The organism is Paludisphaera soli, from assembly GCF_011064595.1.
Taxonomy (GTDB): Bacteria; Planctomycetota; Planctomycetia; order Isosphaerales; family Isosphaeraceae; genus Paludisphaera; species Paludisphaera soli.
The window spans coordinates 57,080-112,106 of sequence record NZ_JAALJI010000022.1; the positions used below are offsets into that span (position 1 = coordinate 57,080).

Consider the following 55,027-nt stretch of genomic DNA (forward strand, 5'->3'; position numbering starts at 1 on the left):
CGGCGTGCAGCCCCACGCCCAGCAGCGCGACCCAGCGCCGGGTCGGCCGGAACCAGAGCAAGAACGCCAGCGAGAACTCGCCGACCAGGGCGGAGAACGTCATGACGTTCACGACGATCGGGTAGCCCCCCAGCCATTCCAGGTTAAACTGGCCGACCTCGTGGTTGAACAGGACGTAATGGACGGCCGTCCCGCCCAGCCAGGCCCGGCCGTTGCACTTCCAGAAGGCCGTGACGAAGTAGATCAGGCAGAGCTGGAGCTGCATCAGCCGCTGCGCCCAGGGGACGATCAAGGGCTCGGCGGCCGAGCCCCGACGCCGGGCCGCGCGGCGGGCGTCGAGCGAGCAGGCCGCGCCGCAGGGGGCGAGCATCATGTAGAAGGCGGTGATCATCATCACCTGGTCGGGCCCGCAGTTCGACAGCAGGTTGCGGTTGTAGAAGGTCATCACGCCCAGGTACAGCAGGACGCTCGCGACCTTCGTGTGCCAGCCCAGGGTGAACGCCACGGCGGTCGCGGCCGTCAGCCCCAGGGCGATCCGCACCGAGGCCGGGTCCTGGAAGTACGACAGGGGAGTCGGCCGGAGCGGGCCGGCGGTCAGGGCGGCCTCGTCGCCGCGGAGCAGGCCGGCGTCGCTGTACCAGAAATCCAGCTCCACCGAGATCAGCCCCAGGTGGGCCAGCACGAACAGGCCGAAGAGGATCCGGTGGACGCCCAGCGGCCTGGCCGAGATCGGGGCGAACCAGAAGCGGTTCCAGGCGCGTAGGGGGTTCATCGGCGATGGACCTCGTCCCAGGAGTCGAATTGGAAGGCGGCCAGGTTGTGGATCGTCTTGGGGGCCATCGGGTCGGCCTGCGACGTGCCGGGCGGCGGGGTCTCGGCGACCTGATAGTACAGCCGGACGTAGACCGGGAAGGCGTCGGGCGCGATCCCGAGCGAGCGGACGGCGTGCCGCGCCGCCATCTCGCGCTGGGGGATGTACTCGTCGGACAGCAGGTTGGCCGACAGCTTCGGGTGGCGGAACCTCGGCAGCTTCCGCCACCAGGGCAGGTCGGCGACCTTGGCGAACTCGTGGAGGCGCCCGAGCCCCCGCGCGTCGCTCACCTCGGCCTCCAGCGTGTAGGTGCTCTGCACCGGGTCGGGCGCGAACATCGACCACCCCTGCCAGAGGCCCATCGGCAGCATGTAATTCCGGAACCAGGGCACCAGGGCCCGGTGGATCGGCGAATCGGGCATCACCCAGACGAGCGTCCCCGCCATGTGGAACAGCACGAACGCCGAGATCGCCAGCTTCCTGGCAGTCCATCGCCCAGCCAAGGCCGCCTCCTTTCGATCCGCCGTCCCGGGGGGATCCTCAAGATCCGACGCGCGGGAATCTAGCGCAAAAGCCGTGCCCCGTCAATCGCGGGTCGGTCACTCGCCGCGATCGGTCGCCAGCTCCTTCAGCCGCCCGCGCATCCGCTCCAGGAGCGTCGCCGACTCGGCCTCGGGGGCCAGGTCGCGGAGCTGTCGGGGATCGGCGAGGACGTCGTAAAGCTCCTCGCGGCCGTCGGCGTTGCGGATGTACGCATGGCCGTCGGCCACGACGCCCGACATCGGCCCGCGCCAGGCCGGCGGCCGGGCGGGGTTGGAGGACGACCCGTCCTTGATCCGGACCTCGGTGAGCACGGGGGCCTCGGCCGAGGGCCGGCCGGCGAGCGAGACGCCCGGGAACGCGGAACCCTCGCCCCCCAGCACGTCGAGGACCGTGGCCGGTACGTCGCGCAGGCTCACGGGCTCGGCGACCGCCTCGCCGCCCCGCGCGCCGCCGGGGAGGAAGACCAGCAGCGGCACCCGCGTCTCCTGGTCGTACAGGCTGCGGCCGTGGCCGATCAGGTCGTGCTCGCCCAACTCCTCGCCGTGGTCCGAGGTCAGCACGACGAGCGTGTCGTCGAGCACGCCCCGGCGCTCCAGGTCGTCGAACAGCCGGCCGATCTGCGCGTCGAGGTACGCCAGGCAGTCGTCGTACGAGTCGCGGGCCAGGGCGAGCTGCTCGTCGGTCACCCCGGCGCGGGAGCGGACGTCCCACTCGCGGATGAGGGCCTCCTCCTCGGGCGTGGCGGGAGGGCGGCCGAAGGGGCGGTCGGCACCCTCGGGGGGGACGAACGGGCCGTGGGCGTCGAAGTAGTTGAGGAAGGCGAAGAACGGCCGGTCGTCCTCCTTGCGGTCGAGCCACGACAGGAATGCGGCGTTGATCCGGCTCGCGTCTTTCCGTCGGCGCTCGACGCCGCCGAAGGGGTCCGACAGGGCCCGCACCGCCAGCCGGCCCAGCGAGGAGCAGCGCAGGGCCTCCTCCAGCGAGACGGCCGTCTGCTCCTCGTAGAAGTCGTCGTAGTGTTCGAACCCGCGCCCCAGGCCGAACCAGGCGTTGCAGAAGAACGTGTTGGCGATGAAGCCGGCCGTCGCGTAGCCGCGAGCGGAAAGCGCCTCGGCGAGCGTGGGATGGGTCCGATCCAGCCGCGTGTGCTCGCCGCCCACGCCCAGCTCGTGGGGCCAGCGGCCGGTGAACAGGCTGGCGTGCGAGGGGAGCGTCCAGGGGGCCGTCGACCGAGCCTGGTCGAACCGGATCGCGCGAGCGGCCAGGCGGTTCAGGTTGGGCGTGGTCGGGCGGTCGTAGCCGTACAGGCTCAGGCTCTCGGCCCGCACCGTGTCGAGCACCAGCAGGAGGACGTTGGGCGAGCCCTCCACGCCCGAGGTGCCGGCCGTCGTCGACCCGGGCCGACGGTCCACCAGCGTGCCCTGGATCCGATCCCAGCCCAGGAGGCCGACCGCCACGGCGCCCACCGCCAGGGGGGCGACGACGAGCAGGCGCTGGACCCGGACCGGGTGGGCCGAGCCGTGCCGGGCCGTGATCGCGCCGACGCCCGCCGCCAACGCCACGGCGGCGAACGCATAGAGCCCCGGCACCGTCAGCAGCAGGGCCAGCCCGCAGAGGAAGCCCATCGCCCAGAGCGAGAATCGCCCCGCCCAGGCCGGCCGCAGCCAGGCGACCAGCCCCAGAGCCAGGCCCGTAGCGGCGAAGATCGCCAGGTTCGACGCCGGGATCATCCAGAAGAAGTGCCGGCTCATCTGGAACGTCCCGAGCGACACCCCGCCCGAGACCGCGTTCCGCACCAGCCACTGCGTCAGCTCCAGCGCCCCCGTCAGCAGCCCGAACAGGACCGCCAGCCGCGCCGCCCCCAGCGGCGTGACCGCCCGCCCGGCCGCCGGGGCCGCATCATTCTTCGATTCGACGTCGTCCATGACTCCCCCTCGTCCCGTCCTGGGAACGGCCCACCAATACCCCGGATCGCCGATCCGGGCAATCGCGATCCGCGACGACGACCGGGCCTATCCCTTGCGAACCAAGCCGGCGACGCCGGTGTCGGGTCGTCGTTCCGGCCATAGGAGTGGAGGTCGATCATGCGGAAGCTCGCCAGCATCCAGGTCGTCAACGCGGTCGAGCCGATCCCGGGAGCGGACGCCCTGGATAGGATCCGGGTCCTCGGGTGGTGGGTGGTCGCGAAGAAAGGGGAGCATGCGGCGGGAGATCGTCTCGTCTACTGCGAGATCGACTCGTTGCTGCCCGAGCGCGCCGAGTTCGAGTTCCTGCGCGCCGGCAGCTTCAAGCCGGCCCAGTTCGACGAGGCCGGGACCGAGATCCTGCCGCCCGGTTTTCGCATCCGGACGGTGAAGCTGCGCGGCCAGGTCTCGCAAGGGATCTGCTTCCCTCTCGCCATCCTCCCTGCCGACGCACCGACCGACGAAGGGTCCGACGTGACGGCGTCGCTGGGCGTCCGGAAGTGGGAGCCGCCGATCCCTGTCGGCATGGGAGGGACGGTCAAGGGGCCTTTCCCGGCGTTCCTGCCTCGGACCGACGAGACCCGCGTCCAACTCCTGGAGAGCGTCCTGGAGCGACACCGGGGCAAGACCCTCTACGTCACCGAGAAGCTCGACGGCACGTCGTTCACCGCGTTACTCCGCGAGGACGAGTTCGGCATCTGCAGTCGGAACCTCTGGATGGACGAGACCAGCCGCACGAACCTCCTCGCCCGCCTCGCCCAGGCGACGCGCCTGGAGGAGAAGCTTCGGTCGGCCCGCGACCGACTCGGCTTCGACGTCGCCGTACAAGCGGAGGTGATCGGGCCGGGCGTCCAGAAGAACAAGTACGCGCTGCCGACCCTGGCGATGCGCGTGTTCAACGTGCTGAACGTCGATTCCGGCCGACTCCTCGACCACCCCCAGGCGCTCGCCTTGCTGGAGGAGGCCGGCCTTGAGCCCGTCCCGCAGCTCGGGACGCTCGTCCTGGATCACACGATCGACGAACTGGTCGCCTTCTCGGAAGGAGCCAGCGTCTTGAATCCCAGGATCCAACGCGAGGGGGTCGTCTTCCGACCTCTCGTCGAAGAGCAGGACGAGGAACTGGGCCGGTTGAGCTTTAAGGCCATCAACCCGAAGTTCCTGCTCAAGTACGACGAGTGAGGGGAGCGAAGAAGCCGGCCGGACCTCACGCCGCCGGCGACTTCTCGGCCCCTTCGGGCCGGGCGATCGCGCGGCCGATGGCCTCGACGACGCCGATCGGCCCGATCTGGGGGAAGAGGGTCCGGGCGGAGTCGTCGCGGACGACGGTCGGGTTCTTGAGCCCCTCGATCAGGTGGCGGCCGACGCCGAACTTGTTCGGGGTCACGATCGCGAGCCAGAGCCCGGAGAGCCAGGGGGTGAGGACGGGGACCGAGATCAGGGTCCGCTTCAGCCCCTTCTGGCGGGCGTACTCCTCGATCAGGTCGCGGTACTTCACCACGTCGGAGCCGCCGATCTCGACGATCCGGCTCGGGCCCGGCGGCAGGTCCAGGGCGGCGGTCAGGTACGAGACCACGTCCTCGACGGCGATCGGCTGCGAGGGGGTGGAGAGCCACTTCGGGCAGATCATCACCGGCAGGCGGTCGGTCAGGGTCTTCACCATGTCGTACGACAGGCTCCCGGGGCCGAGGATCGCCGACGCCCGGAACTCGATCGTCTCGACGCCCGACTTGCGGAGGATCGCGCCGACCTCGTGCCGGCTCTTCAGGTGCGGCGAGAGGCCGGGATCGTCGTCGTCGCCCAGCCCGCCCAGGTAGATGATCCGCCGGACCCCCGCCGCCCTGGCCGCCTCGGCGAAATTGGCCGCGGCGCGGCGGTCTTGCTCCTCGAAGTCCTCGGCGCCCGACATCAGGTGGACGAGGTAGTACGCCGTCTCGACGCCCGCCAGGGGCGCGTCGAGCGACGGCCGGTCGAGCACGTCGCCGGCCACGGCCTCGCTCGCCGCCCCCAGGCGGCCCCGGAGCGCGTCGAGCTTGCGGGCCAGGGCCCGCACGCGGACGCCCCGGTTCTCCAGGGCCGGGATCAGCCGGCCGCCGATATAACCGCTGGCGCCGGCGACGAGAACGAGCGGCGACGGTTCGGGATTCGCTACAGTCATGGGACGTCCCGGGTCCTTCTTGGTTGGCCTTCCACGGTGAAGTCAGATGTTCACGTTCCGCAAACCGTCTGCCGAAACCGTGCGAAAGTTCCTGGACGGCCAGGCCGGACTCGACCTCACCTACGTTCCCGTCGGCGCGACGGCCCACTCGGCCCCGGCCGATTACCGCCCGAACCACACTCGCCTGCGCATCGGCAGCGGTCGCGAGACTTTCGCGAAAGCCAGGGCCGCGCTGAGCCGCTGGGACCAGTTTCGCATCGGCTGGGCTGAGGTCCAGCCCCACGACGCCGAAGTGCGCCCCGGCGCCGTAGTGGCGATCGTCGCCCGCCGCCTCGGACTCTGGTGGCTCAACGCCTGCCGGATCGTCTACGTCGTCGACGAGGACGAGCCGGGCGCGACCGCCGCCCGCTACGCCGTGGCCTTCGGCACCCTCCCCGACCACGTCGGCTCGGGAGAGGAGCGGTTCCAGGTCGAGTGGGACGCCGAGACCGACGCCGTCTGGTACGACGTCGCGTCCTTCTCCCAGCCCCACCTGCTCCTCACCCGCCTCGGCTATCCTTACATGAAATGGTCCCAGCGCCTGTTTAGCCGCCAGTCCGCCGCCGCGATGCTGAAAGCCATGGGCGAGCCGGAAGCCGCCGCGAACGTCCGGGACTGAGCCGGCCGCGTCGCGCGTTACATACCGTTACCCGGAATCGAGGCAATCCCCCTTTCCCTCCGGGTCGAGACTCCCCTACCCTTGTGTAGTCCCGGCGGCCCGACGCCGCGGCGGCACGGCCGCGACTCGCCTCCGGTCCCTCCACAAGGAGCCTCGCCATGTCTCTCGACCGATCGACCGATCGCAGGGCGTTCCTCGGCGCCGTCTCGCTGGGCGCGGCGTTCTTCACCACCCGGGGCCTGTTCGCCGAGGAACTGGCCCGCACCCCGGCGCGGACGGAGGGGCCGTTCTATCCCGATCACCTGCCGCTGGACACCGACAACGACCTGATCGTCCTGGGCGACTCGCTCACGCCGGCCGTCGGCGAGGTCGCGCACCTGCACGGGCGGATCCTCGACGTCACCGGCAGCCCGATCAAGGACGCGGTCATCGAGATCTGGCAGTGCGACGCCAACGCCGTCTACCTGCACTCGGCCGACAGCGGCAAGAAGAAGGCCCAGCAGGACAAGAACTTCCAGGGCTTCGGCCGGTTCACCACCAATTCCGAGGGCGAGTACCGGTTCCGCACGATCAAGCCGGTCCCCTACCCCGGCCGTCCCGCGCCCCACATCCACTTCAAGGTCAAGCGCGGCGACCGCACGCTGCTGACCTCGCAGCTCATGATCGCCGGCCACCCCGGCAACAAGGCCGACGGCGTCTTCATGCACGGCCTCGACGACGCCGGCCGCGAGCGCTTGACGGCCGATTTCAAGCCGATCCCCGATTCCAAGGCCGGCGAATTCACCGCCGCATTCGACGTGATCCTCGGCCGCACCCCCGACGACAACGCCCTCCGCGCGATCCGCGAGGCGCACCGCCGAAACGCCTGACTTCGGCGTCCCATCCGTAATCAGGAAGGCGAGTCGTCGTTCAGCGCCTTGTAGTCGCGCAGGACGGCGACGGCCTCGTCGCGCAGCAGCTCGACGTTCGCGAGCTTCCGCTCGGCGGGCGGCAGGGCGAACTGGCCGTAGAGGAAGGCGTCGCCGAAGCCGTTGATGATCGCGGCGTCGTCGGCGCCGGCCCCGTACACGATGCCGTCGACTCCCGACCAGTAGGCGGCGGCCAGGCACATCGGGCAGGGCTCCGACGACGTGTAGAGGATGCAGCCCTCCAGGCTGAAGCTCTTGATCGCGGCGCAGGCGGCGCGGATCGCCTGGACCTCGGCGTGCGCGGTCGGGTCGAAGTTCGCGAAGACGTGGTTGGATCCGTCGCCCAGGACCTGGCCGTCGCGGCCCACGATCACCGCGCCGAACGGCCAGCCCGTCTTCTCCTCGATCCCCGCCTTGCGGGCGTTGGCGATAGCCCGACGCATGAACCCACGCGACGCCTCCTCCGAGTACCGTCCCCGGATCTCCCCGGCCGTCGCCCAGTTCGCACGGTCCGCCGCGCCGCTTTTCGAATCGCACATGATTGGTCTCCTTCTCGGTCGGTCAAGCAGCGTCCACGACTTCGAACTCCTTAAACTCCGACGCCGTCGAGGCTTTCGATATCTCTCAATAAATCCTATAGAACAAGTCGATATTAATCTTGTCGACGATAGGGTCATGACGCATAATGCGTCCTAGGTGTGATTTCCGCAACCTTCCCCGGGCCGAGCGCGGGGGGGCCGACTTCGAAGACCTCGGCGAGGTGATCATGGGCGACCGCGTTGTCTCGAACGGCCACGGCGAGCGGGCGAAGTCGCCCGCCGTGGGGGATGTCCTGGGCCTGGACCAGGTCCGAGAGGCGGTGCGCGGGATCCGCTTCGGCGAGGTCCGCGTGGTGATCCAGGACGGCCTGATCGTGCAGATCGACCGGCTGGAGAAGCAGCGCTTCCGTTGAGCGTCGGAAGCTGTCTCGCCGACTCGACCACGAGAGGCGTGTCGAATCTTCCCCGTTGATGCGGGTCGACGACCGGTCGCACCGGAATCGGCCCCCCGGATCCCGGAGGATGGCATGTCTCGTTCCCCGACCCCGCCCCCAAGGCCCGCGATCGCCAGGATCTTGAGCGCCCGTCTCGCACCGACGACGACGTCGGCCCGTCGCTGTCCGGGTCACGGACGGCCCTGAGACTCGCCCCATCCATCGGCAACGATCCCGTCAGCCCGCTTCGCCGGACGAGTCCGCGCGCCCGAGCTTCCTCCTGCGCGGTCCCCGCCGAGGCGGACGCCCCCGAATCACGAGCGCCCGAGGTCGGGCGGTTCATCCCCAAGGATACGTTCTCATGTCGATTCGTCATCTACAATTTCCCGCCGCCGCCCTCGCCCTGCTGGGCGTCGGGGCGGCCCGAGGCGGCGACCCGGCGGCCGCGACGCCGTCGTCCCCCGACGGAGCCAAGGTCGAGTTCTTCGAGAAGAAGATCCGCCCGCTGCTCGTCGCCGAGTGCTTCAACTGCCACTCGGCGAACACCAAGGCCGCGAGCGGCCTGCGGGTCGACGACCGCAACGGCCTGCTCAACGGCGGAGACCGGGGCGAGGCTGTCGTGCCGGGCAAGCCCGAGGAGAGCCTGCTCTTGCAGTCGGTGGCCCACCTCGAAGACGCGCCCAAGATGCCGCCCAAGAAAAAGCTCACCGAGGAGCAGGTCGCCGACCTCACGCGCTGGGTCGCCGATGGCGCCGCCTGGCCGGCCGAGGCCGTGGCCGCCTCGCAAAGCACGCCCGACGAGAAGTACGCCAAGCTGCGAGCCGAGCACTGGGCCTGGCAGCCGCTGAAGGCCACGGCCGTCCCCGAGGTCCGCGACGCCTCGTGGCCGCGCGGCGACGTCGACCGTCACATCCTGGCGAAGCTGGAGCAGCAGGGCCTTACGCCTGTGGGCGATGCCGACAAGACGACGCTGATCCGCCGGGTCACGTTCGACCTGACCGGCCTGCCGCCGACGCCCGAGCAGATCGCGGCGTTCGCGGCCGACGACGCGGTCGACGCCCTCGCCCGGGTGGTCGACCGCCTGCTGGCCTCGCCCGCCTTCGGCGAGCATTGGGGTCGCCACTGGCTGGACGTCGCCCGCTACGCCGACTCGACCGGTGCCTCGCGGAACCTGCCGTATCCCCACGCCTGGCGGTATCGCGACTACGTCGTCGACGCCTTCAACAAGGACAAGCCGTTCGACCAGTTCATCCGCGAGCAGGTCGCCGGCGACCTGCTGCCGGCGTCGTCGCAGGCCGAGAAGGACGAGCACGCCGTCGCCACCGGCTTCCTCGCGATCGGCCAGAAGGACGTCAACCAGCGCTTCAAGGTCCGGTTCGTCATGGACAACGTCGACGAGCAGATCGACGCGGTGACGCGCGGGTTCCTCGGCGTCACGGCGAGCTGCGCCCGCTGCCACGACCACAAGTTCGACCCCATTCCGACGAAGGATTACTACGCCCTCGCCGGCATCTTCCGCAGCACCGACCTCTGCGCCGGCGTCCGCAACAAGATGGGGGGCGGCGGCCTCGACTACTACGACTCCGCCATGCTCGTCCCCCTGGGCGAGACGGCCGAGAAGAAGGACGACCCGGCGCTGGCCGAGAAGGTCGCCGCCGCGACGAAGGCCTTCGAGGAGGCCCGCAAGGAGTTCCAGAAGATTCGCGGCACGCCCGAGGGGCTGGAGGTCCAGCCCAACGGCCGGCCTCGGCAGTTCCAGTTCCGCCAGAAGATGGTCAAGCTCCAGAACGAGCTGCTGGAGCTGACCGACCCGGCCGTCACGGGCCAGGTCGCGCTCGGCGTCCGCGACTCGAAGGAGATCGCCGACACCGAGGTCCGCATCCGGGGCGAGGCCGAGAAGCTCGGCCCGGTCGTCCCTCGCGGGGTCCTGGGATTGGTCCCGATCAAGGCCCCGGAGATCCCGTCGAACCAGAGCGGGCGGCTGGAGCTGGCGGAGTGGATCACCAGCCCGGAGAACCCGCTGACGTCCCGGGTGTTCGTCAATCGCGCGTGGCGGCACCTGTTCGGCCGGGGGATCGTCAAGTCGGTCGACAACTTCGGCGTCAACGGCGACGTCCCGTCGCATCCCGAGCTGCTCGACCACCTGGCGGCGAAGTTCGTCGCCGACGGCTGGTCGGTGAAGGCTCTGGTGCGGGGCCTCGTCCTCTCGCGGGCCTACGCCCTCTCGTCCGAGACGCGCGAGCCGAACGTCGAGGCCGACCCGGCCAACCGCCTGGTCTGGCGGCACTCCCCGAGGCGGTTGACCGGCGAGGAGATCCGCGACGCCACGCTCGCCGCCGCCGGCACGCTCGACCCGGCCCGGCCCGAGGCTTCTCCCGCGAAGGCGCTCAAGGTCATGGAGCTGCCGAACAACGGCCCGGTCGCCCGGGAGCTGCTGGAGAAGGCCAACGCCAGCCCCTCGCGAAGCGTCTACCTCCCCCTGCTCCGCGGCCTGACGCCGACCGCGCTGGAGGTCTTCGATTTCGCCGAGCAAGGGACGGTCACGGGCGACCGCGACACGACGACCGTCGCCACGCAGGCCCTGTATTTCCTCAACGACTCGCTCGTCCGTCGCGAGTCGCTGAAGCTGGCCGAACGCCTCCTCGCCCGGGCCGATCTGGACGACGCGGCCCGCGTCGACCAGGCCTACCGCCTGACCCTGGGACGATCGCCCACGCCGGCCGAGGCCGATCGCGGCCGCGACTTCCTGGACGGCTACGAGGCCCTCGCGGCCGCCGAACCGGAACCCGAGGCCGAGTCGGAGCCCACACCCGCCCCCGCCGTCGCGGCGACCGACGCCAAGACGCCGGCGCAAGTGATCGACCCGGACCAGGTGATCCCGGTCGACACGCCGCTCCGCGAGGAGGTCATCCGTCCCTCCTCCCCCCGCGCCGCCGCCTGGGCCGGCTTCTGCCAGGCCCTGATCGGCTCCGCCGAATTCCGCTACGTGCGCTGAGCCTCAACCCTCGACCCCTTCCCCCCTCGCGGGGGAAGGCGGCCCGAAGGGCCGGATGAGGGGGAAGACGAGCACGAAAACCGTCCGGAGACATCAGTCGGGCCGGCCGTCGCCAATCGTCCTTCCCCCCTCGTGGGGGAAGGTGGCCGAAGGCCGGATGAGGGGGGCGCCACCAAAGGCCGTCGCTCTCTCGCGATGTCCGCCTTGATGATCCCCCTCATCGACAGCTCCGCGGTCCTTCCTCCACCAGGGGTAAGGGATGAGGGCGCGAACGCCGAATTCATTGAGACAACGAAATTATCCACAGGATTTCACAAATGCCCAGGTTCCCCGATCTCCCAATCGTCGATTCGCTTTCCCGCCGCCAGGTCCTCAAGAACGCCGGCACCGGCTTCGGGATGCTGGCCCTGGCCGGCCTGCTGGGCGAGGCCGCCCCGAAGGTCCGCGGCGGCGACGCGGCGGCCCCCGGGCCCGGGCCGCTCGCGCCGAAGGCCCCGCACTTCCCGGCGAAGGCCAAGCGGATCATCTTCCTGTTCATGAACGGGGCGATGTCGCAGATGGACACCTTCGACTACAAGCCCCAACTCCAGAAGGACGACGGCAAGGTCGGCCCGGGGGGCGGCACGCTGACCGGATCGAAGTTCAAGTTCGCGCAGCACGGCCAGACCGGGACCTGGGTCTCGGAGCTGTACCCGAACGTCGCCCGCCACGTCGACAAGCTCTGCTTCATCCGGGGGCTGCACACCGACACGCCGGCGCACCCGGAGGCCGTCATCCAGCTCCACACCGGCGCGGCGCTGGCGTCCCTGACGCGGCCGTCGCTCGGCGCGTGGCTGCTCTACGGCCTGGGGACGGAGAATCAGGACGTGCCGGGCTACGTCACGATCAACCCGCCGGCGAACTTCGGCGGCGCGGTGAACTACGGCAGCTCGTTCCTGCCGGCCCACTTCCAGGGGACGCGGATCAGCGACGTCGGCCACCTGCCCAACATCAAGGCGCACGCCGCCTCGTCGCTCCAGCGCCGGCAGATCGACCTCGTCCAGGCCATGAACCGCGACCTCGGCGCGACGCCAGGCGCGCCGGACCAGCTCGACGGCGTGATCGCGTCGTACGAGCTGGCGTTCAAGATGCAGGGGAAGGTCCCCGAGCTGCTCGACTTCTCGGACGAGCCGCAGTCGGTCCTCGACGCCTACGGCGTGCAGCCCGGCCCGGCGGGGAGCTTCGCCCGCCAGTGCCTCATGGCCCGCCGGCTCAGCGAGGCGGGCGTCCGGTTCGTCGAGGTCGCCCAGCCCGGCTGGGACCACCACACGAACCTGCACAACGGCCTCATCAACAACGCCAAGGCCACCGACCAGGCCACGGCCGCCCTTCTCGCCGACCTGGAACAGCGCGGGCTCCTGGAAGAGACTCTCGTCCTGTTCGGCAGCGAGTTCGGCCGCCAGCCGACGAGCCAGGGGGCCGACGGCCGCGACCACAACATCACCGGCTACCCGATGTGGCTCGCCGGCGCGGGGGTCAAGCCGGGCTTCTCCTACGGCGCGACCGACGAGTACGGTCTCAACGCCGTCGAGGGCCGAATGCACACCAACGACCTGCACGCGACCCTGCTGGCCCTGATGGGCCTCGACCACACGAAGCTCACCTACCGCTACGCCGGGCGGGACTTCCGCCTGACCGACGTCGCCGGCCAGGTCGCCACCGAGATCTTCGCCTGATCCCGGACCAAGGGGTCCGCCCGCCTCCGATCGGCCGCCGCGCTCGGCTCAGCCCGAGCGCCGCAGGAGCAGGCGGACCTCGTCGGTCATGAGGTCTTCGCGGGGGTGGAGTTCCAGCAGGTCGGCCGGGGGCTGGTGGGGGAGCGTCTGGCGGGTCTCCTCGGCGACGACCGTGAAGCCGGCGTAGCGGAGGTGCTCCTTGAGCAGCCGGACCGTCAGCATGTTGAGGCTGTCCAGGCAACGCAGCAGGGTCTCGCGGTAGGCCTCGACCGTCTTGCCCTGCCAGATGTCGGTCCGGCCCTCCTCGACCTCGGCCTTGAGGATGGCCTTGCGGACGCGGTCGAACAGCTCCTCGCGCGAGAGCCGCAGGTGGATCCAGGGCTCCTCAAGGACGTTCCAGAGGTGGCCGCCCATGGCCGAGTAGTACAGCGGGTTGATGATCAGGAAGAAGGCGCCGCCGGGGCGGAGCACCCGGTGGATCTCGCGGAGCGAGCGGCCCGGGTCGGCGACGTGCTCGAAGACCGACCAGGCGAACGCGGCGTCGAACGTGGCGTCTTCGTAGGGGAGCGGCTCGAACGGGTCGACCAGCCGGAGGTCCACCGGCGGGATGCCGTGGTCGGGGCCGAAGATGGCGTCGATCCGGGCGTCGAGCCCTTCGAACTTGGGCACGATGTCGACGCCCCGGACCTCGCGGCAGAGCGGGGCGAGGCCCCGGGCCATCAGGCCCTCGCCGCAGCCGAAGTCGAAGACCTTCGCCCCTTCCAGCGGGGCGACGCGCGTGAGCTGCTCGACGATGACGTCGACCGCCCAGACGTAATGGGTGTAGAACCAGCGGTCGCGATCCGCCAGCGATTCCAGGAAGTCGCGGTCTCGCGCGAGGCCCGCGCCCTGGCTTTCCGACGTCGTCGTAATGCTCATCCCACTCCCCCTCCTTGGGCCGCGATTCGACGGACGGCCGCGTGGTCAGGACGGCTTGACGTCGGCCGTCTTGGCGCACTCCAGCTCGGCGATCGACTTGACGCCGGGGGGGAGTTCGGCCTCCTCGTACAGCATGTTGGGGATGCCGTCGTTGATCGCGTAGCGGAGCCCGCAGCGGGTGCAGACGAGGGATTCGCCCTCGAGCCGCAGCGGCGCGCGGCCGAGCGGGCAGACCAGGAGGGCCAGCAGTTCGTCTTTGATCATGGTCGAGCGTCCTGTCCTCGGCTTCCTCGACGCCGGCCTCGCCGCGCCGAAATCCCTCTCGCAACGGAGCGGGTATTATGTCGATTCGGGCCGAACCTTAGAAGACGGATCCGCCGCCCCGGCGATCCGGGGGGTTCTGACCTTTCGTCGCGGTCGGCGGGCGGTCATAATCCGGGGCATGAGCTACGTCGTTCGCTACGGCCGGATGCGGATCCTGGGCGCGTGCCAAGCCGCGCCGGGGGCGGAGCATCCCCGCGGCCAGCGGGTGGTGGTCCGCAGCGACCGAGGGCTGGAGCTGGGGGAGGTCCTCTGCCCCCTGACCGACCGCGCGGCCCGGACCCTGGACCGCCGCGAGCCGGCCGAGATCGTCCGCCCGGCCGAGGGGCCCGACCTCGACCACGAGAAGACCCTCCCCCCGCTGGAGAAGCAGGCCTTCGGCGTCTGCCAGGAGCTGATCGCCAAGCGACGGCTGCAGATGAACCTGGTGGACGTGGAGATCCTCTTCGGCCGCGAGCGGGTGATCTTCTACTACCTGGCCGAGAAGCGGGTGGACTTCCGCGAGCTGGTGCGCGACCTCGCCCGCGCCTTGCGGGCCCGGATCGAGATGCGCCAGATCGGCGTCCGCGACGAGGCGAAGCTGCTGGCCGACTACGGCGACTGCGGCAAGCCGGTCTGCTGCAACACGCACCTGACCCAGATGCCCCCCGTCTCCATGAAGATGGCCAAGCTCCAGAAGACCACGCTCGACCCCTCCAAGATCTCGGGCCGCTGCGGCCGGCTGAAGTGCTGCCTCCGCTACGAGTACGACGCCTACCGCGAGGCCGAGAAGGAACTCCCCCCCAACGGCTCGCGGGTCGAGACGGCCAAGGGCCGGGGCCGGGTGATGGCCCAGGACGTGCTGGCGGGGAAGCTGGTGGTCGAGTACGAGGACGGCCGCCGCATCATCATCGGCCGCGACGAGGTCCTCGCCTTCGAACCCCGGTCGCGGGGGGGCCGTCGGCCCGACGGCCCCGGCGACGAGGACCCGGACGATTCCGACCCGGGGATCGACGAATGACCGGCGCGACCCGGCCCCCGCATCCAGGACGACGTCCATGAGCTTCCGCGACGAGATCGGCCGCGTCATCGCCAGGGACCCGCGCTACTCGCTGGAGGCCTACGCCTTCGTGCTGGAGTCCCTGCACACGGCCCGGAACCGCAAGATCCGCGAGGCCCGCCGGCTCGACCGCGAACGCGAACGCGAGCGGGCCGCCCGCCCCGCCAAGGGCCGGGGCTCGCGCAAGGCCAGGTCCGAGGCCGCCTCCGGCCACGTCACCGGCCGGCAGGTCTGCCTCGCGGCCCGCCGCCTGGCGCTCCGCGAATACGGCATGCTCGCCCTCCCCGTCCTCGCCAAGTGGGGCCTGCATTCGACCTCGGACATCGGCGAGATCGTCTACAACCTGATCGCCTCCGGCGAGCTCGACAAGACGCCCCACGACCGCCGCGAGGACTTCGACGACGTGTTCGACTTCGAGACCGATTTCCGCCCCGCCCCGATCGACGACGACGCCGGGCCCGATGCCGCGGAGGACGACCGACCATGACCCCCGAGACCTCCCCCCCCTCGACCCCCTCCGCTCGGGACCGCCGCAGGTTCCTCGCCGCGCTCGCCCTCTTCTTCACCTGGATCGCCTGCCTCGTGGCCCTCGCCGCGACCGACGCCCACCGCCCCATGGAACGCGCCGGGGTCGAGCCCGGCGCCGCCCGCCCCGCCCACTGACCGCCGCCGGTCCCCGCCCCCCCATCACACGACATCGCCCGCGCCGGCTCCCGCGCGACCACGCCGGGATGCCCTCAGCCGGAATCCGCGCCTTTTTAATCTACGATATTGTTCGGCCTGATTTGACCGGTTAGCTTCGCCCCCCGTCATCGACCTCGTACGCATCACCCCCGTCCCGCGATCCACTCCGAGGGTCGCCCGACGCCTTTCGCCCTCGACATCCGCACCATTTCGCAGGGGAGAAACCGACCTATGCATCGGGCATTTCGCTTTGCGCGCCTCACCTTCGTCCTGATCGCGCCGGCGCTGGCCGGCTGCGGCGATTCGGACTCGGCGGGGGCCGTCGATCGATCGACGGAGGCCGTCCAGGCCGACAACCGGGGCCAGGACGCCATGAGGGAGTTCATGCAGTCCAAGAGCAAGAAGCCGGCGAAGGCCGAGAAGGCCGCCAAGGTCGAGAAGAAGGAAGCCGAGGTGGAGAAGCCGGAGTGAATCGAGGGCGGCGGGGGTCGGCGAAGGTCCCCGCGCCCGCGGCTTTTCTCGTCCCATTCTCATCCCAACGCGAGGACTCGTCGCCCATGAAGAACGAACGACGCGGGGCTTTCACGCTGATCGAGCTTTTGGTGGTCATCGCCATCATCGCGGTGCTCATCGCCCTGTTGCTGCCGGCCGTGCAGTCGGCGCGCGAGGCGGCCCGCCGCGCCCAGTGCACCAACAACCTGAAGCAGATGGGCCTGGGGATGCACAACTACCACCAGGCCGCGGGCTCGTTCCCGATGGGGAACGCCATCGCCTACGCCAACCCCGGCGAGCAGACCGACTGGGGCACCTTCAGCGCCCACTCGATGATGCTGCCGTACCTGGAGCAGACGCCGCTCTACAACTCGTGCAACTTCAACTGGAGCGTGTGGTGGGGGACCGGGTCCGAGCTGAACCGCACGGTGTGGAACGCCCGCGTGGCGGCCTTCCTCTGCCCGTCCGACGGCCAGGCCGGTCGCGACCACCTGAACAACTACCACGGCTCATACGGCACCGGCACCGACCCCTGGTCGACCAACACCAACGGCGCCTTCGCCCCCAGGCGGACCGCCTACTCGGTCGCCGACATCACCGACGGCACCTCGAACACGATCTCGCACGTCGAGGCCCTGGTGGGCGACTACAACAACCACCGGCGCAAGTGGCGGCAGTACGTCTCGGGCGTCCCGGGCTCGGTCCCGGGGAACATGCTCGTCCGCGACGCCCGGACGATCATGCCGCAGGTGATCCAGTACGCCCAGAACTGCATGCAGGCGATCGTCGCAACTCCGGGAACGAACTCGAATCGCGGGATCAGCTGGGCGACCGGCTCGCCCGGGGCGACGCTCGCCAGCATCATCTTCCCGCCCAACTCCACGCAGTACGCCTTCTCGTCCTGCCGATGGGACTGCGCCGCGGGCTGCGGCACCGACTTCGGCCACATCCACATCCCGTCGAGCCTCCACCCCGGCGGCGTGAACGTGCTGTTCCTGGACGGCTCCGTCCGCTTCGCCAAGGACTCGATCAACCAGAACACCTGGATGTCCCTGGGCTCGCGCGACGGCGAGGAGGTCGTCTCGTCGGACAGCTACTGAGCCCGAGGAGTCGCCCGGCGTCGTCGCGAGGCGAGACGCCGGGAGCTGCTACTCGTCCCCCTCGACGGCCAGGTGATCGGCGACCAGGCCCAGAGGGCAGGCGTCGGGCCGCCGGGCGCCCTGGCCGATCGCGATCCAACCCCGCTCGATCGCGGGCGCGGCCGGCTCCTCGACCAGGGGGGAAAGGTGGATGAGGAAGCCGACGTGGGCGGGCTTCTCGGCGTCGTAGTCGACCTGCTCGTCCCGCCATTCTTCCTCGTGGCCCGGGTCGAGCCTCGGGTCGTCGGCGCACAGGTCGCGGAGCCAGAGCGGGAAGGGCTCGCCGGGACGGGTGCGGCGGAAGTACGCGGCGATGGGCTCGTCGGGCCCCGCCTCGCGCAGGCAGAATTCGCCGTTGACGCCGTGGTAGTAGGAGTAGACCTCGGCCAGGTAGTCGCCGGGGGGCACGTCGAGGGAGGCGGTGAACTCGTCCATCTCCTCGCCCGCCAGGTACTCCTGGCAGCCGCCGACCACGACGAGCCGGCCGTCCGGGACGCGCAGCTTGTGGCGCGTGCGGCCGACCCACTCGTCCTCCTCGCGGGCCGAGAGCGGCTCGTCGATCACGACGCGGATGATGAAGCCGTCGTCCTGGACCAGTTCGAAGGGGAGGAAGTCGCCGGCGGCGATCCCGGCGAGCCATTCGGCGTCGCCGTCCACCGCCTCGGAGTAGGCCCCGCCGTGCAGGCTCGCGGAGCCGATCAGGAAACCGCAGGCTTCGTTGTAGACGTCGAGATCCGTGCGACTCATGGGAGAAGCGGCCCTCCTTCGGGCCTCACTCGACCGGCCGTTCCGAGACCTTCCGCAGCGACCGGGTGAAGAACGAGTAGACGGTCCAGCCGCTGAGCATCCCCAGCAGGTAGGAGCCGATCGCCAGCAAGGCCACCGGCCCCGTCGCGCGCCATTGCGCGAAGTTCACGGTGATCGAATCGGTGTTCTGGACGGCGAAGAGGCCCACCGCCCCGAGGAAGATCAGCAGCAGGATGCCCTGGATGAATCGCATGGGACCCCCGTTCTTCCGGCCGAGGCCGGTCGCGTGAATGTCGCCTGTTCGGTGATTGGACTCCAACCCCACGACGTAAGCAACAGCCATGCCGGGAATTCCATCGCCGCAGCGACGCCCGCCACTCGGGCGGGAGTCGATTCTCGCCGCGCCGCGTCAATCCGCTTCGTCCTACATGGTGACAATCGTGATCGCCCTGACTCGACCGACACGAGGGCGGGCGAAGTTGATCGACACCCCGGAGGACGACGATGACGGCGAGACGGATGACGGCGGCGGCGTGGGTCGCGGTGATGGCGGCGGGGCTCCTGGGGGTGGAGGCGAGGGCGGGCCTGGTGCAGGTCCTCTCCCGCGCGGACCTGGCGGGGAACGACCTGATCGACTGGGGGACGCTGGGATCGAACGGCGACCTCGTGAGCAACCCGGTCGAGGCCACGTCGGCCGGCGGGCTGAGGGCGACGGTCAGCAAGCGGGCCGCGAACGGCGACTTCCAGGTTCTGGTCCAGGGCGCGACGAACGGCTGGGCGGGCAATTTCAGCCCCGGCGAGACCGTGCTCTGGACGAACAACTACCCCGACGCCGCGCCCAACGCGATCACGATGGACTTCGCCTCCGGGGTGGCCGGGGTGGGCATGAACTTCCAGCAGGCCAACGCCCTGGCCACCTTCACCGCCGAAATGGCGGCGTTCGACGCGGCCGGCGGCCTCCTCGGGGTGTTCTCGGCGACGGGGGCCTCGAACGCGAACAACGACGGCTCGGCCGTGTTCCTGGGCCTCAAGAGCACCGAGGCCAATATCCACCGCGTCGTCTTCTACCTGACGGCGGCTCCGTTCAACTACATCGGCTCCTACGGCGTCAACCAGGTGAGCCTGCTGAGGCCCGCCGCCGCCGTGCCCGAGCCCTCGGCGATCGTCTCGGCCGCGCTGGGGGCCCTGCTGATAGCCGGGGGCCGACTCGTCGCGCGAGGTCGGCGGGCCGGTTGACGCCGCGGCCCTGATCAGGCGAGCGTCACGTCGAGCCGCGTCACCGACGCCGGGTCGAGCACCAGGCGGAGCGAGGCGCCCTTCAGCCCGGCGTCGGAGGCCGTCGGCGTGACCGCGTCGGGCCGGTCGAAGGTGTTGTGGGCGTTCAGCTCGGCGTGGGTGAGCACGGTCTTGCGGACGGACGCGGCCTCGGCGCCCTTGAGGCGGATCTCGGCCTCTACGGGCTCGGTCGCGTGTGAGTGGACCAGGGTGATCGTGACAGCCTTGGCGCCGGCGCGCGAGGCCGAGCCGGCCACGCGGAACAGCTTCGCCTCGCGGTCGCCGATCTTGAACGCCACCTCGGGCGACTGCGCCTCGACGCGGACGCTGGTCGCGCCGTGGTGGGGGCGGTACATCTCGAAGACGTGGAAGCTCGGCGTGCGGACGAAGCGGTCGCCGTCGGCCAGGAACAGCGAGTGGATGTTGTTGATGAGCTGCGCGACGTTCGCCATGTCGACCTTGTCGGCGTGGCGGTTGAAGACGTCGAGCGTGAGCGCCGCGACGAGGGCGTCGCGGAGGCAGCCCATCTGCTCATAGAGGTGCCGGGGGTTGATCTCGGTCCCGGGCGGGTGCCAGCAGCCCCACTCGTCGATGATGAGCTTCACCCGGCGGTCGCGGTCGAACTCCCCCATCGCGGCCCACTGCTCGCGGATCAGGGTCTCCATGAAGTTCGCCTTGTGGAGCATCTCGTACCACTGGTCGCCGCTGAAGTTCAGGGCGTGTCCGGTGGTCCCGCAGTAGTAGTGCGCGGCGAACCCCCGGATCGGGGCGCGGGCGCCGTCGACCCACTTGGCGAAGAAGCGGCGGGTCCAGTCCAGGTCGTTGCCGTTGGGCCCGGCGGCGATGAGCTGGAGCTTCACGCCGTACTCGGGGACCCACTCGGTGAACCGGCGGTACTCGCGGCAGTAGTCTTCCGGGGTGAACTTGCCGCCGCAGCCCCAGCTCTCGTTGCCCACCCCCCAGTAGGCGACGCCGAACGGGTCGCGGTCGCCGTTGGCGACGCGCTCGTCGGCCAGCGTCGTCGCGCCGGCGGGGGCGTTGCAGTACTCGACCCAGTCCTGGAACTCCGAGGGCGAGCCCATCCCGACGTTGGCGGCGAAGTACGGGGCGGCGTCGCAGAGCCGGCAGAACCGCATGAACTCGTGGGTGCCGAAGGCGTTGGGCTCGGTAGCCTCTCTCCAGCGGCCGAACCGCCGGGGGCGCCGGGCCGGCGGGCCGATCCCGTCGCGCCAGTGGTAGGCGTCGGCGAAGCAGCCGCCGGGCCAGCGGATCACGACCTTGCCCAGGCGCTTCATGTGGTCGACGAGCTGCTTGCGGACGCCGCCGACGTTCTCCACCTTCGAGTCGGGCCCCACCCAGATCCCGTCGTAGATCACGCCGCCGATGTGCTCGGTGAAGTGCCCGTAGACCTCCGGTCGGATCGTCCCGATCGGCTCGTCCAGCAGCACGTCCACGGTCGCCCCGGCCGCCGCGGCCCGCGACGCCCCCAGCCCGCCCAGCGCCAGCGCCCCGGTGCCGGCCGCCCCCAGGAACCCTCGACGGTCGATCACGACGGCGGCCTCCTCGTGGTTCAGGATAGGCCCAACTGCTTCTGGAGCCGTTCGAGCGGCACGCCCTTGGTCTCGGGCATGGAGGTCAGGACCCAGATGAGCTGGAGGACCATCATCGCCGCGTAGAAGGCGAAAGCGTGCCCGCCCGACTTCTCGGCGATCATCGGGAACGTCTGGGTGATGGCCAGAGCCCCGACCCAGTGCACGGCGCTCCCCAGCGCCTGGCCCTTGGCCCGGACGCGATTGGGGAAGACCTCGCTGATGTAGACCCAGATCACCGCCCCCTGGCCGAACGCGTGCGAGGCGATGAACACCATCAGGCTGGCCAGCACGACCCAGCCGCCGAAGGTCGTGAACTCCGTGCCGTAGGTGTAGAACGCCCAGGCCGTCGCCGAGAGGCTCAGGATGTAGCCGATCGACCCGACGAGCATCAGCACGCGGCGGCCGAAGCGGTCGATGATCGACATCGCCAGCATCGTGAAGATCAGGTTCGTCCCGCCGACCAGCACCGCCTGCAAAAGCGCGGCGTCCTTGCCCGCGCCGGTCATGGCGAAGACCGTGGGGGCGTAGAAGAGGACCGCGTTGATCCCCGAGAGCTGGTTGAACGCCGCGATCGCCACGGCCAGCATGATCGGCTTGAGGTAGGCCCGCTGGAACAGCGCGTCGTCGTCGGCCAGGCCGGTGTTCTGGAGCGACGCCTCGATCTCGGCGATCTCGTCGTCGACCCCCTCGTCGGCGCCGATCCTCGTCAGGACGCGGCGGGCCTCGTCGATCCGCCCTTGCCCCACCAGCCATCGCGGGCTCTCGGGGATCATCAGGGCCAGCACGAAGAACAGGGCCGAGGGGATCACCTGGACCCCCAGCATCCATCGCCAGTCGTCCTCGCCCAGGCCCATCTGGGAGATGATGTAGTTGGACAGGAAGGCGAGCTGGATCCCGAATACGATGTTGAACTGCACGGTGGCCACCAGCCGGCCCCGGAACCGGGCCGGGGCGATCTCGGCGATGTACAAGGGCGCGATCACCGACGCCGCGCCGACCGCCACGCCCCCCAGGATCCGGAAGACCAGGAGCGAGCCCCAGTCCCACGCCAAGGCGCAGCCCAGGGCCGAGACCAGGTAGCCGATCGCCAGGACCGCCAGCAGGGGCCGTCGGCCCCAGACGTCGGCCGGCTTGCCCGCGATCAGGGAGCCCAGCACCGTCCCCAGCGGGCCGCTGGCGATGGTGAAGCCCAGCGTCATCCCGGTCAGGCCGAAGACCTTCGTGAGCGCGTCGGTCGTCCCCGACATGATGGCCACGTCGAACCCGAACAGCAGGCCCCCGAGGCTGGCGACGAACGTGGCGAAGATCAAAGGGCCCGAGAGCGAGCGAGCCCCGGAGGCGGCCGACTCGTCGGCCGACGAACGATCGAAGGGGACTTCCACGCAAACCTCCCGAAGGGGCGACCGATTCAGAGCCCGCCGCGGAGCGACTCGGGGAGCGCGGGCGTCCCCCCCGGCCGTGTGCACACGAAGGCGGCGATCTCGTCGGCCCGCCGGTTGACGTCGACGAGCGGCCGGCCCGCCAGCAGGCCCAGCGTCATGGCCGCCGTGAAGGCGTCGCCGGCCCCGATCGCGTCGACGACCTCGACGGCCCTCCCCGGGCTGTCGGACCACCGACCTTCCGCGAAGAGGAGGCTGCCGGCCGATCCCCGCGTGACCGCCACCACTCGCAGGCCGAACCGCTCGGAGAGGGCCTCGACCGACGACTCGACCGGGCCGGGGACGCCGAACATGTCGGCCAGGACGACCAGCTCCTGATCGTTCAGCTTCAGGACGTTCGCCATGCCGAGCGACCGCTCGATCACGCCGCGGTCGACGAACGGGGGCCGCAGGTTGACGTCGAGGATCCGCAGGGCGTCCGGCCTCGCCGCGGCGACGATCCGCGCGATCGCCTCGCGCGACGCCTCCGCCCGCTGCGCCAGGCTGCCGAAGCAGATCGCGTCGGCCTCGGCCGCGTGGGCCAGGGCCGCCGGGCCGGCCTCGATCCGATCCCAGGCGACGTCCTCGTGGATCGTGTAGCGGGGCTGGCCCGCGGCGTCGACCTCCACGCCGACGGTCCCGGTGGGCGCATCGGGGTCGATCTCCACCGTGTCGGTCGGCAGGCCCAGGCCGCGGAACCTCTCCAGGACCTCGCGCCCCAAATCGTCGTCGCCGATCCGGGTGACGATCCGCGCGTCGGCCCCGAGCGCCCGGCAGTGGTAGGCGAAGTTCGCCGGCGCGCCGCCGAGCTGCTTGCCGCCGGGCAGCAGATCCCACAGCACCTCGCCGACGGCCAGGATCTTGTACATCTCGTCGACTCCGGACGCGATCGGGGGATCGCCGGCCGTGGCGGCTCGCATCCGCCGGGCCTCGCACCAACCCAAGGGAGGCTAACACAGCCCGAAAGTCGAGTCGAGCGGCCGGCCCCGCTCCCCCGCAAATCGTCAGGGACGCGGGGTGGACTCGACCAGGATCAGCCGGTTGCCGTCCGGGTCGTAGGCGTAGGCCTCGCGGCCGTGCGAGGTGGCGAACGCCGACGTCGCCGAGCCCCCCGCCCCCTCCACCTCGGCCAGCGCCCGATCGAGGCTCGCGACCCGGAAGACCAGGTTCAGCCCCGCGCGACGGCCCGGCGGATTCGCGAAGTCGGCCGCCCCGCCCCGCTTCGGGCGGAAGATCCCCAGCCGCAGGCCCGGCAGCCGGAAGGCCGCGTAGCCGTCGCCCAGGCGCTCGTCCGGCTCCCGCCCCAGGATCGCGGAGTAGAAGGCCAGCGCTCGCCCGAAGTCCTCGGATCCGATCGCCGCGAAGGTCTCGTCGAACTCGATCGCCATCGCCTCTGCCCCCGCTCGCGACCCGGCCACGCCCTCCCGCCAGCGTATCCTCCGGCCCGGGACGACGTCGAGACGCGGGCCCCACCGCCGGACCGGGCGCCGCCCGAACTATCCATTCAAACGCATCTCTTCGGGCGATCGGCGGCGGAAATTCGCCGACGCCCGCTTGACACCGGCGGAGAATCGGAGATAACCATACTATCCTTTCGGTCTTTACCGTCAGGACGGACAAAAAAAGCAACGACACTCCGTCGCGCCCGCTTCGACCCTCGCGTGGGGTCGACATCCTGCCCTGGCCTCCGGCCTTCGCCCTCGTCGGCCCGGGGGCCCGCCCTCGGCGCGCGACGCCCGAGGAGATTGATCCAGCGATGAACAAGATTCGATTCGCACTCGCCTGCGCCGCGGCGTTGACGGCGGTCGCGATCCCGATCGGCTGCCTGGGGGACGACCCCGACCGCACGGGAGACGACGTCGCCGGGATCGGCGCGCCGGGGGTCAACGCCCCGAACGCCCCCCAGACTCAGGAGGAGATGCGCAAGCAGCAGATGGAGCAGGAAGCGGCCTTCCGGAAGGCCCAGAGCAAATGACCCCGGCGGCCGCGCCCGGTACGACGCGCCTCCCATTCCTCGATCGACCTCCCCCGAAGGAGCCCCTCTCATGCCTTGCCAGAGACGACGCGGTTTCACCCTGATCGAACTTTTGGTCGTGATCGCCATCATCGCCGTTTTGATCGCGCTGCTGCTGCCGGCCGTCCAGTCGGCGCGCGAGGCCGCGCGACGCTCGCAGTGCGTCAACAACCTGAAGCAGATCGGCCTGGCGGTGCTGAACTACGAGAGCAGCAACGGCGCCCTCGCCCCGACCGGCCTCAGCCCGTGGCCCGGGTCGGACGCCCGCGACTCGCACTTCTCCATGAAGCTCCGGATCCTCCCCTTCATGGAGCAGCAGTCGCTCTACAGCGCGTGCAACATGAACCTGGCCGCCTATGTGGACGGCAACCGGATGGAGAACTGGACCGTCGGCCACACCCGCGTCGCGGGCCTCCTCTGCCCGTCCGACCAGAACGACGGCTGGGACGACCAGGTCGCGGCCAGCTACGCCAACAACCTCGGGACCAACCGCTATTACAACGACTGGGCGTCCGACGGCCCCTCGTGGTGGCTGGGGACCGACGGCGGCCTGAACAAGATGGTCACGCTCTCGAAGATCGTCGACGGCACGAGCAACACGGCCATCTTCAGCGAGGTCCTCAAGGGGACCGGCAAGGGCATCGGCTCCGGCAGCAAGGACGGCCGCCACATGCTCTACCAGGCGCCGAACCTGGGCATCCGCAACTTCGCGGGCGAGGTCGACGCCAACTTCAAGCTCTTCCAGGCCTGCCGCAGCCAGGGCACCGTCCGGATCTGGGACTACAAGGGCGAGCGCTGGATCCAGGGCGACGCCGCCCGGGGCGGCGGCTACCACCACATCGCCACGCCGAACCAGAAGTCCTGCGCCCTCGACGGCAACACCGGCCCCAACCGCAACGCCGACTCGATCATCGCCCCGTCGTCCAACCACGCCGGCGGCGTGAACATGCTCTTCCTCGACGGCTCGGTCCGGTTCGTCAAGGACTCGATCAACTACCAGACCTGGACCGCCCTGGGCACCCGCGACGGCGGCGAGGTCGTCAGCTCCGACAGCCTCTGACCCCCTTCGCCCCCGCTCGCGAAACGGACGGGACCGCCGGCAACGCCCGGGCGGCCCCGTCCCCGCGTCGCCTCACTTCTTGAGCGACGCCTTCCACTCCGCGCCCAGCTCCTCCTTGGGCTTGCCGGTCGCCTGCTTGAAGAGGTCGTCGGAGTACGTCCCCTCGCGCATGGCCCGGTTCACCTTGAGGACGAAGTCCGGGTCGTACTTCTTGACGACGTAGTCGAGGAAGCGGGCGGTGACGCGGTAGCTGTCGTCGTACTTGGCCCGCTCGGGGTTGAGGCCGCCGATGTTCTCCGGCTCGTAGAGGACGAACCGCACGTAGTCGGCGACCCCCTCGACGAGCCAGCCGGGGTTGGGATTGCGCCGGCCTCGGTAGCGTTGGACGATGTGGGCCGTCTCGTGGATCATCGCGCCGACGTCGTCGGGATGGTCCTTGAACCACTTGACCGAGCCGGTGATCCGGCCCCCGCCGGCGTAGGCCGGGACGTCGATGTCGTTTTTCAGCGACATCCGGATCACCCGCGCGGGCCGGTAGCCGTCGCTCTTCAGGGCCTCGTTGATGCGGTCGTAGAACCGCTCGCACTCGCGGGCCGCCTTCTCGGCCCAGCCGCGCATGCCGGGGGCGTCCAGCTCGTCGACGACGATCTCGACCGGATAGGCGAACCGCCGCACTTCCGGCTCCGAGTCGACGAGGAACTCGCGGACGACCAGCGGCCCTTTCGCGTCCTTCCCCGGGACGACGCGGACGGCCTTGAGCTTGCGCCCGGGCTCGGCCTTCGCCGCCCCTTCCCGGAAGTCGGCAAGCTTCTCGAACGCCTTGCCGTCCGCCGAACCTTCGAGCGAGCCGACGTCGAGCCGGCCGGCGCCGCCGTCGTCGCCGGTACGGACCTCGACCGAGCCGACCTGCACGGGCGCGTCGAAGGTCAGGGCGACCGCGTGGTCGCCCTCGCCGGCCGCCTCCGTCTCGTACGACGTCGCGTCGTCGCCGTCGAACGCGAACTGGCGGATCCGCTCGCCGGCCGTGGCGAGGGTCGATTCCACGACCGCCCCCACCGGGGCCTCGGCGCGCGCGACGGCCTGCGAGGCGACGACGATCATCGGAAAGGCGAAGACGAAGGCGAAGCGGGGCATGGGCGATACCTCGGGCGTTCGGGCCGGACCGGGCCGGTTGACGAATGCGGCTCCAATCCGATCGCCTTAGGATATCCGGAGCGACTCCGCCACGAAAACAACCGACCCCCGCCGGACCGCGCCAATCGTTTCAACCGCCGGAACCATCCTTGTCTTTCCGGAGTCGACATGATAGAATAAGCTTACTCCACTTGAACTGATGCCAAGCCCGCCCCCCGGTCGAGACTTCCTACCATCGGTTCGATCACTCTCGGCACCTCGCCGCTCTGCTCCCCGGCCATCGGGGACGAGCCGGGTCCGCGCCGCCTCGCGGCCCCGACGGCCGCGCGTCGCCCGACGTGATATCTTTCGGATCGGAGTCCGGCTTCGCGTCATGTGGGCGGCCTTCCGCCGGATCCTCTCCACTCCACCGCCTTCGTTGGGAGTCCTGTCCATGTCGCGCCGACGGGGTTTCACGCTGATCGAGCTTCTCGTGGTGATCGCGATCATCGCGGTCCTGATCGCCCTGTTGCTGCCCGCCGTGCAGTCGGCCCGCGAGGCGGCCCGCCGCGCCCAGTGCGTCAACAACCTGAAGCAGATGGGCCTGGGCCTGGCCAACTATGAAAGCGCGATCGGCAAGTTCCCGCTCGGCTCGATCTTCGTCGACACCAACAACTGCGCCCGCACCTACAATCCGTACTACAACGTGTTCGTGATGATCATGCCGTACATCGAGCAGACGGCCGCCTACAACGCCCTGAACTTCCACAGCGCCTCGGGCTACAACTCGGCGTTCAACACGACGGGCTACAGCACCAAGATCGCGGCCTACGTCTGCCCGTCGGACCTGCCGAACTCCCCGCTGAACCCCGCCGCGGGCCAGTTCCCCACGCCCCAGCTCAGCTACGCCTACTGCGTGGGGCTGGAGGACACCCAGAACTACTCGCTGGACACGCCGGCCATGTGCGGGCTGATCGAGCCCGACGGCGTGTTCGGCTACAATTTCTGCTACGGCGTCAGCGGAGTGCCCGACGGGCTCAGCAACACGATCTTCCTCGGCGAGTCCTCGCGGTTCCGGGGCGAGCCGGGCGCGGTCGGGTCGACCCCGAACTACGTGCCGGCCTACCCGCTCGCCGGCATCATCTACCAGCCCGGGTTCATGAACGACACCCGCCCCGTCGGTTGGGCGACCACCGCGACGAAGATCAACGCCCCGGCGCAACGGTTCCCGCTCCTGGGCTCCAGCTTCTACAGCCCGGCCAACTCCAACGACCTGGCGAACTGGTACAAGATCCCCCAGGTGCAGACCTACGGCCAGTTCGGCTTCCACAGCCAGCATTCCGCCGGCGCGAACGTCCTGCTCGGCGACGGCTCGGTGCGGTTCCTCAAGGAGTCCACCAGCCTGGCCGTCCTGAACGGCCTCGGCACCCGTAACCGCGGCGAGGTGATCTCGGCCGACGGCTACTGAGCGGACCCTCGCCGACGCCGCACCACGACCGACCTCTCCGAGAACCCTCATGAACCGCCTGCGAAACGCCGCGATCGTGCTGCTGACCCTGGCCGGCCTGGCCGGCTGCGACCCCGGCGGCGGTGCCGTCGTCGCCCCGGCCCCCGACGAGGAGGTCGCCGAGGGGCCGGACCGCGTCGCCAAGAAAGGCCGAAAGGCCCCCAAGGCCCCAACCACCCGCCAGCCCTCGACGGGCCTCGGGGCCGATTGACCCGACCTTCGGCGTCGTCGATGAAGCAGCGTTGAAGCCACGGCCCTCCGCCGGGGTCGTTCGCGTTCAGGCCAGTTCGAGCTGGGGCTTCTCCGATTCGAGCCGGGCGACGATCCGCGAGGTGTAGCGCTCCAGCTCCGGCTCGATCACGCAGGCGACCACCTTCCACATCTTGAAGTCCTGCGGGCTGATGCGGTGGTCCGTCGAACGGTTCATGATGACCAGGTTGGCCATCTCGACCGCGCCGAAGTGCGAGATCCCGTGGCTCTTGAGGCACTCGATCGTCGCCGAGAGCCGATCCTTCTGCATGACGGCCCGCTGCTTGTCGCGGTAGTCCTTCACCGCCTGCGCGCCGATCACCGCCGGCGGGGCGAGGAACGTGGCCGCCCCCGCGCCGATCGCCCCGGCCACCGCCTTCGCGCGGTTCGTGCCGCGGAACTTGGCCGAGTCGTAGCTCTGCGCCACGGTGTTGTTGCGGAGCTGGTAGTCGGCGATCTTCTTGTAGTTCTTAACGCCCTGGACGAGGGAATTCAGCATGCTCGGCATCGTCGAGACCTCCCGGGGTGAGGGGACGCGGAATCGGGCCTGAAATCGCCCGACCCCTCCTGAACGTCCGGGGCGTGACAGCATCTGGCTCGGCCCACTTCGGGCGAACTCCTACGGATTTCACTTGTCCTTCGCCCCGGGAGGGCCGTATCCTCCGTCCGCGTCGCGTGGCGCCATGCAAGACGGCAAGTTTACGGATCGAGACGGATCGGGGGTCGGTTCATGGGTCGCGAGCGAAGGATCGAGCGTGGGCGTCCGGGAAGCCGGTTGGCATGGGCGGCGGCGCTCGCGTGCCTGATCGGGATGGGCCTGGCCTCGGGATGGGCGGAAGCCGAGGAGGCGCGGACCTCGCCGGCCAGGTCCGTGCCGGCCGACGGGCTCCTGGCCTATTTCGCGTTCGACGGCCTGAAGGCCCACGAGGCGGCCTGGAAGAAGACCGCCGCGTGGAAGGCGCTCCACGAGACGTCCCTCGGCGCGCTGCTCGACGACCTCGCGAGCCAGGGCCTCGACCTGCTCGGCGAGAACGAGCCCCGCTTCCGCGAGTTCCGCGGGCCTTTGAAGCTGGCCTTCGAGCATCTCAAGGACGAGGGCTTCGCCCTGGGGATCTTCGGCGATCCCAGGAACGTCCCGCTGCGCGTCCTGGTCCTCCCCCGGGCGAACGGCCCGGAGCTGGTGAAGGCCCTGGAGGAGGGGCTCCCCAGGCTCGACGGCCCCGCCGCGAAGACCATCGAACGGGATGGCCGGACCATCCACGCGCTGAACGAGTTCTCGTGGTGGGTTGAGAAGGACGACCTGATCTTCGCCGACGCCGACGGGGTGGACGCCGTCCTGGCGACGCTCGACGGCAAGGCCCCGAGCGCGCTCGACCACCCGCTCCGCGGGGCGTTGACGAAGGCCGACGGCGACTTCGAGCCCGTCGCCCACGGCTTCGTCGACATGGCCGCCCTGCCGCCGCCGCCGCCCGACGTCGCGAAGCTCGGCCTCGACGGCATCAAGCGGATGGACTTCCGCTGGGGCTTCCAGGGCGAGGCCCTGGTGACGATCGGCCGGATCGCCGCGCCGGCCCCGCGCCGGGGCGTCCTGGCGATGCTGGACCAGCCGGAGTTCTCGATCGGCTCCCTGCCGCCGATCCCGGCCGACCTGAACTCGTTCGGCGCCTTCTCGATCGACCTGGCGAAATCCTACGACCGCTTCGCGGCGCTCCTGAAGGAGAACGACCCCGAGGGCGCGGGGCAGATCGCCCGGTTCGAGGCGGCGGCCCGCCAGGTCCTCGGCCTGGACCTCCGCGCCGACCTGCTCAAGCTGCTGGGCCCCAAGACCGCGGTCTACCTGCTGCCGGTCGAGCTTCCCGAGCAAGGCTTCCCCGACCCCCGCATGGCCGGCCTGTTCGTGTATACCGGGCTGGTCCTCTCGATGGAGACGACCGACGAGGCCGCGCTGCCGGCGCAGGTCGACAAGATCGCGAAGCAGCTCAACGCGCTGATCGCCGCCCAGGTGAAGGGGATGCCGCGGACGCCGAAGTTCGTCCGCTCGGCCGGGCCGAAGGTCGAGTACACGATGGAGGTGAAGGGGCTGGGGCTGCCGCCGTTCCTCGAAGACGCCCTGTCGCCGACGATCGCCGTGGGCGGAGGCCAGCTCGTCGTCGCGTTCAGCCGCGACGGGGCCCGGAAGGCGATCGAGACCGCCTCGAATCCCGACAAGCGCTGGAAGCCGACCGGGGCCTTCGTCCCCCTGGCCGAGCGGCTGCCGAACGGCCTGCTCCTGCTGGAGGTCGCCGACGTCCGCGACACCATCCCGGACCTGATCGAGGGGCTGCCTCAGATCGCCGAGATGGCCAACGCCGCGATCGCCGAGCGCATGGGGAAGGAGAACGTGATCGAGGTCGACCCCGAGAAGGTCCCGACCGCCGACCAACTCCGGGCCTTGCTCTTCCCCGCGTCGACGGCCGTCGCCGTGGACGACGAGGGGATCGTGTACCACCAGCGCGAGTCGCTCCCCCGCTTCACCTCGCCCCAGGCCTCGGCCGTGGCGGTCGCGCTCCTGCTCCCCGCCGTGCAGGCGGCGCGCGAGGCCGCCCGCCGCGCCCAGTGCGTCAATGAGTTGAAGCAGATCGGCCTGGCCGCGCACAACTATCACGACGCCCACGGGGCGTTCCCCGCCGACATCGTCGACAAGGACGGCAAGCCCCTATTGAGCTGGCGGGTGGCGATCCTCCCCTACCTCGACCGGCAAGAGCTGTACGAGAAGTTCAAGCTCGACGAGCCGTGGGACTCGGACCACAACAAGCCGCTGCTGGAGGAGATGCCCGGCTTCCTCCTCTGCCCCAGCCGCCCCTCGGGCGACAAGACCCGGACGCCCTACCAGGGCTTCGCCGGCCCCGGCGCGATCTTCGAGCCCGGCCGCAAGGCCCGGATCGCCGACATCACCGACGGCACGTCCTTCACGCTCCTCGCGGTCGAAGGCGAGGCGGACGTCCCCTGGACCAAGCCCGCCGACCTGCCGTTCGACCCCGAGGCCCGGCCGTCCTTCTACGGGGCCGGTTCCAGGCATCCCGGCGGCTTCAACGCCCTGTTCGCCGACGGCTCGGTGCATTTCCTGAAGCGGACGATCAACGCCCTGACGCTCAAGGCGCTCATCACCCGCGACGGCGGCGAGGTCGTCGCGACCGACGCATTCTGAGTCGCCGTCTCAATCAGAACGCGGTCGATGAGGCGAGCCCGGTCGCCCGTCCTCGCGTATCCCGGACGAAATCCGCCGGGAAACGGCGCCCGGCCCCCGTTCTTCCTCACCAACGCGATCGTCACCACGGCCCCGAGTCCCTCGCGCCGATCTCGGTCGAGGGCTCGGGGCCGGTCGTTTCGACCCCCGCCCGCCTCGACGCGATCGGCTCCACCAGCTCCCGGCGGACGTCGGCCCTTGAGCCGTGCCCGACCACGTCCCCGCACGCCCCCCCCCGGAGATCAGACCGACTTCCCTGCCGGGCGCACCTCCGGGACCGAAATCGACCGATGGGCACCGGTCACGGATTGACGGGGGCGAGCGGGCCTGAGCATACTTTAAGAATCGAATTGAGACTGGATCCCAATGTTAATCCTGCATCCGTCGCGAGCGGTCCGCGTCTCAGCGGCCACTTCGCGGAGAATCGAGAGGCTCGTCCCGCCCATGCCCCGCACCGCGTCCCGAGGTTTCACGCTGATCGAGTTGCTCGTCGTCATCGCGATCATCGCCGTGCTCATCGCGCTCTTGCTGCCGGCCGTTCAGTCGGCGCGCGAGGCCGCTCGGCGGATCCAGTGCACGAACAACCTGAAGCAACTTGGCCTGGCGCTGCACAACTACGAGGGGGTCGCCGCGGCCCTGCCGCCGTCGATGTGCATGAAGGGGAGCGGCGCGACGATCTCCTGGAACAACGGCTGGAGCGTGCACGGGCGGATCCTGCCGTTCCTGGAGCAGGGTTCGGCGTTCAACGCCATCAATTTCACCCTGCGTTACAACGTGCCTGAGAACACGACGATCGGCGCCCAGGTGATCGCGGGCTTCCTCTGCCCGAGCGAGATCAACACCCAGCCCCGGGCCACGGCGACGGCCCGGTACGGGGTGAACAACTACGGCTGGAACATGGGCGACTGGTACGTCTGGGGCGGGTTCGGTGGGCCCTCGAACGCCGCCCCCTTCGAGCTGAACCAGAGCCGGACCCTGGCCGCGTTCAGCGACGGCCTGAGCAACACCCTGGTCGCGGCCGAGGTGAAGACCTACCAGCCGAACCTGGCGAACTGCGGCAGCGGCCTGGCCAACGTCGGCAACCCTGCCGCCTTGCCGTCGCCAGCCTCCGACCCCTACACGGTCGCCCCCGAGTACAACGCCGGCTGCACCCTGGCGACGACCGGGCACACCGAATGGGTGGACGGCGCGGTGCACGAGACCGGGTTCACCACCGCCTGGACGCCCAACAAGCGGATCGTCCGATCCGGAGGCGACCCGCGCCAGGACCTCGACCTCGTCGGCCGTCGCGAGAGCACGGGAGGCCCGACCTTCGCGGCGGTCACGTCGCGCAGCCATCACCCCGGCGGGGTCAACGCCTTGCTGGCGGACGGTTCGGTCCGGTTCGTCAAGGATTCGATCAACGGCGACGCCTGGCGGGCCCTCGGAACCCTCCGCGGCGGCGAGGTCGTCAGCGGCGACGCCTATTGAGCCGCGGGCCGCGAGGTCCCGGCGGCGGACCTTGCCGGTCGCACAGCCTCGTCAGGGAGAAACTTCGAGGGCGATTGGCGAGGGCGGGGATCGAGGGGTATATTGAAGAGTGCCATCGACTTCCCATCCCCGCGTGCGCCTCGGGCTGTCCGCCCGCCGGGCTTCGTCGGCGGTTGTCTTATAAGGGCCTAGTGGCAGGAGACGTCCGATGTCGACCGCGGGCAAGGTGCTCGTCGCAATGATCCTCTTGGTCACCGTGGCCTGGCTGTTCCTGGGGGCGGGCGTCGCCCAGCTGAACCGCAACGGCAACGCGGCCCTCGCCAAGCTCCAGGCCGACCTGGCCAAGGCCGAGGAAGGCCTCCATCAGGCGCAGGTCGACCTGGTCAAGATCAAGGACGACACGACGGTGTTCCAGGAGAACATGGACACCCAGGTCGCCGTCATCCGCGCCCGGGTGACCGACGTGGAGGCCTCCGGCTCGCGTCTCAAGGCCGTCCTGAACAATATGCAGCATCAGCTCGAGACGGTGCAGAGCACCGTGGAACAGGCCCAGCACGACCTGGACGTCCGCAAGCAGGAGCGGGCCGACGAGACCAAGTCCCTGGCCGACGCTCGCGCCCAGGTCCGCTCGCTCCGCGACCGGGACGCCGAGCTGACCGATCGTCTGAAGAAGCTCCGCGAAGAGTTCCAGATGACGTACGCGAAGAACGTCGAGTCGCTCGGCACCTCCTCGCGCTGACGCCGAGCCTCCGGACGGATTCGACCGCGACGGGACCGAACGTCGCGGCCCCAGGGCTTCCATGACATCGACATCGACAGACGGCTCGCCTCAGGAGCACGGATCGCCCCACACCCCGCCGGCCCCCGGGGGCTGGGTCGGCGTGGTGGCCAACCCCGGCTCCGGCGCCGGGGCCAGCCGCCGCCAGGCCGGCCGGCTCATGGCGGCGCTGGAGGGCCTGGGCTTCGCTTCGCAGGTCGCCTGGACGCCGGCCGAACGGGCGGCGCTCGTGGCCCGCGCCGACGCCGACCCTGCGTGCCGCTGCCTGGTCGCCGTCGGGGGCGACGGCACCGTCTCGGCCCTCATCAACGAGGAGCCGAGCACGCCGATCACCGTCCTCCGCACCGGGACCGAGAACCTCGCCGCCCGCCATTTCCAGCTCCGGGCCGACGCCGACTGGCTGGCCCGGACGATCGCCGTCGGCAAGGTCGTGCCGGTCGACGTGGGGCTCGCCAACGGCCGCCGGTTCCTGCTGATGGCCGGCTTCGGCTTCGACGGCGACGTCGTCACCCGCCACCACCGCACCCGGACGGCCGCCGGCGTGGTCCGCACCACCCACCGCGCCGCGTACGTCGAGCCGATCCTGCGGTCGAGCTTCACGTACCGATTCCCCAGCATCGCCGTCCACATCGAGGACCCCGGCGCGGAGGAGACGCTGATCGGCACCACGGTCTTCGCGTTCAACCTCCCTCGCTACGCCCTCAACCTCCCCTTCGCCCCCGCCGCCCGCCAGGACGACGGGCTGCTCGACCTCGTCGTCTTCCGCGACCCCGGGCCGTTCCAGGCCCTGTATTACCTCTGGCGGGTCGTCCTGGGGAACCACCTGAAGCTCGCCGGGGTCCACCACCGCCGGGTCCGGCGGATCTCGCTCTCGTCGCGCGGGACCGTGCCCATCCAGATCGACGGCGACCCCGCCGGCCAGCTCGCCCCGGGCGGGGCCGAAGACCCCGCGGCCGCCGGGTGCTCCGACCTGTGGACGATCGAGGTGCTGCCGAGGGCCCTCCGCGTGCTGGTCGACCCCGCCTGGACGCCCACGCCCCGGCGGACCGCCCTCGTCGGCGGCGGGCTGTTCCGCTAAGATCCGGGCCGCCGGCCCCCACGAGGGGGGCGGGCGCGATCGGTCGAAAGCCCAAGGAGTCGAACACGGTGAACGTCGTCCCCAACCCGGTGACGGTCGGCCCGGTGAAGATCGGGTACGGACAGCCCCTGGCCCTGATCGCCGGCCCCTGCGTGATGGAGCCGGGCGACCTGACGCGTCGGATCGCCGCGCGGCTGGTGGAGATCTGCGGCGAGCTGGGAGTTCCGCTGATCTTCAAGGCGTCGTTCGACAAGGCCAACCGCACGTCGGGATCGAGCTTCCGCGGGCCCGGATTGCAAGGGGGCATGGAGGTCTTCCGCCAGGTCAAGGCCGAGACCGGCCTGCCGGTGACCACCGACGTCCACGAGACGATCCAGGCCGCCCCCATCGCCGAAGTCGTCGACCTGCTCCAGGTGCCGGCGTTCCTCGCCCGCCAGACCGACCTGCTGGAGGCCGTGGCGGCGACCGGCCGGGCGGTGAACGTCAAGAAGGGGCAGTTCATGGCCCCCTGGGACATGAAGAACGTCGTCGCCAAGCTCCAGGACTTCGGCGCGGCCGGCACCCTGCTCACCGAGCGCGGGACCACCTTCGGCTACGGCCGGCTCGTCAACGACATGCGCGCCATCCCCCAGATGCAGGAGACCGGCGCCCCGGTCGTCTTCGACGCCACCCACTCGGTCCAGCTCCCCGGCGGCGGCGAGGGGGGCAAGACCACCGCCGGCCAGCGCGAGATGATTCCGACCCTGGCGAAGGCCGCCGTCGCCGCCGGCTGCGACGCCGTCTTCCTGGAAGTCCACCCCGACCCCGACAAGGCCCTCTCCGACGGCCCCAACTCCCTGCGGCTCGACGACCTAGCCGGGCTGCTTCGCACCCTCCTGCGGGTCCGCGAGGCCGTCGCCGGCTGAACGCCCGGCCGATTACCGGCGGCGGGGACGAACCGGAATCGCCCCGCCGACGTATTTTCCCGCGAGGGATCCCCGGAAAGGGCTCGCGGGCCTCGCCGCCCGTCGACACAATAAGACGACAGTCGATCGAATCGAGGGCCGACCTCGCCCCCGCCGGCGACCCACCGCATCCCCCGCGCCCGGATCCGAAGTCGTAGAATCCGTCATCCGAACTCGATCCCCCCCGGGACGCGGCCCGAGCATCTCACCAGGAGCGACCGACTTTGATGGGGTCCATTCGTTGCGCAGGCGCCGCCCGGGCCGTCCTGCTCGGGTTCACGTCCGCGGCCATCCTCTCGGGCTGCAACTACACGCCTCCCAGCCGCACCACGTCCGCCACCGGCACCTTCCGCCCCGGCGCGGCCGCGATCAAGTCGAAGGCCAAGGCGGGGGCCGCCGGCCGCCGCGACTCCGTGGAGCGGGCCGCCATCCTGGAGAGCTCGATCCAGCTCATCCAGAGCGCCGCCCTGAAGCCCGGCGGCGACAACTTCCGGCTGGCGACCCAGAAGCTCAACCAGTACTTCGAAGGCACGCCGGCGATCGAGTACATCCTCCGGCCCGACGTCCTCCGGTTCCTCGGCCGCCAGCTCCCCACGAAGATGATGGGCGAGCTGCAGGCGTCGGAATGGTCCGAGAGCCGCGACGCCCGGCACATCGAAGACTGCATGATGTACAGCGACATCGCCGGCCGCGTCGGCGGCACCGGCGACGACCTCTCGCGGGTCCGCCGGGTCTTCGACTGGACCGTCGAGCAGGTCCAGCTCGTCCCCGCCGGCAGCATGGGGACGCCCCAGCTCCCGCAGGTCTACGCCCGCCCGTATGACCTCCTCCTGCGCGGGATGGCCACGGAATCCCAGGGCTTCTGGGCCGAGCGCTCCTGGATGTTCATGGCCCTCTGCCGCCAGCTCGGCGTGGACGTGGGGCTCCTGAACTACTCCAAGGGGAACACCGTCGAGCCCTCGATCCCCAAGTCGGGCGACCCCATGTCCCCCTTCGGCCAGCCCCAGGCCGACCGCCCGCCGGTCGTCTGGATCTGCGCCGCCCTGATCGACGGCGAGGCCTACCTGTTCGACGCCCGCGTCGGCCTCCCCGTGCCCGGCCCCGGCGGCGAAGGTGTCGCCACCCTCCGCCAGGCCCTGGCCGACCCCTCGATCCTGGAGGCCATGAACCTCCCCGGGCTCTCCCCCTACGAGACCAGCCGCGCCACCCTGGTCGCCAGCCCGACCAAGATCGGCGTCCTGATCGACTCCAGCAAGGGCTACTACACGCCCAAGATGAAGCTGCTGCAGGGCGAGCTGGCGGGCACCAACCGGACGATCCTCTACCACGAGCCGACGGCGATCGAGGCCCACTTCGCCGAGGTCCTGGGGGACCGCCTGGGCGAGGTCGCCCTCTGGACGCTCCCCCTGGAGGTCGAGACCCGGCTGTTCACCGACCCCAACTTCGTCGCCGCCACCCAGCAGTCGCTCCTGTTCTTCCGGGGCGAGATGCCCCTGCTCTACGCCCGCATCAAGCACCTCCGCGGCGACCTGGCCGAGGCCGTCTCCGACTACGTCTCGTTCCGGTTCTCCGAGAACGAGACCTTCGTCACCAACAAGAACCAGGTCATCCCGGGCGCGATCCAGCAAGGGCTCGACGTCTACGCCAGCTATTACCTGGCCCTTGCCCACCTGGAGCGGAAGAACCTGGACCAGGCCGAGCTGATGTTCCGCAAGGTCCTGGAGATGCTCCCCGAGCCGACCGCGAACGACCCGCCGTACTTCATGTTCCGCTGGGGCGCCCACGCCAACCTCGGCCGCATCTACGAGTCCCAGGGCGACCCCCGTCGCGCCATCGCCCACTACACGGCGATGGACCCGACCATGCAGTCCCACGGCAACCTCCTGCGGGCCCGCGACCTCGTCTGGCAAGACCCGACCCAGGACGCCCCGGACCCGCTGCCGGCCGCCCCCAAGGAGTTCGCCCGCATCGCCGCGCCGGCCGCCGCCCCCCAGCCCGCCGAGCCCCCGAAGGCCGAGGAAGCCCCCAGGCCCGACGAGGCCCCGGGAAATCCCGAGCCGGCGCAAGCGGAGCCGCCGGCCCAGGCCCCCGGTGTGGTAGAATGACCGTGTGACGGGGCGAGGTTCGCCGAGGGATCCGCCCCCCTACGCACCACGACGCGGCCCCGCACGAGACCCCCATGCCGGACGATTTCGCTGAGCCTGGAACGCCTCGCCCAGGGTCGCCGCGCGCGGCGAACGGCTCCGCGCCGAACGGGGTCTCCGTCGCGGCCCGCAAGGCCGAGGGGGATGACCCCGGCTGGGTCGTGGAGACCGTGTTCAGCCCGTTCCACTGCCTGTATCAGGACGCGCTCCACTTCCACACCCAGAGCCGCCTGGCCTATTCCGAGGCCGAGGCGTCGCGGCTGGCCCGCGCGGCGTTGATGCTCTACGTCGCGTCGGCCGAGGCACTCGTGCGGCAGGCGGCCGTGGAGCTGGGCCGTCCCGAGCTTCGCGGGCTCCTGGCCGACCCGAGCCGGCCCCTGCCGCTGGCCGAGGCCTGGCGGCTGCTGCCGGCGATCGTCGCCGAGCCGGGCGTCCCCACGCCGTCGTTCAGCCCCGAGGCCCCCCCCTGGCCCCAGTTCGCCGAGCTGCTGATGCTGGAGACCTCCTGGGTCTACCCCGGCCCCCCGTCCACCCGCCGGGCCTACTACCACTCCGCCCGCCGCGACGGCGACTACGAGCCGATGCAGCCCCATCAGGTCCCCGCCTCGCTGCGACGGGCCGTGAAGGCCGAATCCCTGACCTTCCCCCGCACGGGCCTCCCGCGCGACCCCTACGCCCTCCGCCCCCGCCACCTGGACACCGCCCGGGGCGTGCTCGACGCCGCCATCGAGGCCCTGGACCGCCGCACCGGGGGCGTGCTCTGCCAGGACAAGCGCCACCGTCGCGAGCCCACGCGGATGATCGCCCCGCCCGCCGACGGCGGCTGAGCCGGCCCGCCGTCGAGTCGCGGCGGTACCGGGTTCGCGCCCGCGTCGCCAGCCACTATCCTTGAAGCCCCTCGGACCAGGAAGACCGGGGTCAAGGAGGAGCTGCTTCGATGCGCGTTCTGATGGTGACCTCGTTCCCGATCCCGGGCGAATACGACGGCACGGCGATGCTGCCGATCAAGATCCTCAGGGCTCTCAAGCCGCGCGGGGTCGACGTCGTCGTCGCCCACCTGCGGCTGCGGCCCCCCGGGGGGCTCGCCGCCGAGCGGGCCGACTTCGAGGGGACGCCCGTCTTCACCGTGCCGCCGGCCGCCTGGCTCGTCGGCCGAGGGCTGGAGCGGATCGCCCGCGAGTTCCCGTTCGACGTCGTGCACGCCCAGCATTACGGCGGCGCGACCCGCGCCTCGTTCGCCTGCCGGCGCAACGGCTGGCCCATGGTCTACGAGATCCACTCCCTGCTCGGCGAGGAAGTCGAACGCGACCGGCTCGGCCGCGGGCCCGTCTTCCGGGCCTATCAGGCCCTCGAACGCAAGGTCGTGGACCGCGCCGCGCAGGTGATCGCCCTGGGCGAGCCGGTGAAGGACGTGGTCGTCCGCGAGAAGAACGTCCCGGCCGACCGCGTGACCGTCATCTATCCGGGCATCGACCTGGGCGAGTACGAGCGGCCCGTCCCGGACACGCCGATCCCGGGCGTGGGGCCGGAGCACAAGGTCGTCATGTACATCGGCAGCATCGTGCACCCGAACCAGGGGGTGCCGATCCTGATCGACGCCCTGCCGAAGATCTTCGCCGCCCGCCCCGACGCCCGCTGCGTGCTGGTCGGCGGCCCGGCCGAGGCCGGCGAGGAATACCGCCGCCAGCTCGGCGAGTACGGCGACCGCCTGGTCGTCATCACCGGCACCACCCCCGAGCAGGTCGTCGCCCTCAGCCGACGGGCCGACGTGCTGGTCCACCCCCGCCTGGCCTGCCGCGAGAACTTCTCGGTGCAGAGCAAGCTGGCCGTCTACCTCGCCGCCGGCCGGCCGATCGTCGCCACCGACTTCGGCGACTACAAGCCGCTGCTGGGCGACACGGGCGCCGGCGTTCTGACCGAGGTCGCCCCCGGGCCCCTGGCCGACGGCGTCCTCAAGGTCCTGGACGACCCCGAGCTGGCCGCGAGCCTCGCCGCCGCCGGCCGCCCCGTCGCCGAGGAATACTTCGGGATGGACCGCAACGTCGACCGCTACCTGGACGTCTACCGCCGCGCCATCGAACTCGGCCCCCGCGCGGGATCTTGACAGCCCGAGGCCTCCCCTTATAATCTGAATCCTCGCGTGCAAGCCCGTCGCCCTCGATCGACGCCGCACGCCGTCGCCACCTTAGCTCAGTTGGTAGAGCGCAGCTTTCGTAAAGCTGAAGTCCAGGGTTCGAGTCCCTGAGGTGGCTCTCGCTTCTCCCCCCTCCCGGCTCATTCGAGTCGGCTCATCGCCGGGCCAACTACGGCTCCCGACGACAAGATCATCGCTCACGCGCCTGGCGCACCGCCCGGTTGCGGGAGGCTCGCCGTCGCCTTAAGCTGCAAGTCTTGAGGAACCGCATCCCCACCCGTTCCCCTGGGAGGCGTCGACGATGAAGTTCGTGATGTATCGCGACTCGAAAGGCGAGTTCCGATGGCGGCTGATCGCCACCAACGGCAAGACCCTCGCCGACAGCGGCGAGGGCTACAAGAACAAGGCCGACTGCGCGGCCACCATCGACTCCATCAAGAAGCTCGCCCCGAACGCCTCGGTCGAAGAAGAAGCCTGACCCGCCGACGCGTCCCGCCAGATCTGACTCGACTTGCGCGCGACGGTCCCGTCGCGCGCAAGTTTCGCCCCGTCTCCGCGCGGCGATCTCGGTCCATACTCTAGGAAGACCACCGACCGCACCGACGTCGCGGCCGGGCCCTTCCACCAGGAGCGGAGCGGACCGATGAAGCTCGAAGAGAAGTTGCAGCAGGTGTCCGAGGCGACGGCCCAGGTCGAGGCGAAGATCGGCCGCCTCATCGCGGAGCGCGAGGACCTCCGGAGTCGGCTCGCCGGGCTCGAGCCCAGCCTGGGGGAGCTGACCTCGGAGCAGGAGGCGGAGCTGGACCAGGCCATCGAGCGCCTGAAGATGCTCGCGGCCTGACGCCGGACGAGTCCCCCCGCCCGACGAAAGGCTCCCCGATGGCCTCCGACCCCAACATCCTGGAGATCCCGCCCGGGGAGTACTCGATCCCGGGCGTGGACCGCATCCTCGTCGTCCAGGGTGCCGCCTTCTGGCGGCTCCCCTCGCAGCTCACCAACCTCGCCGACCTGGCCCGGCCCCAGGTCGCCCCCTCGTCGCCGGTCCTCCCCCCGCCGGCGACGCCGCCGGCCGCCCCCACGCCGATCGCCCCGGCGGGCCCCTCGATGGCCTTCTACATCCTCCTGGCCCTGGTCGGCACCGGGTTCGGAGCCTGGGCCCTGCCGAAGCTCGACGCTCGGAGCCACCCCGACTCTCCCTCGCCCATCGCCCCCATCGACCCCGCCCCCAGGCCCGCGCCGCCGGATCCCCCCCAGCCCCGGCCCCGGCCCGACTGGCTCCCGCAGCTCGAAGCCCTGGACTCGCGGCTGGACCACCTGGAACGCTCCGTCTCGGGGCCGCCGACGCCGCCGACGCTCCCGATCCGCCAGGCCTCGCCCCAGCTCCCGCCGGGCTGATCGGATCGCCCCCGACCCCTCGCCCCACCTCTCCCAACGGCCCGCGCCCCTCGTCACGAGGGCGCGGGCCGTTTTCGTTTGCGCCTCGGCCCCGCCGACCGCCGCAAGCCTCGGCCGGCGAACGATTTCCAGGGAAAATCCGGACGTTCGTCGAGAACCTTCCGGGCTCTGGAATCGTACTATTCTTATGAACACAACCCTCGATCGACCGAGCACGAAATCGCCCGTGGCGCTGGCCCGGGCGGCCCTGACCGTCGCGGCCGAGACGCTGCCGGCGTACTCGTCCAAGTTCTCCCGCAAGGACTTCACCCAGCATCAGCTCTTCGCCATGCTGGCGGTCCGGAAGTTCCTGAAGCTCGACTACCGCGGCCTGGAGGTCCTCCTCCGCGAATGGGCCGAGCTTCGCGAGGTCCTCGGCCTGCGCAAGGTGCCGGACCACTCCACGATCCAGAAGGCGGCCCGCCGGTTGATGGCTTCGCGCGCCCCGGTCCTCTCCTGGTTCGGCCCCCACGGGTCGCCCCGCCGCGTGGCCTGATCGGGTCGCGTCACCCGCGTCGCGCCGACCGCCGCGACGCCAGCACCGCCTCGGCGGCCCAGGCGAGGAGCGCCTCCTGGTCGCCGAGGACGTCCGCCGGGACCTCATGGTAGGACCGCAAGGTCTGCCGCTCGCTCGGGCGGAAAGGCCCCATCCCCCGGGCCTCGTACTCCCCCCTCGACTCCCCGTCGACCTTGAAATACAGCCGCCCGGCGAAGGCCAGCGCGAAGATCGTCCCGGCCTGGTAGATCGCCCGGCCGCCGAACATCGAACGCGTCGACACGTCCCCCAGCGCCAAGAGCCGGGCGGCGAACTCGTCCTCCCAGGGGTGAGCGGCCTTCACGTCGGGCCTCCTTCGAGTCGATCCGCCCTCACCCCCGGATGAACACCGGCGGGGCGTCGGCGGCGGTGAGCAGGCAGGCGGTCGGCTCGCCGAAGCCGCCGCTGGTGTCCAGGCGGATGCGCACGGCGTCGGCCGAGGGCTCGGCGACCCGGTCGTGGCCGGTGACCTGCACCTTGCCCGGATAGGCGAGGGGTCGGTCCGAGAGGGTCCGATCCGCCCCCAGCCAGACGGGGTACTCGTCCTCCCAGAGCATCGCCGTGATCGAGCCTTCCCGAGGCCGCAGCGTCGAGCGGTCCCAGCGACGGGCGCGCAGGGCGGCCACCTGCTCGACCGGGCCGGCCCCCAGCTCGGGCGAGAGTCCGCAATGGAGGAAGAGGTGTCCCGGCGCCTCGACGACCCACCGGAGCCCGGCCAGGAACGCCCGATGCTCGTCCGGGATCGCGGCGCGGAAGGCGTCCAGGTCGTCCTGGAAGCCGACGTCGCCGGGCCGCGCGGGACGGCCCAGGTACGATTCGAAGGTCGGGCCGCCGTCGTAGACGTCCTGATAACGCGAGGGCCAGTAGGGCGAAGGCGGGCCGCCGTCGAGCCGGGCGGAGCGGATCAACGCCAGGTCGTGATTGCCCATCACGGCCGAGCCGCCGGTGGGTCGCCGGAGCAACTCCAGGACGAGGTCGATCGTCCCGCGCGAGTCGGGCCCCCGGTCGACGAAGTCGCCGAGGAACACGAGGGCGCAATCGGCCCACTCGGGCCGGCGTTCGAGGGCCCCGACGAGCCGTTGCAGCTCCTCGCGACGGCCGTGGAGGTCGCCTATGGCGATGATCGGATAGTCGAGTTCGTCGGGGAGAGGCATCGGGCCCCGTCCAAATGGCGGCGGCCCCGGCCGACGCCCGCGCGTGGGGCGTCGGCCGGGGCCGGGTGGTCTTCCCAAGCTTAGTCGATCGGCGATCCGATCAATAGGCGTCGGAGCTGATGACCTCGCCGCCGGCCATGGTGCCGAGGGCGCGCCAGGTCTCGCGGTCGACCGAGTTCCGGATGAACCGGACGGAGCCGTCGCAGAAGGCGGCGTTCACCCCGCCCGAGTGGAACGAGCTGGCCGAGACGAGCCAGCCGGCGTTCCAGCCGTCCGGGAACGAGGTGCCGGCCCGGCAAGACTTCGAGTTCGGCGGGCTGGTGTGGTGGTAGCCGCCGCCCCGGCCGACGTCGCCGGACATCCAGTACTCGCCCTTGAAGTCCCAGGGGTTCGTGGTGTTGGCGGCCTGACAGGCCTGGTAGTCCCCCTCGTTGTTGACCGAGGCCCCGATGGGCACCGAATAGTACACCAGGTTGAGCCCGGGCCTGCGGGAGCCGCTGCTCCCCTTGACCCATTCGCTGAAGATCACGGTGTTGCTCAGGCCGTCGGTGACGCTGGAGACGGTGACCGTCGCGCCGACGTCGGCCGGGAAGTCCGACGCGGCCAGCGAGTGGGCGCTGCCGCCGATGTAATAGCCGGGGCCGTTGATCCGGCCGCCGGTGTAGGCGCGGTTCGTGCCCACGTTGTTCGGGTAGTTGGAGACCCCCACGGCGAAGCTGATCGTGCTGCCGCTGGCCTGGTTCAGCCCGGTGTTGCCCGGGTTGGGGTCGGACGGGCAGAGGAAGCTGGAGATCTGGATCGCCCCCGCCGTGCCGTTGATGAGCCGGCCCACCGGATAGCCGACGCCCGTGCTCGGCTTGACCGGCGAGACGTCGAAGTTGATGGCGTTCATGGCCGCGTTCTGCTCCATGTAGGGCAGGATCCGCGTCTTCATGGAGTGCCGCTGCCAGACCTGGTTCGCCGCCGTGTAGTACCCGCCGGTCGGCGGCACGGACTCGTTCGACGAGATGTAGTTGTGGATGGCCAGGCCGATCTGCTTCATGTTGTTCGTGCACTGCACCCGGCGGGCGGCCTCCCGCGCGGACTGCACGGCCGGCAGCAAGAGCGCGATCAGGACCGCGATGATGGCGATGACCACCAAAAGCTCGATGAGCGTAAATCCACGTCGCTTCACGATGACGATTCCTCGATGAAAATCAATGAAACAATTTAAACATAAACAGGAAACCCCGATCCGGGCTCGCCGGGGAGGCTTGCCGCCAGTGCGATGCCGTCCGGCCCGGCTCAGCGGGGCTTCCGCTTGTACTCGATCGGCGGCGGCTCCGACTGGGCGGCGGCCTCCTCGGAAGTCTGGGGGGCGTCGTCGGTGACGATCGGCTTCTCGATGTCGTGGGCGTTGGGGTTGGCCGGCTGGCACCCCGCGGGCGTGAGCAGCAGAACCCCCGTCGCGATCGCCAGCAGCGACCACGAGAGCGTCTTCCAATTCCGAGATTCCATGGGCCGGGCCTGATCCTTCCGTTCGGGGCCTGTCGGTCGCATCCGGACGAGTACGGCGAAACCCAAACCGCCCGGCGAGTCTTCGCGGGCGGCCGAGTTCCGAACCGTGGTATTGGATGCGGGGCGGGTCCGTATTCTATAGGACTCAGGACCCAGATGTCGACACATGTCGGCCGGATGGTCCGTCCGACGGCCGCGATCGGCCCGCCATGACATCTTACGCGGGCGATCGCCGGGAGTCCGTGAAGGTTTCGAGGAGGTCGTCCCGGGGGCCGGTCAGGGCCCGGCCAGGATCTCCAGGCCGTACCTCGGCGCGGCCGCCAGCAGCCGCTCGACGTCCGCGTGCGAGGGCGGGATCGGGTCGGCCTCGGGACCGTCCAGGCGGGTGCCGACCTCGGCGAAGAAATCTTCCAGCCCGGCCGGCGTGACGGCGATGATCAGCTTCCCCGGCGCGGCACCGACGTTCCGGAAATTGTGCGGCACGCCCCGACGCCCGAACAGCGACCCACCGGCCGCGAGCCGGATCGGCGAGCCGTCGACCACGAACTCGAACTCCCCCTCGACGACGTAGAACAGCTCGTCCTCGCGCGAGTGCACGTGCGGGGGCGACCCGCCCCCCGGCGGCACCCACGCTTCGAAGATGAAGCAGGCCCCCGCCGTCTCCGCGCCCGTGGTCAGATAAACGTAACGGTCGCCGACGACCGAATAGACCGGGTTCGCCATCGTCCTGTCTCTCCTGCCTGGTGGAACGCCGGCCCCCGGACTCCCATGGTCGAGGGCTCCCCCGCGTTCCTGTCCTATTCGAGACGCCGATTCGCCGTCCTGCGCCGACCGATTTCATCAAGCTCTCGGCAGCCGGCCGGGGGCTTCGGGGGCCGGTATTCTCGGCCCCCGTTCTTGATGCGCCCGACCAACTCCTTCTTCTTGGGGTCCACCGAGATCGCCGGCTGGCGGCGCTTCAGCGATCTCCCACCCGCTTGTTGATGGACTCGGACCGGGCGTCACGATCCGGGTGCGAGCCGCCCTCGCGGGTCTTGCGATTGGACCGGAGGCCGACCCCCGCCCGCTCCAGCAGCGTAGGCATCGTGGCGTGGCTAACGGGGTGATTTTGCGGCCCGATTTCGCGGGCGTTCTCGATCGTCCACCGCAACGGCGACTCGAGGTCGCCACGGGTGGCCGGTTCTACGAGCGTCTCCAAGGCGGGCACCAGGTCATGGTCCCGCTCGCCTACGGGCTTCCGGTCCCCGCTGGGGCGGCGGACCCGCATCCTTCCCGCGGCTCCCCGACGTGTCGCCGCTTCGCAATTCGGCGACGCCCGCCTTGATCGTCGTCGGGGGCAGTCCCGTCGCTGTAGGGACTGCCGTGATGCCGCAAATCCGCTCGATGACAGTGTCGTCCCCCATCCCGTTGCCCTTGCTGATGGCTCCGAGCCGGAGAAAGCCGGATACCAGGTCGCGTCCCGATCGACTTCAAGGCCGGCCCGAGGCGTCCTCCTTCGGGCCCGGGTCTCGAGGGCCACCGTCCGCTCCCGCCTCCTGCTCATGCTCCCAGGCGTAGAGGTATTCGGCGATGGCATCCATCCCAGCAACCGTAAGGAGGAACCCACACAACTCCCGGCCCTCGTCGCCCGAGACCCGGACGCAGAGCACCTCCGCGCGGAAAGAAGAGGCGCCGACGTGGGGCATCTCCCCGGCGACATTCGCAATCTCGATCTGAACCTTCACGGCGGCGTAGACATTATGCCGGTGGTATTCGAAGTCCTCCCCGAATGCGGACCTCAAGTCCTCATGTGCAGAGGCCAAGAGAGTCACCTGTGAGGGCGGTTCGCAAGGGGAGGCGCGGACCGTGACTTCGGCGAAATGCTCTCGACCGTCTCGCCGGATCGCCTTACGGCTGGTGTAAGTCGATTCCATGCGCCCGATCTCCCACGACGACCGCCGAGGCTCCCCTACGCCATCGTCCTCGCAAATCGCTCAGGATCGGGGAAGATCGATTTCACCAGGTTGGTTTTGACAGGCCCCTGGCTCGAAACGGCCTCGGCCGCCGCTCGGAATCGTCACGCCGAGCTCATGCGGGTGGTCGATCCGGGGTCGCGTCGCGGCCCAGGCCTTCGGTCCCTGAAGAGCCTCCGCATCCGACCTTCCAGGAGGCTGATAGGACGAGGCGTGGCGGAATCCGCCATCACGCCACGGCAGCCGCCGAATCCCCTCACCGGCGGGAAATCAGCCCGGTCTTGATGGCGTCGCCCAGATTGTTCGGGCCGAGGTAAACGTCCCACACCGCCCGCGCGAACTCGCCGTTCGGCAGGGTCAAGGCCGGGGCGTCGCGCAGCTGACAGCGGAAGCCGACGACGGGATCGGAGGTGAGCCAGAGGCTCTTGCCCTTGCTGACGGGATGCGCCTCGAAGTATCCGGCCAGCGCGTCCAACTCGGCCTTGAAGGCGGGCGCCGGATGGTTCATCGCGACGGCCTCGCGGAACGACTTGGCGAGATCGGCGCTGGCGATCGAGCGCTCGAAGAAGAGACAGAGCATCTTCGGGACGGCCGCGCCCGCCAGCTCCTCGGGGGTGCGAACGACGGCCTCGTCGTGCACGTAGCTCGCGATGGAGTAGACGTTGAACGTCCACTTCGTCCGCATCGCGGTCCCCGTGAGCTTGAGCCGGATGGGCGTGTCGCCCGACTGTCCCGCGACCGACGTGGGGTAGCGAGTGCTCCCGATGGTCACCGTCGAGTCGGCCGCGAACGCGGCCCCGCACAGGCCAAGCAGGGCCGCCGCCAGCATTCCTTTCCCGTGCTTCATCTCCCCCCCTCTCACGTCACCTGGGCCGCGGAACGGTGGCGGGAAATACGGAGGCCGCCCCGGCGCGCAAACATGCCGGAAGTGCGGGAATCGTGCAAGGCTGAACCAACTCCGCCGAGGGGCGGCGCAGGCCGCCGACATCCCGGCCTCAAGCAGCGAGGGCAAAAGGAACCAGGCGGCGAGATGATGGCCGAGCGAAGTCGCCGAGGGCGGGCGCTCGAAAACACCGAGGCTGGGCAGGGGTCGCCTGCCCAGCCTCGGTCGTGGGTGCCTCGCCTGCCGCTCGCGGCGGTGTGCAATACCGGGCGGTCGAGCCGCCGGGTAGCAGGAGTTTCAGGCGCGGAGCACTGGCGAAGCACACCGGTGTTATCGGCCTGCGGTCGGCTTGTCTTGAGCGACGTGACCATCGAGAAGGCTCGCCGTTCGTCGGGTCGAGCCGCATCCGAATCCCCCGCCCGTCGACCGGGACCTCGATCAGGTCGTCGGGCCCGGCCTCGAGCTCCGGGTGGAGGCAATTCATCGGATCCTCGCGATCCCGGGATCGTCGGCGGGAGGCTCCGGCCAGACCTCGCCCTCGTCTCGGAGGATGGGTCGGAAATCGATTCACCCGCCGACGCACCTTCAATCGAGGTGGATGGACCGCTCCGCGTCGTCCGACCCGCCAAAGGCGTCCAGCGGCGCGAGCGCGGTCCCCACGGCCGACCCGATCAATGCGCCCACCAGGGCCCCCGCCGCCGCCCCGATCAGCATGTGCATGAACAGGAACAGGAGGGGGGCGAGGACGACGACGGCGGGCCTGGCGAGCATCTCGCTCCGAAGGCCGATCCACAAGCCCGCGACGCCCCCGAGCGCGGTGTAGCTGACGACCCCGCCGACCACGCTCCCCGCGACGATCCGGTCGGGCCCCCACCGCCCGGCGATCCAACCGCCGGCGATTGGCCCGCCGAGGAAGAGCGAGAGATAGACGAAGGGGACCGCCAAGAGGGGTGAAGCCAAGAACACCGCGACGACGGCTACGACGACCATCATCGATTTCAGGCTCCAGCGAACCGGCAGAGACATGAACTTCCTCCAAGACCGCGACGTCGACGATCACCCCGCCCGCGGAAACCGCGTGGCCTCAAATCACACCTCTCCACCCCCCGCATCGTGTTCGGCCCGTAGGCACGAGCGTCGGCCTCCATGGCGAAAGCCCTTCGCCCACATGGTCCAGGCCCCTGCGATCGGGCCAATTCCGCCGTCGGTCCCGCGCCCTCCGCCGCGCCCCGGGCTTTCACGCCCCTCTCGACGGCCCATCCTCTTCCCTCGGAGGCTTGGGACGCAGGCCAGGAGCCACCCCCCGACCAGGGTGCCGCTCGCCCCTCCCGTGATTCCGTAGATGCAAAGACATACGAATACCACCCTGTAATTCGGGTGACGTGATCGAACGATTGACCCTTCCATCAGGCAGAAGACGACTCCCAACAAGAGGTGCGCGATAACGCCCCCCGTGATGCTCCCCCTCAAGACCGGCCCCGCCCCCTTCCCCCTCTCGAACCAGACGCCGAGAAGCGATCCGACGCAGCAAAGCAGCAAGCAACCGGCGATTGCCACGACGGGCCAGCGCACGCACACTGCGACGATGGCCACGAGGACCATCATCTCCTTCAGGCTCCAGCGGAAGCGCCAGCTCACGATCGCCCCCCTCCCGGATGGGAACCCCGCCCATCACCCCAGCCGGGCCTGCACCTCGCCGTCGGCCACGCGGCTCTCGACGACGTGCGCGGAGTGTCCCGGCATGGTGGTGCAGCGGCCGTCGCGGAGGCGGAAGCGCCAGCGGTGGAGCGGGCAGAGGACCTCGCCCTCCTCGATCCAGCCCGAGCCGAGCGAGCCGCCGGCGTGCGGGCAGCGGTCGAAGAGGACGACGACCGAGCCGCCGTCGCGCAGGACCGCCAGGCGCGTCCCGTCGACCTCGACCGTCCGCCCGGCCCCATCCGGCACCTCGTCCGCCCGGCACAACGACCGCCACTCGCCCATCCGACCCGCCCCCGCCACGCCGCGATTCCGGCCCGAGGCGAGAACCTAGGACTTGCGTCCGAGGCCTCGCCGCCAGTAGATTCTAGCAGGCGTGCGGCGTCGGCGTGACGACTCGGCGAGGAAGGGCGGGCGCGTGAAGCGGCGGTCGGGACCGGATCGAGGCTGGGGCCTGCGGCTGTCATGCGTCGCGATCGCCTGCGCGGTCGCGTGCGTCGCGGCCGGCTGCGACGCCGATGAGGCCCCGGCGCCCGACCTGGTCTGGGGGGTCCACGGCCGCAACCCCGGGCACCTGCAGAAGCCCCGCGTGGCGGCCTTCGACGCCGAGGACCACCTCTACGTCGCCGACCTGACCGACCGCATCCAGGTCTTCGACCGCGACGGAAAATACCTGCGCGGGTGGCACACGCCCGACTTCAACGTCGACGGCCCCAGCGGCCTGACCGTCGACCGTTACGGCCGGCTGCTCGTGGCCGACACGCACTTCTACCGCATCCTGGTGTACGACGCCGAGGGGAAGCTGCTGTTCCAGATCGGCGACGGCGTGCAGGGGACCGAGCCCGGCCGGTTCGGCTACCCGACCGACGTGGTGATCGACCGGGCGGGCAACTTCTACGTCTCGGAGTACGGCGAGAACGACCGCATCCAGGTCTTCTCGCCGGAGGGGAAGTGGCTCCGGCAGTGGGGGGGCCACGGCTACGAGCCCGGCGAGTTCCTCCGCCCCCGCGCGATGGCGATCGACGAGGCCGACCGGATCTACGTCGCCGACAGCTGCAACCACCGCATCCAGGTCTTCGACGTGGAGGGAAACCTCCTGCGGGCCTGGGGGACGCGGGGCGCGGGGCCCGGCCAGATGAGCTATCCTTACGACCTGTCGCTGACCCCGGACGGGAATCTGATCGTCTGCGAGTACGGCAACAGCCGCGTCCAGAAGTTCACCCGCGAAGGCGAGCCCCTGGCCATCTGGGGCCGCGCCGGCCGCGGCCACGGCGAGCTGAACAACCCCTGGGCCCTGGCCGTCGACTCCCAGGGCGAGGTCTCGGTGATCGACTCGAACAACCATCGCGTGCAGAGATTCCGGATGTGAACGGCGGAGGAGGACGAACGACCGCTCGATGAGGGTCTCAAAGTCCTTCCCCCCCTGGCGGGGGAAGGTGGCCGAAGGCCGGATGAGGGGGAAGACGAGCAAGAGCGCCGCCGGAGAATCAGCCGGGAAGGCCGTCGCCAATCGTCCTTCTCCCCTCGTGGGAGAAGGTAGCCGAAGGCCGGATGAGGGGGGCGTCTCGAAAACCGTCGCTGCCTCGCCTCGTCCGCCTGGATGGTCCCCCTCATCCGGCCCTGCGGGCCACCTTCCCCCACCAGGGGTGAAGGAGAGAAAGAATCGGCTTCGAGCGACGCGGGGTCTCGGGGTTCAACGGAGGGCGCGCGGAGGATGCTGGGAAACCTCTCGATCAGCTTCGGCCGGCCGATCTGGCTGGTCCTGATCCCGCTGATCCTGGTCCCCTTGATCGCGATGGGCCGGGGCGGCCTGTCGGGCATGGGCCGGGGGCGACGGGCGCTGGCCATCCTGCTACGCGCGGCGGTCGTCACGCTGATCGTGCTGGCGCTGGCCGAGCTCCAGTCGGTGCGGCGGTCGGACCGGCTGACGACGATGTTCCTGATCGACGCCTCGCAGAGCATCCCCCGCGAGCAGGAGCGCGCCGCGCTCGAGTACGCGGCCGAGGCCTCGAAGAGGCGCCGGAAGGACGACCTGGCGGGGGTGGTCGTCTTCGGCGCGAGCCCGCGCGTGGAGGTCCCGCCGGCCCCCAGCGAGCTGAACCTGCTGGGGATCGAGTCGACGATCGACGCCGAGAACACCGACGTCGCCGCCGCCCTCAAGCTCGCCCTGGCCTCGTTCCCCGAGGACACGGCGCGGCGGGTGGTGGTCCTCTCGGACGGCAACGAGAACCGGGGGAGCCTGCTGGAGCAGGCGCTCGCCGCCAAGGCGCTAAACGTCCAGGTGGACGTGGTGCCGATCGAGTACAGCTACGACCGCGAGGTGCTCGTCGAGAAGGTGTCGATCCCCCCCGACGTGAAGAAGGGGGAGACGGTCAACATCAACGTCGTCGTCCGCGCCAGCGAGCCCACCACCGGCTCGCTGCAGATCTTCCAGAAGGCCGACGGCCACACCGGCGTCGCCGTCGGCAACGAGAAGCCGACGCCCGTGGAGCTGAAGCGCGGGATCAACGTCTTCACGCTCAAGCAGCTGATCACGGAACCGAACTTCTACACGTTCACCGCCGAGTTCACCCCCGACGCCGGTTCGGGCGACCGTCGCGCGATCAACAACGTGGCCGAGGGCTTCACCCACGCCCGGGGCAAGGCCCAGGTGCTCCTGATCGAGGGGACCGCCGGCGAGCACGCCGAGCTGGTGCAGGCCCTCCGCGAGAAGGAGATCGAGGTCCGCACGCTGACCGCCCCCCGGATCGACGGCTCCGGCGGCGTCGGCGGCGACGCCCTGCCGACCGACGTGGCCCAGCTCCGCCCGTACGACTGCGTGATCCTCGGCAACGTCCCCAAGGAGGCGTTCACCGAGACCCAGCACGAGCTGCTGGCCTCCAACTGCCACGACCTGGGCGCGGGCCTGATCATGCTGGGGGGCCGCGACAGCTTCGGCGCCGGCGGCTGGATGAACACGCCCGTCGAGAAGGCCCTGCCGGTCGACATGCAGATCAAGGCGCTCAAGGTCCAGGGCCTGGGGGCGATGGTCCTGATCATGCACGCCAGCGAGATCCCCGAGGGAAACTACTGGCAGAAGGTCGTCGCCAAGGCCGCCATCAACGCCCTGTCCAGCTACGACTACGCCGGCATGCTCCACTGGGAGGGCCAGGAGGCCTGGCTGTTCACCCTGCGGCCGATCGGGACCGGGCGGCCCAGCATGCTCCGCGCCATCGACCGCATGACCCCCGGCGACATGCCCGACTTCGACCCCTCGCTCGTCAAGGCGATGACCGGCCTGAACGCCGTGCGCGACGCCATGTCCAAGCACATCGTCATCATCAGCGACGGCGACCCCACCCCCCCCACGCCGGGCGTCCTCAACCAGCTCGCGGCCAGCAAGATCACCGTGACCTCGGTCCTCACCGCCGCGCACGGCAACGACCCCGGGGCGACCTCGACCATGCAGAACATCGCCCGCCGCACCAAGGGGCGGTTCTACAACGTCACCAACCCCCGCGCCCTGCCGCAGATCTATCAGAAGGAGGCGCGGACGATCTCGCGCCCCCTGATCTTCGAGCGCGAGGCCCCCTGGCTCCCCGCGATGCAGAGCCCCGTCACCGAGCCCGTCATGGGCCTGGAGGGCGAACTCCCCGGGATCTCCGGCCTGGTGCTGACGTCCCTCAAGGAGAACGAGCTGGTCGAGGCCCCGATCCTCTCCCCCCTGCCCACCGGGCAGGTCAACCCGATCCTCGCCCACTGGACCTACGGCCTGGGCCGGTCGGTGGCGTTCACCTCCGACGCCGGCCGCCGCTGGGCGCGGTCGTGGCCGGAGTGGGAGGGCTACGCCGCGTTCTGGTCGCAGGTGGTGCGCTGGGCCATGCGGCCCGCCGACCAGGGCGAGCTGACCCTGACCGTCCGCCGCGAGGAAGGCCGGATCAAGGTCGTCGTCGACGCGCTCGACAAGGAGGACCAGTTCCTCAACTTCCTCCAGATCCAGGGCAACATCGTCGACCCCGACCTGAAGGCCGCGCCGATCACCCTCAGCCAGACGGCCCCCGGGCGATATGAAGCGACCGTCGAGGGCGCCGACCGCCGGGGCAACTACTTCGTGAACCTCGGCTACCGGGGGGCGGGCCAGACCCAGGGGGTGATCTCCAGCGGCGTCTCCGTCCCCTACTCCGACGAGTACCGCGAGCTGCGGTCGAACCCGACGACCCTCCAGACCGCCGCAAGCCTGACCGACGGCGTCGAGGTGACGTGGAAGACCACGCCCGACGGCCGGATCGACCTGGCGCGCACCCTCGACGGCGTCGACCACTTCCGCCGCGACCCGGGCCTGACCATCCCCCGGGCCTTCCGCCCGCTCTGGCCGGTTCTCCTCTGGTCGGCCGCCCTGCTCTTCCTGGGCGACGTCGCCGTGCGCCGGATCGCCGTCGACTTCGGCCGCGTCCGCCGCCGGATCGCCGAGGGCTGGCGGCAACTCCGCGGCGAGGAGGTCGAGGTCCGCGGCGACTACCTCGACAAGCTCAAGTCCCGCAAGGCCGAGGTCGGCGAGCAGATCGACCGCTCCCGCTTCGCCAACCAGTTCCAGGAGTCCGACGCCCCTCCGCCCGCCGAGGGCGCCGCCGCCCCCCCGACCACCGGCCCCGCGTTCGACCGCCCCCGCCCCGAGCGCCCCGCCGCCCAGCCCGGCCCCGGCCTCGCCCCCGAGGCCGCCAAGCCCGACGAGGCCGGCTACACCAGCCGGCTCCTCAAGGCCAAGAAGAAGGTCTGGGAGGAGCGGGAGAAAGAAGACGGTAAAGACCAGGGCGGTAAGCCATGACGACCCAAGCCGGCACGTCTCCGCTGCCGATGGATTGCGAATCGCTGATCCATCGGCTCGATTCGAGCGACCCGAAGCTCGTCGGCCAGGCCGCGTTCGCCCTGGCCGACTCGGGGTGCATCGAGGCCGCCCCCCGACTGCTCCAGATGCTTCACGAGGACGACCCCGCCACGATGGGCTCCCTCGCCTACGCCCTGGGAGAGCTTCACGTCCAGGAGGCCACACCTCGGCTGCTGGAACTCATGAAGGACCCCAGGACCAGGGGCTCGCGAGGGAGCCTCATGTACGCCTTGATGAACCTGGACTGCAACGACGACTACGAGGACATCCTCGACTTCACTCGCGACGACTTCTGGGAGGTGCGGCAGAAAGCCCTGATCATCCTCGACGCGATCGCACCCTTCCAGAGCACGGATGCCTTGATCTCGGGTCGGGCGCGGCTGCTCGGTCGGCTTGAAGACGCTTCGCTCCACGACGAGATCAAGTCGCATCTCGCGGAGGCCGTCGAGGCGCACGACTTCGAATTGAGCAGGCGTGAGTTTGGGTAGGGTGGGCACCGCCCACCTCTTCGAGCCGGACGCGGTGGGCGGTGCCCACCCTACCCAGGTTTGAGAGACGAGATGTCTGGGCCCGCGAGGAAAGGTGGAGGGAGAGATGACGGCAGCGATCGGGGGAGCCTGGCTCTACGACGTCATCGGCCGGCCGCGGGCCTTCGGGAGCTTCGTCTTCATACCGACCCCGATGGAAATCGAGGAGCCTTGCGGGATGGTCGAGTTCTTCCTGGACGACCGCATAGCCGAGGATCGACCCGCCGCCTTCGACGGACTCGACGCCCCCAACTGGGTCGCTCTCTGGGCCCGGTCGCGGATCCCGGCCGCGTTCGGCTGCTGGCCCGCGCTCGCGTACGATCAGCTGGACTTCCACGAGCGGATCTTCGTCGAGGGGACGACGACTCGACTCGTCGACGCGACGTTCCTCGCCGTCGGAGGCCGCGGCGATCGGGGTTTCT

56 protein-coding genes, 1 tRNA gene and 1 pseudogene (2 of these 58 cut by a window edge) are annotated in these 55,027 nt (G+C 70.2%); 33 read left to right on the forward strand and 25 right to left on the reverse strand.

What is annotated here, in order from left to right:
- From G6O68_RS23055 to G6O68_RS23065, 3 genes are all read right to left on the reverse strand, one after another.
- Window positions 1-772 carry the 5' portion of an HTTM domain-containing protein gene (locus G6O68_RS23055; protein ID WP_165251008.1) on the reverse strand. 248 nt of this gene lie to the left of the window's left edge, so only the first 772 of its 1,020 coding nucleotides appear in the window; the start codon lies at window positions 770-772; its stop codon lies beyond the left edge, outside the window.
- Window positions 769-1,314 (reverse strand): hypothetical protein, encoded by a 546-nt coding sequence (locus G6O68_RS23060; RefSeq protein ID WP_165251009.1) that lies wholly within the window; start codon window positions 1,312-1,314, stop codon window positions 769-771. Before G6O68_RS23060 ends, G6O68_RS23055 begins: the two co-directional genes overlap by 4 nt.
- A gap of 96 nt (window positions 1,315-1,410) precedes the next feature.
- Entirely contained in the window at window positions 1,411-3,279 is a 1,869-nt protein-coding gene (locus G6O68_RS23065) for a sulfatase (protein ID WP_165251010.1), read from the reverse strand.
- 159 nt (window positions 3,280-3,438) lie between these two features.
- Here G6O68_RS23065 and G6O68_RS23070 point away from each other — a divergent pair, with 159 nt between their 5' ends.
- Entirely contained in the window at window positions 3,439-4,497 is a 1,059-nt protein-coding gene (locus tag G6O68_RS23070; protein ID WP_165251011.1) for an RNA ligase (ATP), read from the forward strand.
- Window positions 4,498-4,522: 25 nt separating this feature from the next.
- Here G6O68_RS23070 and G6O68_RS23075 read toward each other — a convergent pair whose 3' ends face one another.
- Complete coding sequence (locus G6O68_RS23075; protein ID WP_165251012.1) at window positions 4,523-5,473, reverse strand: NAD(P)H-binding protein; 951 nt, start codon at window positions 5,471-5,473, stop codon at window positions 4,523-4,525.
- A 79-nt stretch (window positions 5,474-5,552) separates the two neighbouring features.
- On the opposite strand from G6O68_RS23075, the gene G6O68_RS23080 reads away from it, so the two are divergent.
- Window positions 5,553-6,131 carry a DUF1990 family protein gene (locus tag G6O68_RS23080; protein ID WP_206108186.1) on the forward strand — a complete coding sequence of 193 codons (579 nt, stop codon included), beginning with the start codon at window positions 5,553-5,555 and terminating at the stop codon, window positions 6,129-6,131.
- A gap of 158 nt (window positions 6,132-6,289) precedes the next feature.
- Window positions 6,290-7,000 (forward strand): dioxygenase family protein, encoded by a 711-nt coding sequence (locus G6O68_RS23085; RefSeq protein ID WP_165251014.1) that lies wholly within the window; start codon window positions 6,290-6,292, stop codon window positions 6,998-7,000.
- 20 nt (window positions 7,001-7,020) lie between these two features.
- Here G6O68_RS23085 and G6O68_RS23090 read toward each other — a convergent pair whose 3' ends face one another.
- On the reverse strand, window positions 7,021-7,578 hold the full coding sequence (locus G6O68_RS23090; protein ID WP_165251015.1) for a nucleoside deaminase: 558 nt from the start codon (window positions 7,576-7,578) through the stop codon (window positions 7,021-7,023).
- A gap of 227 nt (window positions 7,579-7,805) precedes the next feature.
- Here G6O68_RS23090 and G6O68_RS23095 point away from each other — a divergent pair, with 227 nt between their 5' ends.
- The 3 genes from G6O68_RS23095 to G6O68_RS23105 all read left to right on the forward strand — a co-directional run bounded on the left by G6O68_RS23095 (window position 7,806) and on the right by G6O68_RS23105 (window position 12,722).
- A complete protein-coding gene (locus G6O68_RS23095) occupies window positions 7,806-7,991 on the forward strand; it encodes a YezD family protein (protein ID WP_165251016.1) in 186 nt (61 codons plus the stop codon).
- A gap of 382 nt (window positions 7,992-8,373) precedes the next feature.
- Complete coding sequence (locus tag G6O68_RS23100; RefSeq protein WP_165251017.1) at window positions 8,374-11,007, forward strand: DUF1549 domain-containing protein; 2,634 nt, start codon at window positions 8,374-8,376, stop codon at window positions 11,005-11,007.
- 317 nt (window positions 11,008-11,324) lie between these two features.
- The gene (locus G6O68_RS23105; protein ID WP_165251018.1) at window positions 11,325-12,722 is read left to right on the forward strand and encodes a DUF1501 domain-containing protein; all 1,398 of its coding nucleotides are present in this window, start codon (window positions 11,325-11,327) and stop codon (window positions 12,720-12,722) included.
- A gap of 48 nt (window positions 12,723-12,770) precedes the next feature.
- Here G6O68_RS23105 and G6O68_RS23110 read toward each other — a convergent pair whose 3' ends face one another.
- Both G6O68_RS23110 and G6O68_RS23115 read right to left on the reverse strand, forming a co-directional pair.
- Entirely contained in the window at window positions 12,771-13,640 is an 870-nt protein-coding gene (locus tag G6O68_RS23110; protein ID WP_165251019.1) for a class I SAM-dependent methyltransferase, read from the reverse strand.
- Between the two features lie 45 nt (window positions 13,641-13,685).
- The gene (locus G6O68_RS23115) at window positions 13,686-13,904 is read right to left on the reverse strand and encodes a Trm112 family protein (RefSeq protein WP_165251020.1); all 219 of its coding nucleotides are present in this window, start codon (window positions 13,902-13,904) and stop codon (window positions 13,686-13,688) included.
- A gap of 178 nt (window positions 13,905-14,082) precedes the next feature.
- Between G6O68_RS23115 and G6O68_RS23120 the strand changes: the two genes are divergently transcribed.
- The 5 genes from G6O68_RS23120 (at window position 14,083) to G6O68_RS23140 (ending at window position 17,276) form a co-directional block, all read left to right on the forward strand.
- Window positions 14,083-14,961, forward strand: coding sequence for a PSP1 domain-containing protein (locus tag G6O68_RS23120; RefSeq protein WP_206108187.1), 879 nt, complete (start codon window positions 14,083-14,085; stop codon window positions 14,959-14,961).
- Between the two features lie 37 nt (window positions 14,962-14,998).
- Window positions 14,999-15,487, forward strand: coding sequence for a Minf_1886 family protein (locus G6O68_RS23125; protein WP_165251021.1), 489 nt, complete (start codon window positions 14,999-15,001; stop codon window positions 15,485-15,487).
- Complete coding sequence (locus tag G6O68_RS23130) at window positions 15,484-15,663, forward strand: hypothetical protein (RefSeq protein ID WP_165251022.1); 180 nt, start codon at window positions 15,484-15,486, stop codon at window positions 15,661-15,663. Before G6O68_RS23125 ends, G6O68_RS23130 begins: the two co-directional genes overlap by 4 nt.
- A gap of 252 nt (window positions 15,664-15,915) precedes the next feature.
- The gene (locus G6O68_RS23135; RefSeq protein WP_165251023.1) at window positions 15,916-16,155 is read left to right on the forward strand and encodes a hypothetical protein; all 240 of its coding nucleotides are present in this window, start codon (window positions 15,916-15,918) and stop codon (window positions 16,153-16,155) included.
- Window positions 16,156-16,241: 86 nt separating this feature from the next.
- Window positions 16,242-17,276 carry a DUF1559 domain-containing protein gene (locus G6O68_RS23140; RefSeq protein ID WP_165251024.1) on the forward strand — a complete coding sequence of 345 codons (1,035 nt, stop codon included), beginning with the start codon at window positions 16,242-16,244 and terminating at the stop codon, window positions 17,274-17,276.
- Window positions 17,277-17,324: 48 nt separating this feature from the next.
- On the opposite strand, the gene G6O68_RS23145 is transcribed toward G6O68_RS23140, so the two are convergent.
- Both G6O68_RS23145 and G6O68_RS23150 read right to left on the reverse strand, forming a co-directional pair.
- Window positions 17,325-18,062, reverse strand: coding sequence for a hypothetical protein (locus G6O68_RS23145; protein WP_165251025.1), 738 nt, complete (start codon window positions 18,060-18,062; stop codon window positions 17,325-17,327).
- A 25-nt stretch (window positions 18,063-18,087) separates the two neighbouring features.
- Complete coding sequence (locus tag G6O68_RS23150) at window positions 18,088-18,315, reverse strand: lipopolysaccharide assembly protein LapA domain-containing protein (RefSeq protein ID WP_165251026.1); 228 nt, start codon at window positions 18,313-18,315, stop codon at window positions 18,088-18,090.
- Between the two features lie 251 nt (window positions 18,316-18,566).
- On the opposite strand from G6O68_RS23150, the gene G6O68_RS23155 reads away from it, so the two are divergent.
- Window positions 18,567-19,298, forward strand: coding sequence for a hypothetical protein (locus G6O68_RS23155; protein ID WP_165251027.1), 732 nt, complete (start codon window positions 18,567-18,569; stop codon window positions 19,296-19,298).
- A gap of 14 nt (window positions 19,299-19,312) precedes the next feature.
- Here the strand turns inward: G6O68_RS23155 and G6O68_RS23160 are convergent, their stop codons facing one another.
- The 4 genes from G6O68_RS23160 to G6O68_RS23175 form a co-directional block, all read right to left on the reverse strand.
- Complete coding sequence (locus G6O68_RS23160) at window positions 19,313-20,887, reverse strand: alpha-N-arabinofuranosidase (RefSeq protein WP_165251028.1); 1,575 nt, start codon at window positions 20,885-20,887, stop codon at window positions 19,313-19,315.
- 20 nt (window positions 20,888-20,907) lie between these two features.
- Entirely contained in the window at window positions 20,908-22,311 is a 1,404-nt protein-coding gene (locus G6O68_RS23165; RefSeq protein WP_165251029.1) for a sugar porter family MFS transporter, read from the reverse strand.
- Window positions 22,312-22,337: 26 nt separating this feature from the next.
- The gene (locus G6O68_RS23170) at window positions 22,338-23,267 is read right to left on the reverse strand and encodes a carbohydrate kinase family protein (protein WP_240911469.1); all 930 of its coding nucleotides are present in this window, start codon (window positions 23,265-23,267) and stop codon (window positions 22,338-22,340) included.
- An 84-nt stretch (window positions 23,268-23,351) separates the two neighbouring features.
- Complete coding sequence (locus tag G6O68_RS23175) at window positions 23,352-23,735, reverse strand: VOC family protein (RefSeq protein WP_165251030.1); 384 nt, start codon at window positions 23,733-23,735, stop codon at window positions 23,352-23,354.
- Between the two features lie 368 nt (window positions 23,736-24,103).
- Between G6O68_RS23175 and G6O68_RS23180 the strand changes: the two genes are divergently transcribed.
- A complete protein-coding gene (locus G6O68_RS23180) occupies window positions 24,104-24,322 on the forward strand; it encodes a hypothetical protein (protein ID WP_165251031.1) in 219 nt (72 codons plus the stop codon).
- Window positions 24,323-24,392: 70 nt separating this feature from the next.
- A complete protein-coding gene (locus tag G6O68_RS23185; RefSeq protein WP_165251032.1) occupies window positions 24,393-25,421 on the forward strand; it encodes a DUF1559 domain-containing protein in 1,029 nt (342 codons plus the stop codon).
- 72 nt (window positions 25,422-25,493) lie between these two features.
- Here G6O68_RS23185 and G6O68_RS23190 read toward each other — a convergent pair whose 3' ends face one another.
- Window positions 25,494-26,555, reverse strand: coding sequence for a basic secretory protein-like protein (locus G6O68_RS23190; protein ID WP_165251033.1), 1,062 nt, complete (start codon window positions 26,553-26,555; stop codon window positions 25,494-25,496).
- A 433-nt stretch (window positions 26,556-26,988) separates the two neighbouring features.
- Here G6O68_RS23190 and G6O68_RS23195 point away from each other — a divergent pair, with 433 nt between their 5' ends.
- Together G6O68_RS23195 and G6O68_RS23200 are read left to right on the forward strand one after the other, a co-directional pair.
- Window positions 26,989-28,002 (forward strand): DUF1559 domain-containing protein, encoded by a 1,014-nt coding sequence (locus G6O68_RS23195; RefSeq protein WP_165251034.1) that lies wholly within the window; start codon window positions 26,989-26,991, stop codon window positions 28,000-28,002.
- 49 nt (window positions 28,003-28,051) lie between these two features.
- Window positions 28,052-28,252 carry a hypothetical protein gene (locus tag G6O68_RS23200; protein ID WP_165251035.1) on the forward strand — a complete coding sequence of 67 codons (201 nt, stop codon included), beginning with the start codon at window positions 28,052-28,054 and terminating at the stop codon, window positions 28,250-28,252.
- Window positions 28,253-28,318: 66 nt separating this feature from the next.
- On the opposite strand, the gene G6O68_RS23205 is transcribed toward G6O68_RS23200, so the two are convergent.
- Window positions 28,319-28,789, reverse strand: coding sequence for a hypothetical protein (locus G6O68_RS23205; protein ID WP_165251036.1), 471 nt, complete (start codon window positions 28,787-28,789; stop codon window positions 28,319-28,321).
- 276 nt (window positions 28,790-29,065) lie between these two features.
- On the opposite strand from G6O68_RS23205, the gene G6O68_RS23210 reads away from it, so the two are divergent.
- From G6O68_RS23210 to G6O68_RS23270, 13 genes are all read left to right on the forward strand, one after another.
- The gene (locus G6O68_RS23210; RefSeq protein ID WP_165251037.1) at window positions 29,066-31,477 is read left to right on the forward strand and encodes a DUF1559 domain-containing protein; all 2,412 of its coding nucleotides are present in this window, start codon (window positions 29,066-29,068) and stop codon (window positions 31,475-31,477) included.
- A gap of 483 nt (window positions 31,478-31,960) precedes the next feature.
- Complete coding sequence (locus G6O68_RS23215; RefSeq protein ID WP_165251038.1) at window positions 31,961-32,986, forward strand: DUF1559 domain-containing protein; 1,026 nt, start codon at window positions 31,961-31,963, stop codon at window positions 32,984-32,986.
- A 208-nt stretch (window positions 32,987-33,194) separates the two neighbouring features.
- Window positions 33,195-33,725, forward strand: a complete 531-nt coding sequence (locus tag G6O68_RS23220; protein WP_165251039.1) for a hypothetical protein — start codon at window positions 33,195-33,197, stop codon at window positions 33,723-33,725.
- Window positions 33,726-33,786: 61 nt separating this feature from the next.
- Complete coding sequence (locus G6O68_RS23225; RefSeq protein ID WP_165251040.1) at window positions 33,787-34,842, forward strand: diacylglycerol/lipid kinase family protein; 1,056 nt, start codon at window positions 33,787-33,789, stop codon at window positions 34,840-34,842.
- A 68-nt stretch (window positions 34,843-34,910) separates the two neighbouring features.
- A complete protein-coding gene (gene kdsA / locus G6O68_RS23230; RefSeq protein ID WP_165251041.1) occupies window positions 34,911-35,747 on the forward strand; it encodes a 3-deoxy-8-phosphooctulonate synthase in 837 nt (278 codons plus the stop codon).
- Window positions 35,748-36,013: 266 nt separating this feature from the next.
- Entirely contained in the window at window positions 36,014-37,891 is a 1,878-nt protein-coding gene (locus tag G6O68_RS23235) for a tetratricopeptide repeat protein (RefSeq protein ID WP_165251042.1), read from the forward strand.
- Window positions 37,892-37,965: 74 nt separating this feature from the next.
- Complete coding sequence (locus tag G6O68_RS23240) at window positions 37,966-38,757, forward strand: hypothetical protein (RefSeq protein ID WP_165251043.1); 792 nt, start codon at window positions 37,966-37,968, stop codon at window positions 38,755-38,757.
- Window positions 38,758-38,867: 110 nt separating this feature from the next.
- A complete protein-coding gene (locus G6O68_RS23245; protein WP_165251044.1) occupies window positions 38,868-40,034 on the forward strand; it encodes a glycosyltransferase family 4 protein in 1,167 nt (388 codons plus the stop codon).
- 75 nt (window positions 40,035-40,109) lie between these two features.
- Window positions 40,110-40,182 (forward strand) — tRNA-Thr (locus G6O68_RS23250).
- A gap of 183 nt (window positions 40,183-40,365) precedes the next feature.
- Window positions 40,366-40,542, forward strand: coding sequence for a YegP family protein (locus tag G6O68_RS23255; protein WP_165251045.1), 177 nt, complete (start codon window positions 40,366-40,368; stop codon window positions 40,540-40,542).
- Between the two features lie 165 nt (window positions 40,543-40,707).
- Window positions 40,708-40,905 carry a hypothetical protein gene (locus tag G6O68_RS23260; protein ID WP_165251046.1) on the forward strand — a complete coding sequence of 66 codons (198 nt, stop codon included), beginning with the start codon at window positions 40,708-40,710 and terminating at the stop codon, window positions 40,903-40,905.
- Between the two features lie 38 nt (window positions 40,906-40,943).
- A complete protein-coding gene (locus tag G6O68_RS23265) occupies window positions 40,944-41,459 on the forward strand; it encodes a hypothetical protein (protein WP_165251047.1) in 516 nt (171 codons plus the stop codon).
- A gap of 226 nt (window positions 41,460-41,685) precedes the next feature.
- A complete protein-coding gene (locus G6O68_RS23270) occupies window positions 41,686-41,994 on the forward strand; it encodes a transposase (protein ID WP_165251048.1) in 309 nt (102 codons plus the stop codon).
- 10 nt (window positions 41,995-42,004) lie between these two features.
- Here G6O68_RS23270 and G6O68_RS23275 read toward each other — a convergent pair whose 3' ends face one another.
- The 10 genes and pseudogenes from G6O68_RS23275 to G6O68_RS23325 form a co-directional block, all read right to left on the reverse strand.
- On the reverse strand, window positions 42,005-42,337 hold the full coding sequence (locus tag G6O68_RS23275) for a TfoX/Sxy family protein (RefSeq protein ID WP_165251049.1): 333 nt from the start codon (window positions 42,335-42,337) through the stop codon (window positions 42,005-42,007).
- 28 nt (window positions 42,338-42,365) lie between these two features.
- Window positions 42,366-43,187, reverse strand: a complete 822-nt coding sequence (locus G6O68_RS23280; protein WP_165251050.1) for a metallophosphoesterase — start codon at window positions 43,185-43,187, stop codon at window positions 42,366-42,368.
- A 100-nt stretch (window positions 43,188-43,287) separates the two neighbouring features.
- Window positions 43,288-44,361, reverse strand: coding sequence for a DUF1559 family PulG-like putative transporter (locus tag G6O68_RS23285; protein WP_165251051.1), 1,074 nt, complete (start codon window positions 44,359-44,361; stop codon window positions 43,288-43,290).
- A gap of 110 nt (window positions 44,362-44,471) precedes the next feature.
- Window positions 44,472-44,684 carry a hypothetical protein gene (locus G6O68_RS23290; protein WP_165251052.1) on the reverse strand — a complete coding sequence of 71 codons (213 nt, stop codon included), beginning with the start codon at window positions 44,682-44,684 and terminating at the stop codon, window positions 44,472-44,474.
- A 276-nt stretch (window positions 44,685-44,960) separates the two neighbouring features.
- Window positions 44,961-45,407 (reverse strand): cupin domain-containing protein, encoded by a 447-nt coding sequence (locus G6O68_RS23295; RefSeq protein WP_165251053.1) that lies wholly within the window; start codon window positions 45,405-45,407, stop codon window positions 44,961-44,963.
- 74 nt (window positions 45,408-45,481) lie between these two features.
- A pseudogene (locus G6O68_RS33630) lies at window positions 45,482-46,260 on the reverse strand (ISAzo13-like element transposase-related protein).
- Complete coding sequence (locus tag G6O68_RS23310; protein ID WP_165251056.1) at window positions 46,154-46,597, reverse strand: hypothetical protein; 444 nt, start codon at window positions 46,595-46,597, stop codon at window positions 46,154-46,156. The pseudogene G6O68_RS33630 and the gene G6O68_RS23310 overlap by 107 nt, the downstream one beginning before the upstream one ends.
- Window positions 46,598-46,892: 295 nt before the next feature.
- Window positions 46,893-47,483 carry a chalcone isomerase family protein gene (locus G6O68_RS23315; protein WP_165251057.1) on the reverse strand — a complete coding sequence of 197 codons (591 nt, stop codon included), beginning with the start codon at window positions 47,481-47,483 and terminating at the stop codon, window positions 46,893-46,895.
- A 621-nt stretch (window positions 47,484-48,104) separates the two neighbouring features.
- Window positions 48,105-48,545 carry a hypothetical protein gene (locus tag G6O68_RS23320; RefSeq protein WP_165251058.1) on the reverse strand — a complete coding sequence of 147 codons (441 nt, stop codon included), beginning with the start codon at window positions 48,543-48,545 and terminating at the stop codon, window positions 48,105-48,107.
- 645 nt (window positions 48,546-49,190) lie between these two features.
- Window positions 49,191-49,499, reverse strand: a complete 309-nt coding sequence (locus G6O68_RS23325) for a Rieske (2Fe-2S) protein (RefSeq protein ID WP_165251059.1) — start codon at window positions 49,497-49,499, stop codon at window positions 49,191-49,193.
- A gap of 133 nt (window positions 49,500-49,632) precedes the next feature.
- Between G6O68_RS23325 and G6O68_RS23330 the strand changes: the two genes are divergently transcribed.
- From G6O68_RS23330 to G6O68_RS23345, 4 genes are all read left to right on the forward strand, one after another.
- The gene (locus G6O68_RS23330; protein WP_240911470.1) at window positions 49,633-50,583 is read left to right on the forward strand and encodes an NHL repeat-containing protein; all 951 of its coding nucleotides are present in this window, start codon (window positions 49,633-49,635) and stop codon (window positions 50,581-50,583) included.
- A 345-nt stretch (window positions 50,584-50,928) separates the two neighbouring features.
- Complete coding sequence (locus G6O68_RS23335; protein ID WP_165251060.1) at window positions 50,929-54,018, forward strand: glutamine amidotransferase; 3,090 nt, start codon at window positions 50,929-50,931, stop codon at window positions 54,016-54,018.
- Window positions 54,015-54,566, forward strand: a complete 552-nt coding sequence (locus G6O68_RS23340) for a HEAT repeat domain-containing protein (RefSeq protein ID WP_165251061.1) — start codon at window positions 54,015-54,017, stop codon at window positions 54,564-54,566. Before G6O68_RS23335 ends, G6O68_RS23340 begins: the two co-directional genes overlap by 4 nt.
- A gap of 106 nt (window positions 54,567-54,672) precedes the next feature.
- Window positions 54,673-55,027: the 5' portion of a hypothetical protein gene (locus G6O68_RS23345; RefSeq protein ID WP_165251062.1), read on the forward strand. 467 nt of this gene lie beyond the right edge of the window; the window shows 355 of its 822 coding nt (coding positions 1-355); its start codon is at window positions 54,673-54,675; its stop codon lies off the right edge, out of view.

What these genes read in the sequence shown, in the direction of transcription:
- G6O68_RS23065 (WP_165251010.1), bottom strand. Translation starts at nt 3,279, where the DNA reads ATGGACGACGTCGAATCGAAGAATGATGCGGCCCCGGCGGCCGGGCGG.
- G6O68_RS23070 (WP_165251011.1), top strand. Translation starts at nt 3,439, where the DNA reads ATGCGGAAGCTCGCCAGCATCCAGGTCGTCAACGCGGTCGAGCCGATC.
- G6O68_RS23075 (WP_165251012.1), bottom strand. Translation starts at nt 5,473, where the DNA reads ATGACTGTAGCGAATCCCGAACCGTCGCCGCTCGTTCTCGTCGCCGGC.
- G6O68_RS23085 (WP_165251014.1), top strand. Translation starts at nt 6,290, where the DNA reads ATGTCTCTCGACCGATCGACCGATCGCAGGGCGTTCCTCGGCGCCGTC.
- G6O68_RS23090 (WP_165251015.1), bottom strand. Translation starts at nt 7,578, where the DNA reads ATGTGCGATTCGAAAAGCGGCGCGGCGGACCGTGCGAACTGGGCGACG.
- G6O68_RS23095 (WP_165251016.1), top strand. Translation starts at nt 7,806, where the DNA reads ATGGGCGACCGCGTTGTCTCGAACGGCCACGGCGAGCGGGCGAAGTCG.
- G6O68_RS23100 (WP_165251017.1), top strand. Translation starts at nt 8,374, where the DNA reads ATGTCGATTCGTCATCTACAATTTCCCGCCGCCGCCCTCGCCCTGCTG.
- G6O68_RS23105 (WP_165251018.1), top strand. Translation starts at nt 11,325, where the DNA reads ATGCCCAGGTTCCCCGATCTCCCAATCGTCGATTCGCTTTCCCGCCGC.
- G6O68_RS23110 (WP_165251019.1), bottom strand. Translation starts at nt 13,640, where the DNA reads ATGAGCATTACGACGACGTCGGAAAGCCAGGGCGCGGGCCTCGCGCGA.
- G6O68_RS23115 (WP_165251020.1), bottom strand. Translation starts at nt 13,904, where the DNA reads ATGATCAAAGACGAACTGCTGGCCCTCCTGGTCTGCCCGCTCGGCCGC.
- G6O68_RS23120 (WP_206108187.1), top strand. Translation starts at nt 14,083, where the DNA reads ATGAGCTACGTCGTTCGCTACGGCCGGATGCGGATCCTGGGCGCGTGC.
- G6O68_RS23125 (WP_165251021.1), top strand. Translation starts at nt 14,999, where the DNA reads ATGAGCTTCCGCGACGAGATCGGCCGCGTCATCGCCAGGGACCCGCGC.
- G6O68_RS23130 (WP_165251022.1), top strand. Translation starts at nt 15,484, where the DNA reads ATGACCCCCGAGACCTCCCCCCCCTCGACCCCCTCCGCTCGGGACCGC.
- G6O68_RS23135 (WP_165251023.1), top strand. Translation starts at nt 15,916, where the DNA reads ATGCATCGGGCATTTCGCTTTGCGCGCCTCACCTTCGTCCTGATCGCG.
- G6O68_RS23140 (WP_165251024.1), top strand. Translation starts at nt 16,242, where the DNA reads ATGAAGAACGAACGACGCGGGGCTTTCACGCTGATCGAGCTTTTGGTG.
- G6O68_RS23145 (WP_165251025.1), bottom strand. Translation starts at nt 18,062, where the DNA reads ATGAGTCGCACGGATCTCGACGTCTACAACGAAGCCTGCGGTTTCCTG.
- G6O68_RS23150 (WP_165251026.1), bottom strand. Translation starts at nt 18,315, where the DNA reads ATGCGATTCATCCAGGGCATCCTGCTGCTGATCTTCCTCGGGGCGGTG.
- G6O68_RS23155 (WP_165251027.1), top strand. Translation starts at nt 18,567, where the DNA reads ATGACGGCGAGACGGATGACGGCGGCGGCGTGGGTCGCGGTGATGGCG.
- G6O68_RS23170 (WP_240911469.1), bottom strand. Translation starts at nt 23,267, where the DNA reads ATGCGAGCCGCCACGGCCGGCGATCCCCCGATCGCGTCCGGAGTCGAC.
- G6O68_RS23175 (WP_165251030.1), bottom strand. Translation starts at nt 23,735, where the DNA reads ATGGCGATCGAGTTCGACGAGACCTTCGCGGCGATCGGATCCGAGGAC.
- G6O68_RS23180 (WP_165251031.1), top strand. Translation starts at nt 24,104, where the DNA reads ATGAACAAGATTCGATTCGCACTCGCCTGCGCCGCGGCGTTGACGGCG.
- G6O68_RS23185 (WP_165251032.1), top strand. Translation starts at nt 24,393, where the DNA reads ATGCCTTGCCAGAGACGACGCGGTTTCACCCTGATCGAACTTTTGGTC.
- G6O68_RS23190 (WP_165251033.1), bottom strand. Translation starts at nt 26,555, where the DNA reads ATGCCCCGCTTCGCCTTCGTCTTCGCCTTTCCGATGATCGTCGTCGCC.
- G6O68_RS23195 (WP_165251034.1), top strand. Translation starts at nt 26,989, where the DNA reads ATGTCGCGCCGACGGGGTTTCACGCTGATCGAGCTTCTCGTGGTGATC.
- G6O68_RS23200 (WP_165251035.1), top strand. Translation starts at nt 28,052, where the DNA reads ATGAACCGCCTGCGAAACGCCGCGATCGTGCTGCTGACCCTGGCCGGC.
- G6O68_RS23205 (WP_165251036.1), bottom strand. Translation starts at nt 28,789, where the DNA reads ATGCTGAATTCCCTCGTCCAGGGCGTTAAGAACTACAAGAAGATCGCC.
- G6O68_RS23215 (WP_165251038.1), top strand. Translation starts at nt 31,961, where the DNA reads ATGCCCCGCACCGCGTCCCGAGGTTTCACGCTGATCGAGTTGCTCGTC.
- G6O68_RS23220 (WP_165251039.1), top strand. Translation starts at nt 33,195, where the DNA reads ATGTCGACCGCGGGCAAGGTGCTCGTCGCAATGATCCTCTTGGTCACC.
- G6O68_RS23225 (WP_165251040.1), top strand. Translation starts at nt 33,787, where the DNA reads ATGACATCGACATCGACAGACGGCTCGCCTCAGGAGCACGGATCGCCC.
- G6O68_RS23235 (WP_165251042.1), top strand. Translation starts at nt 36,014, where the DNA reads ATGGGGTCCATTCGTTGCGCAGGCGCCGCCCGGGCCGTCCTGCTCGGG.
- G6O68_RS23240 (WP_165251043.1), top strand. Translation starts at nt 37,966, where the DNA reads ATGCCGGACGATTTCGCTGAGCCTGGAACGCCTCGCCCAGGGTCGCCG.
- G6O68_RS23245 (WP_165251044.1), top strand. Translation starts at nt 38,868, where the DNA reads ATGCGCGTTCTGATGGTGACCTCGTTCCCGATCCCGGGCGAATACGAC.
- G6O68_RS23255 (WP_165251045.1), top strand. Translation starts at nt 40,366, where the DNA reads ATGAAGTTCGTGATGTATCGCGACTCGAAAGGCGAGTTCCGATGGCGG.
- G6O68_RS23260 (WP_165251046.1), top strand. Translation starts at nt 40,708, where the DNA reads ATGAAGCTCGAAGAGAAGTTGCAGCAGGTGTCCGAGGCGACGGCCCAG.
- G6O68_RS23265 (WP_165251047.1), top strand. Translation starts at nt 40,944, where the DNA reads ATGGCCTCCGACCCCAACATCCTGGAGATCCCGCCCGGGGAGTACTCG.
- G6O68_RS23280 (WP_165251050.1), bottom strand. Translation starts at nt 43,187, where the DNA reads ATGCCTCTCCCCGACGAACTCGACTATCCGATCATCGCCATAGGCGAC.
- G6O68_RS23290 (WP_165251052.1), bottom strand. Translation starts at nt 44,684, where the DNA reads ATGGAATCTCGGAATTGGAAGACGCTCTCGTGGTCGCTGCTGGCGATC.
- G6O68_RS23295 (WP_165251053.1), bottom strand. Translation starts at nt 45,407, where the DNA reads ATGGCGAACCCGGTCTATTCGGTCGTCGGCGACCGTTACGTTTATCTG.
- G6O68_RS23310 (WP_165251056.1), bottom strand. Translation starts at nt 46,597, where the DNA reads ATGGAATCGACTTACACCAGCCGTAAGGCGATCCGGCGAGACGGTCGA.
- G6O68_RS23315 (WP_165251057.1), bottom strand. Translation starts at nt 47,483, where the DNA reads ATGAAGCACGGGAAAGGAATGCTGGCGGCGGCCCTGCTTGGCCTGTGC.
- G6O68_RS23320 (WP_165251058.1), bottom strand. Translation starts at nt 48,545, where the DNA reads ATGTCTCTGCCGGTTCGCTGGAGCCTGAAATCGATGATGGTCGTCGTA.
- G6O68_RS23325 (WP_165251059.1), bottom strand. Translation starts at nt 49,499, where the DNA reads ATGGGCGAGTGGCGGTCGTTGTGCCGGGCGGACGAGGTGCCGGATGGG.
- G6O68_RS23335 (WP_165251060.1), top strand. Translation starts at nt 50,929, where the DNA reads ATGCTGGGAAACCTCTCGATCAGCTTCGGCCGGCCGATCTGGCTGGTC.
- G6O68_RS23340 (WP_165251061.1), top strand. Translation starts at nt 54,015, where the DNA reads ATGACGACCCAAGCCGGCACGTCTCCGCTGCCGATGGATTGCGAATCG.